The 56,681-nt window shown below is 67.3% G+C and carries 48 protein-coding genes, 1 tRNA gene, 1 other RNA gene and 1 pseudogene (2 of these 51 running past the window's edge); 34 read left to right on the top strand and 17 right to left on the bottom strand.

The features are described from left to right. Both H7A85_RS07040 and H7A85_RS07045 read left to right on the top strand, forming a co-directional pair. Nucleotides 1-540 carry the 3' portion of a helix-turn-helix transcriptional regulator gene (locus H7A85_RS07040; RefSeq protein ID WP_182085217.1) on the top strand. The gene continues 180 nt to the left of window position 1, outside the view, so 540 of the gene's 720 nt are visible here — the last part of the coding sequence; the start codon falls outside the window, past its left edge; its stop codon occupies nt 538-540. Nucleotides 541-542: 2 nt separating this feature from the next. Next, nucleotides 543-809 (top strand): hypothetical protein, encoded by a 267-nt coding sequence (locus H7A85_RS07045; RefSeq protein ID WP_182085218.1) that lies wholly within the window; start codon nt 543-545, stop codon nt 807-809. A 109-nt stretch (nt 810-918) separates the two neighbouring features. Here H7A85_RS07045 and H7A85_RS07050 read toward each other — a convergent pair whose 3' ends face one another. Further along, on the bottom strand, nt 919-2,301 hold the full coding sequence (locus H7A85_RS07050; protein ID WP_182085219.1) for a glycosyltransferase: 1,383 nt from the start codon (nt 2,299-2,301) through the stop codon (nt 919-921). A 71-nt stretch (nt 2,302-2,372) separates the two neighbouring features. On the opposite strand from H7A85_RS07050, the gene H7A85_RS07055 reads away from it, so the two are divergent. Both H7A85_RS07055 and H7A85_RS07060 read left to right on the top strand, forming a co-directional pair. Further along, complete coding sequence (locus tag H7A85_RS07055) at nt 2,373-3,227, top strand: transporter substrate-binding domain-containing protein (protein ID WP_182085220.1); 855 nt, start codon at nt 2,373-2,375, stop codon at nt 3,225-3,227. A 109-nt stretch (nt 3,228-3,336) separates the two neighbouring features. Further along, on the top strand, nt 3,337-5,001 hold the full coding sequence (locus tag H7A85_RS07060; RefSeq protein WP_182085221.1) for a lysine--tRNA ligase: 1,665 nt from the start codon (nt 3,337-3,339) through the stop codon (nt 4,999-5,001). Here the strand turns inward: H7A85_RS07060 and H7A85_RS07065 are convergent. Together H7A85_RS07065 and H7A85_RS07070 are read right to left on the bottom strand one after the other, a co-directional pair. Then, nucleotides 4,990-5,772 carry a hypothetical protein gene (locus H7A85_RS07065; protein WP_182085222.1) on the bottom strand — a complete coding sequence of 261 codons (783 nt, stop codon included), beginning with the start codon at nt 5,770-5,772 and terminating at the stop codon, nt 4,990-4,992. The two genes, H7A85_RS07060 and H7A85_RS07065, sit on opposite strands and share 12 nt — an antisense overlap. 98 nt (nt 5,773-5,870) lie before the next feature. Next, nucleotides 5,871-6,515 (bottom strand): helix-turn-helix transcriptional regulator, encoded by a 645-nt coding sequence (locus H7A85_RS07070; protein ID WP_182085223.1) that lies wholly within the window; start codon nt 6,513-6,515, stop codon nt 5,871-5,873. Nucleotides 6,516-6,830: 315 nt separating this feature from the next. On the opposite strand from H7A85_RS07070, the gene H7A85_RS07075 reads away from it, so the two are divergent. Continuing rightward, nucleotides 6,831-7,859 (top strand): YihY/virulence factor BrkB family protein, encoded by a 1,029-nt coding sequence (locus tag H7A85_RS07075; protein WP_182085224.1) that lies wholly within the window; start codon nt 6,831-6,833, stop codon nt 7,857-7,859. Between the two features lie 28 nt (nt 7,860-7,887). Here the strand turns inward: H7A85_RS07075 and H7A85_RS07080 are convergent, their stop codons facing one another. Continuing rightward, a complete protein-coding gene (locus H7A85_RS07080; protein ID WP_182085225.1) occupies nt 7,888-10,086 on the bottom strand; it encodes an FAD-dependent oxidoreductase in 2,199 nt (732 codons plus the stop codon). Nucleotides 10,087-10,231: 145 nt separating this feature from the next. Here H7A85_RS07080 and H7A85_RS07085 point away from each other — a divergent pair, with 145 nt between their 5' ends. Beyond that, on the top strand, nt 10,232-11,017 hold the full coding sequence (locus H7A85_RS07085) for an EAL domain-containing protein (RefSeq protein ID WP_182085226.1): 786 nt from the start codon (nt 10,232-10,234) through the stop codon (nt 11,015-11,017). Nucleotides 11,018-11,025: 8 nt separating this feature from the next. Here H7A85_RS07085 and H7A85_RS07090 read toward each other — a convergent pair whose 3' ends face one another. Beyond that, nucleotides 11,026-12,234: an acetyl-CoA C-acetyltransferase gene (locus tag H7A85_RS07090; protein WP_182085227.1), complete on the bottom strand. Its 1,209-nt coding sequence runs from the start codon at nt 12,232-12,234 to the stop codon at nt 11,026-11,028. A gap of 20 nt (nt 12,235-12,254) precedes the next feature. Then, entirely contained in the window at nt 12,255-14,051 is a 1,797-nt protein-coding gene (locus H7A85_RS07095) for an acyl-CoA dehydrogenase C-terminal domain-containing protein (protein WP_182085228.1), read from the bottom strand. Between the two features lie 197 nt (nt 14,052-14,248). On the opposite strand from H7A85_RS07095, the gene H7A85_RS07100 reads away from it, so the two are divergent. Next, the gene (locus tag H7A85_RS07100; protein WP_182085229.1) at nt 14,249-16,075 is read left to right on the top strand and encodes an aminopeptidase P family protein; all 1,827 of its coding nucleotides are present in this window, start codon (nt 14,249-14,251) and stop codon (nt 16,073-16,075) included. Here the strand turns inward: H7A85_RS07100 and H7A85_RS07105 are convergent. Together H7A85_RS07105 and H7A85_RS07110 are read right to left on the bottom strand one after the other, a co-directional pair. After that, the gene (locus tag H7A85_RS07105) at nt 16,072-16,554 is read right to left on the bottom strand and encodes a BA14K family protein (protein ID WP_182085230.1); all 483 of its coding nucleotides are present in this window, start codon (nt 16,552-16,554) and stop codon (nt 16,072-16,074) included. The genes H7A85_RS07100 and H7A85_RS07105 overlap by 4 nt on opposite strands. Before the next feature lie 87 nt (nt 16,555-16,641). Then, a complete protein-coding gene (locus tag H7A85_RS07110; RefSeq protein ID WP_244631022.1) occupies nt 16,642-17,121 on the bottom strand; it encodes a BA14K family protein in 480 nt (159 codons plus the stop codon). 241 nt (nt 17,122-17,362) lie between these two features. On the opposite strand from H7A85_RS07110, the gene H7A85_RS07115 reads away from it, so the two are divergent. The 4 genes from H7A85_RS07115 (at nt 17,363) to H7A85_RS07130 (ending at nt 20,505) form a co-directional block, all read left to right on the top strand. Further along, nucleotides 17,363-18,865, top strand: coding sequence for a chromosome partitioning protein ParA (locus H7A85_RS07115; protein WP_182085231.1), 1,503 nt, complete (start codon nt 17,363-17,365; stop codon nt 18,863-18,865). A 169-nt stretch (nt 18,866-19,034) separates the two neighbouring features. Continuing rightward, a complete protein-coding gene (locus H7A85_RS07120; RefSeq protein ID WP_182085232.1) occupies nt 19,035-19,502 on the top strand; it encodes a hypothetical protein in 468 nt (155 codons plus the stop codon). After that, nucleotides 19,502-20,005: a hypothetical protein gene (locus H7A85_RS07125; RefSeq protein WP_182085233.1), complete on the top strand. Its 504-nt coding sequence runs from the start codon at nt 19,502-19,504 to the stop codon at nt 20,003-20,005. Before H7A85_RS07120 ends, H7A85_RS07125 begins: the two co-directional genes overlap by 1 nt. Nucleotides 20,006-20,361: 356 nt before the next feature. After that, entirely contained in the window at nt 20,362-20,505 is a 144-nt protein-coding gene (locus H7A85_RS07130) for a hypothetical protein (protein ID WP_182085234.1), read from the top strand. A 924-nt stretch (nt 20,506-21,429) separates the two neighbouring features. Here H7A85_RS07130 and H7A85_RS07135 read toward each other — a convergent pair. Next, nucleotides 21,430-24,042, bottom strand: a pseudogene (locus H7A85_RS07135) (UvrD-helicase domain-containing protein); the annotation flags it as partial. A gap of 240 nt (nt 24,043-24,282) precedes the next feature. On the opposite strand from H7A85_RS07135, the gene H7A85_RS07140 reads away from it, so the two are divergent. Then, complete coding sequence (locus H7A85_RS07140; protein WP_182085236.1) at nt 24,283-28,035, top strand: AsmA-like C-terminal region-containing protein; 3,753 nt, start codon at nt 24,283-24,285, stop codon at nt 28,033-28,035. A gap of 535 nt (nt 28,036-28,570) precedes the next feature. On the opposite strand, the gene H7A85_RS07145 is transcribed toward H7A85_RS07140, so the two are convergent. The 4 genes from H7A85_RS07145 to ssrA form a co-directional block, all read right to left on the bottom strand. Then, nucleotides 28,571-28,795, bottom strand: coding sequence for a ribbon-helix-helix domain-containing protein (locus H7A85_RS07145; protein ID WP_182085237.1), 225 nt, complete (start codon nt 28,793-28,795; stop codon nt 28,571-28,573). A 120-nt stretch (nt 28,796-28,915) separates the two neighbouring features. Next, a complete protein-coding gene (locus H7A85_RS07150) occupies nt 28,916-29,122 on the bottom strand; it encodes a DUF4169 family protein (RefSeq protein ID WP_182085238.1) in 207 nt (68 codons plus the stop codon). Between the two features lie 3 nt (nt 29,123-29,125). Further along, nucleotides 29,126-29,719: an SspB family protein gene (locus tag H7A85_RS07155; RefSeq protein ID WP_182085239.1), complete on the bottom strand. Its 594-nt coding sequence runs from the start codon at nt 29,717-29,719 to the stop codon at nt 29,126-29,128. A 58-nt stretch (nt 29,720-29,777) separates the two neighbouring features. Beyond that, nucleotides 29,778-30,137, bottom strand: a transfer-messenger RNA (tmRNA) gene (gene ssrA, locus H7A85_RS07160). A gap of 109 nt (nt 30,138-30,246) precedes the next feature. Here ssrA and H7A85_RS07165 point away from each other — a divergent pair. The 5 genes from H7A85_RS07165 to H7A85_RS07185 all read left to right on the top strand — a co-directional run bounded on the left by H7A85_RS07165 (nt 30,247) and on the right by H7A85_RS07185 (nt 35,728). After that, nucleotides 30,247-31,041: a thymidylate synthase gene (locus tag H7A85_RS07165; RefSeq protein WP_182085240.1), complete on the top strand. Its 795-nt coding sequence runs from the start codon at nt 30,247-30,249 to the stop codon at nt 31,039-31,041. A gap of 4 nt (nt 31,042-31,045) precedes the next feature. Further along, complete coding sequence (locus H7A85_RS07170) at nt 31,046-31,576, top strand: dihydrofolate reductase (protein WP_182085241.1); 531 nt, start codon at nt 31,046-31,048, stop codon at nt 31,574-31,576. Nucleotides 31,577-31,773: 197 nt separating this feature from the next. Beyond that, nucleotides 31,774-32,991: an FtsH protease activity modulator HflK gene (hflK, locus tag H7A85_RS07175; RefSeq protein WP_182085242.1), complete on the top strand. Its 1,218-nt coding sequence runs from the start codon at nt 31,774-31,776 to the stop codon at nt 32,989-32,991. Then, nucleotides 32,988-33,980: a protease modulator HflC gene (locus tag H7A85_RS07180; RefSeq protein WP_182085243.1), complete on the top strand. Its 993-nt coding sequence runs from the start codon at nt 32,988-32,990 to the stop codon at nt 33,978-33,980. Before hflK ends, H7A85_RS07180 begins: the two co-directional genes overlap by 4 nt. A 128-nt stretch (nt 33,981-34,108) precedes the next feature. Then, a complete protein-coding gene (locus H7A85_RS07185) occupies nt 34,109-35,728 on the top strand; it encodes a Do family serine endopeptidase (RefSeq protein WP_244631024.1) in 1,620 nt (539 codons plus the stop codon). On the opposite strand, the gene H7A85_RS07190 is transcribed toward H7A85_RS07185, so the two are convergent. Beyond that, nucleotides 35,725-36,279 carry a GNAT family N-acetyltransferase gene (locus H7A85_RS07190; protein WP_182085244.1) on the bottom strand — a complete coding sequence of 185 codons (555 nt, stop codon included), beginning with the start codon at nt 36,277-36,279 and terminating at the stop codon, nt 35,725-35,727. The genes H7A85_RS07185 and H7A85_RS07190 overlap by 4 nt on opposite strands. Then, the gene (gene serB / locus H7A85_RS07195; protein WP_182085245.1) at nt 36,279-37,160 is read right to left on the bottom strand and encodes a phosphoserine phosphatase SerB; all 882 of its coding nucleotides are present in this window, start codon (nt 37,158-37,160) and stop codon (nt 36,279-36,281) included. The genes H7A85_RS07190 and serB overlap by 1 nt, the downstream gene beginning before the upstream one ends. Nucleotides 37,161-37,177: 17 nt before the next feature. On the opposite strand from serB, the gene miaA reads away from it, so the two are divergent. From miaA to H7A85_RS07235, 8 genes are all read left to right on the top strand, one after another. Beyond that, nucleotides 37,178-38,107 (top strand): tRNA (adenosine(37)-N6)-dimethylallyltransferase MiaA, encoded by a 930-nt coding sequence (miaA, locus tag H7A85_RS07200; RefSeq protein WP_182085246.1) that lies wholly within the window; start codon nt 37,178-37,180, stop codon nt 38,105-38,107. A 48-nt stretch (nt 38,108-38,155) separates the two neighbouring features. Beyond that, entirely contained in the window at nt 38,156-38,998 is an 843-nt protein-coding gene (locus H7A85_RS07205) for a DUF1206 domain-containing protein (RefSeq protein WP_182085247.1), read from the top strand. A 77-nt stretch (nt 38,999-39,075) separates the two neighbouring features. Further along, nucleotides 39,076-39,852 (top strand): transporter substrate-binding domain-containing protein, encoded by a 777-nt coding sequence (locus H7A85_RS07210; protein WP_182085536.1) that lies wholly within the window; start codon nt 39,076-39,078, stop codon nt 39,850-39,852. Between the two features lie 244 nt (nt 39,853-40,096). Beyond that, a complete protein-coding gene (locus H7A85_RS07215; protein ID WP_280514909.1) occupies nt 40,097-41,890 on the top strand; it encodes an acetolactate synthase 3 large subunit in 1,794 nt (597 codons plus the stop codon). Between the two features lie 65 nt (nt 41,891-41,955). Then, nucleotides 41,956-42,537 carry an acetolactate synthase small subunit gene (gene ilvN / locus H7A85_RS07220; RefSeq protein ID WP_182085248.1) on the top strand — a complete coding sequence of 194 codons (582 nt, stop codon included), beginning with the start codon at nt 41,956-41,958 and terminating at the stop codon, nt 42,535-42,537. Nucleotides 42,538-42,569: 32 nt separating this feature from the next. Next, nucleotides 42,570-43,163, top strand: a complete 594-nt coding sequence (locus H7A85_RS07225; RefSeq protein ID WP_182085249.1) for a LysE family translocator — start codon at nt 42,570-42,572, stop codon at nt 43,161-43,163. A gap of 41 nt (nt 43,164-43,204) precedes the next feature. Next, on the top strand, nt 43,205-44,332 hold the full coding sequence (locus tag H7A85_RS07230) for an ATP-dependent RecD-like DNA helicase (protein WP_182085250.1): 1,128 nt from the start codon (nt 43,205-43,207) through the stop codon (nt 44,330-44,332). 48 nt (nt 44,333-44,380) lie between these two features. Then, nucleotides 44,381-45,121 carry a pyridoxine 5'-phosphate synthase gene (locus tag H7A85_RS07235; RefSeq protein WP_182085251.1) on the top strand — a complete coding sequence of 247 codons (741 nt, stop codon included), beginning with the start codon at nt 44,381-44,383 and terminating at the stop codon, nt 45,119-45,121. A gap of 366 nt (nt 45,122-45,487) precedes the next feature. Here H7A85_RS07235 and H7A85_RS07240 read toward each other — a convergent pair whose 3' ends face one another. After that, nucleotides 45,488-47,428, bottom strand: a complete 1,941-nt coding sequence (locus H7A85_RS07240) for a methyl-accepting chemotaxis protein (RefSeq protein ID WP_182085252.1) — start codon at nt 47,426-47,428, stop codon at nt 45,488-45,490. 336 nt (nt 47,429-47,764) lie between these two features. Between H7A85_RS07240 and H7A85_RS07245 the strand changes: the two genes are divergently transcribed. The 4 genes from H7A85_RS07245 to H7A85_RS07260 all read left to right on the top strand — a co-directional run bounded on the left by H7A85_RS07245 (nt 47,765) and on the right by H7A85_RS07260 (nt 50,220). Then, a complete protein-coding gene (locus H7A85_RS07245) occupies nt 47,765-48,430 on the top strand; it encodes a TetR/AcrR family transcriptional regulator C-terminal domain-containing protein (RefSeq protein ID WP_182085538.1) in 666 nt (221 codons plus the stop codon). A gap of 4 nt (nt 48,431-48,434) precedes the next feature. Further along, nucleotides 48,435-49,454, top strand: coding sequence for a ketol-acid reductoisomerase (gene ilvC, locus H7A85_RS07250; RefSeq protein WP_182085253.1), 1,020 nt, complete (start codon nt 48,435-48,437; stop codon nt 49,452-49,454). A 175-nt stretch (nt 49,455-49,629) separates the two neighbouring features. Beyond that, complete coding sequence (locus H7A85_RS07255) at nt 49,630-50,040, top strand: PilZ domain-containing protein (RefSeq protein WP_182085254.1); 411 nt, start codon at nt 49,630-49,632, stop codon at nt 50,038-50,040. 104 nt (nt 50,041-50,144) lie between these two features. After that, nucleotides 50,145-50,220: transfer RNA gene (locus tag H7A85_RS07260), tRNA-Lys, on the top strand. Nucleotides 50,221-50,762: 542 nt separating this feature from the next. Here H7A85_RS07260 and H7A85_RS07265 read toward each other — a convergent pair. Next, the gene (locus tag H7A85_RS07265) at nt 50,763-51,833 is read right to left on the bottom strand and encodes a D-TA family PLP-dependent enzyme (RefSeq protein WP_182085255.1); all 1,071 of its coding nucleotides are present in this window, start codon (nt 51,831-51,833) and stop codon (nt 50,763-50,765) included. Nucleotides 51,834-51,948: 115 nt separating this feature from the next. Here H7A85_RS07265 and H7A85_RS07270 point away from each other — a divergent pair, with 115 nt between their 5' ends. From H7A85_RS07270 to H7A85_RS07290, 5 genes are all read left to right on the top strand, one after another. Continuing rightward, a complete protein-coding gene (locus tag H7A85_RS07270; RefSeq protein ID WP_182085256.1) occupies nt 51,949-52,329 on the top strand; it encodes a RidA family protein in 381 nt (126 codons plus the stop codon). A gap of 11 nt (nt 52,330-52,340) precedes the next feature. Beyond that, the gene (locus H7A85_RS07275; protein ID WP_244631025.1) at nt 52,341-53,141 is read left to right on the top strand and encodes an IclR family transcriptional regulator; all 801 of its coding nucleotides are present in this window, start codon (nt 52,341-52,343) and stop codon (nt 53,139-53,141) included. A gap of 6 nt (nt 53,142-53,147) precedes the next feature. Beyond that, nucleotides 53,148-54,629: a M81 family metallopeptidase gene (locus tag H7A85_RS07280; protein ID WP_182085257.1), complete on the top strand. Its 1,482-nt coding sequence runs from the start codon at nt 53,148-53,150 to the stop codon at nt 54,627-54,629. A gap of 36 nt (nt 54,630-54,665) precedes the next feature. Beyond that, nucleotides 54,666-56,192 (top strand): ABC transporter substrate-binding protein, encoded by a 1,527-nt coding sequence (locus H7A85_RS07285; RefSeq protein WP_182085258.1) that lies wholly within the window; start codon nt 54,666-54,668, stop codon nt 56,190-56,192. Between the two features lie 128 nt (nt 56,193-56,320). Beyond that, on the top strand, nt 56,321-56,681 hold the start of the coding sequence (locus H7A85_RS07290; protein ID WP_182085259.1) for an ABC transporter permease. 590 nt of this gene lie beyond the right edge of the window; 361 of the gene's 951 nt are visible here — the first part of the coding sequence; its start codon is at nt 56,321-56,323; the stop codon falls past the right edge of the window.

The raw sequence follows: 56,681 nt of genomic DNA on the forward strand, positions 1-56,681 counted from the left end.
GCAACCGGGCAGGGTCCCCGTGACTCTTTCTCCCCGGTGCGCCAGTTAGGTGTAGGAACACAACCAGAACAGACCGGAGGACTTGCCGTGATCCACACCGACCCGTCCGACCTCGCCGACGACGCTATGGTGTTGCTCCCGCTCCTGGATGTGCAGCCTTCTGCCGGTTCCGGCACCATCGTCGAGGCCGAGCCCGTGATCGGCCGAGTCGCCTTTGATGCCGCTTGGTTGCGGGCGCGCAGCATTACGCCTCACGCGGCGAAGGTGCTGACCGCGCGAGGTGACTCGATGGAGCCGACGATCCGGAGCGGCGACACGCTGATCGTCGACACGGCCATCGACCAAGCCGTCGATAACGGGATCTACGTTCTCGTCTATGGCGACGCCCTGCTGGTGAAGCGCCTGCGCATCAAGCTCGACAGCTCCGTCGTCATCACCAGCGACAACCAGTCGGCCGGTTTCGACGAAACGGTGACGCCCGATCAGATCGAGCTGCTGCGCATCGCCGGCCGCGTCATGTGGTACGGCCGGATGATCTGACGATGCCTCTTGATGGCGGAGTGCTTCTGTCCGAGCGGGAAAGCCCGAAGCTGCGGCTGTTCTGCCGCAAGTGCGGGCTCCGCCGGCAATACGACAACGAGGCTTTGATCGCACGCTTCGGCGACGCCCAGGTCCCAAGGCTGATTTCGGAGCTTGCGCGCCTGAACGGCTGCCAGCGAGCCCATAAGGGAGACATCAACGACTTCTGCGGCCTCCGGGGCCGAACGACCGACGATCCCGAATGGATCGCTTCACGCCCCGCGCCGTAATCGAGGCCATCCGTTCTTGCGCGCGCTTCTCTCAATCGCGCCGTTTTTGCCATCCGTTCTTGCGCGGCGCTTTTCGCTGGAATGGCCCTCAATGGCTCTTCAAAACCCGCTAGATCAGGGCTTCCACCACCATTTCCCGGTCAATCCCGCCTAATCCCGCTCCGTGCCACCCGTTCTTGCGCGTTACAGGAAGCGAACGTTTCGCCAGCCAGGGCAGGACCGCCCGGAACAGAACGGCGTATTCCAGCGCAAAAAGGGTCTCCAGCCAGCCGTTCCCGGCGTTGCGGATGACGAGCGGCGCCTGGACGCAGGCGAGCTCCGGCGGATGGGTGCGAAACGCCTCGTGCGCGGCGCGCAACTGCTGGGGATGAGGGCGATCCTCCGCGTCGAACAGAACGAGATATTCGCCGCGCGCGAGCGGCAGGGCGAAGTTGAGGGCCTTCGGCTTGGTGGTCGGATAGGTCCGGGGCGTCGCGATCACGGAGAAGTTCGGCTGGTGTTCGATGGCCCGCTCCACGGCGGCGATGGTGGCGGGGTCGTTCGCTTCGCAGACGAAGAACACTTCCAGGCGTGATCGCGGCCAGTCGAGTTCGGCCATCGCCTTGGCCAGCGGCGCGGCCATGTCCGCCTCCCGGTGCAGGGCTACGAGGACGGAATAAAGCGGGGCCGCCGTGTCGGGTGCGGCGGGGGGCGGGGGACGCGAGGGCGCGCGGGAGCGCTCTCGAACCGTCCCGACGAGGACGCGCAGCCGAAACAGCGTGAGACCGAGGGCGGCCGAACTTGCCGTCGCATGGAGCGCGAACCAGAACCACTGCGGGGATGCGTACCAGCCATGGGCCAGGAGCATCAGGAGAACCACCAGAAGCGCGGCCTGGAGCGGGGTCAGGACATCGCGCGCCGACCATCGGTTGTGATCGGCCGCAAGGCTGAGACGCGCGCGGTTGGAGCGTTCGGTCTTGTCTGCTGCCTCGCGAAGCGCGGCGATGTCGGCCAGCGTGGTGATGCGCAGGCTGCGGGCCAGTCCGGGTGTTCGCCGAAGGCCGGCGATCAGGGTGTCCAGCCGTTCCAGCTTGGGGGCAAGGTAGAGCCGGGCCCTCAGGGCGCCGTCACAGGTCTTGGCGTGTCGCTCGCTGGCTGCCAGCGCGCCGCGCCCGTCGCGCAGGAGCGTTGCGTTTGGATCGATGTCTTCTTGGACGAGACCGAGCGCTTCGGCCGTGGCGCTTGCAAGCTCGCGGGCGCTCACGACAGTCCCCGCCATCAGTTCCTCGTCCACGCTCGACCCATGCAGGCGGGCTGCCAGTAGGGCGTTCTGGAACTCGGTCTGCGTAATCCCGCAGGTTTCCAGAATGCGATGGAGGACCTCGACGGCCGACGCCGCGCAACCCAGCGCATCCCGTTGCGCGCCCGCTATTTCGGCTGCAACCTGTGCGGCACCAAGAAGCGTTCCTCTGGCCTCCACGTCGGTATGGGAATATTCCGTCAGACGCAGCAACGAGCTTGAACCCTTCTCGGTGGGATCGAGTGCACATCCTGCGATGGTGGGCCTGGGAGAAGAAGAAACCTATGCGTGTTTTTGCTGCGATCTTGACACGATGTCTGCTTCTACAGGTTGTGATTTCTACGCTTTCAGGTGGTGCGCTGGCGCAAGGGGTGCCGACCCCGAACTTCTGGGATCAGGGGCAGCGAATCGCCGAACCCGATCTGTCCGATCGAACGCGCATCCGGTTTCTCACCTCCGTGGACTTCGCCCCGTTCAACTTCCTGGACCAGCGCGGGCGCCTCGCCGGGCTGCATGTCGATCTGGCGCGCGCCATCTGCGAGGAACTCGACGCGGTCTCGCGTTGCCAGATCGAGGCGCGTCCCTTCGCCGAACTGGGGTCCGCTTTGGCGGGCGGCGACGGCGAGGCGGTGATCGCGGGGCTGGCGATCGACGCCGACAACCGGTCGCGCTTCGCTTTCAGCCAAGCCTTCTTCCGCTATCCCGCGCGTTTCGTGACGCTGCGTGACGCGCCGCTCGACAAGGACCTCGAGATTGGCCTTCAGGGAACGCGCATCGGCACGGTGGCGGGGAGCGCGCACGAAGCAATGCTCCGCGCGTTCTTTCCGCGCGCGGAGGTGGCGACCTTCCCCAATCGCGAGGAAGCCCTGAACGCCCTACGTGCCGAGCGGGTTCGCGCCGTGTTCGGGGACGGGGTCGGCCTGTCCTTCTGGCTGTCCAGCGAGGACGCCAAGGATTGCTGCGCCTTCGGCGGCGGGCCCTACCTGTCCGACCACTTCATGGGAGAAGGTCTCGCCATCGCGGTGAAGCCGGAGGACGAGGATCTGGCCGCCGCCTTCGATTACGCGATCGGCCGCATCGTGGCGAGCGGGCGCATGTCGGAGCTTCTCCTGCGCTATTTTCCCGTCAGCGCCTTTTGACGGCACCGCCCGTTGACGGGCCGCATGCGGAGAATCCATAGACCGAGGCTCCAACGCGCGGAGCCGTCTCGGCGGCGATGCCGGGACGCTGAGGAAAGACGAAGATCCCATGGCCGAAAACAGCGACGCGGCTTCGAACGCGCCTTCCAGCAGCCTTCGGGACGAAGCCATGGCGTCGGCCGCCTGGCCCTTCGAGGAAGCGCGCAAGATCGTCCAGCGCTTGGAGCGCACGGGCAAGCGCGAAGCCCTGTTCGAGACCGGCTACGGCCCGTCCGGCCTGCCCCATATCGGCACGTTCGGCGAGGTGGCGCGCACCACGATGGTTCGCAACGCCTTCCGCATCCTGACGAACGACGAGATCCCGACGCGGCTGATCTGCTTTTCCGACGACATGGACGGGATGCGCAAGATCCCCGACAACGTACCCGACCGGGCGGCGCTGGAGCCCTATCTCCAGAAGCCGCTGACGGACGTGCCGAACCCGTTCGGCGGCGAGTACGAGAGCTTTGCGGCCCACAACAACGCCATGCTGTGCCGGTTTCTCGACACGTTCGGCTTCGAATACGAGTTCGCGAGCGCGACCGAGTATTACCGGGCCGGCCGCTTCGACGAGGTGCTGCTGCGCGCCGCCGAGCGATACGACGACATCATGGCCGTGATGCTGCCGACGCTCGGGCCCGAGCGGCAGGCGACCTACAGCCCGTTCCTGCCGATCTCGCCGAAGTCGGGCCGTGTCCTCTACGTGCCCATGAAGCATGTGGACGCCAAGGCCGGCACCGTGACCTTCCTCGACGAGGACGGGACGGAAACGACGCTTCCCGTCACCGGCGGGGCAGTGAAGCTCCAGTGGAAGCCGGATTTCGGCATGCGCTGGGCCGCGCTCGGCGTCGACTTCGAGATGTTCGGCAAGGATCACCAGACCAACGCCGCGGTCTACGACCGGATCTGCGAAATCCTCGGCGGCGAAGCGCCCGAGCACTTCGTCTACGAACTCTTCCTCGACGCGGAAGGCGCCAAGATCTCGAAGTCCAAAGGCAACGGCCTGTCGATCGAGGAGTGGCTGACCTACGCCTCGCCCGAAAGCCTCGGCCTTTACATGTTCAACAAGCCGAGGGCGGCCAAGCGCCTGCATTTCGACGTGATCCCGAAGGCGGTGGAGGACTACTACGCCTTCGCCTCCGCCTTCGATCGGCAGGACGCGAAGTCGCGCCTCCAGAATCCGGTGTTCCACATCCACAACGGCGAGCCGCCGGTGAAGGGCATCGCGGTTCCCTTCGCGCTGCTCCTCAACCTCGTGTCCGCATCCAACGCGTCGGACGCCCGGACGCTCTGGGGCTTCATCTCGCGCTACGCGCCGGGCGTGACGGCGGAAACCGATCCCGAGCTCGATCGGCTCGTCGCCTACGCGCTGCGCTATTTCGAGGACTTCGTGCGCCCGACCAAGCGGTTCCGCGCGCCCGACGAAATCGAGCGCGGCGCCTTGGAGGCGCTGGAGGCGAAGCTCGGCTCGCTTCCGCCGGGGGTGGATGCCGGCGCCATCCAAGATGCGGTTCTCGACGTCGCGCGGCCCCTGCCGCGCTATCAGGACGCCAAGAAGAAGGGACCGGACGGCGGCCCCGGCGTGTCGGTCGAATGGTTCTCCGCGCTATACCAGGTGCTGATCGGGCAGGAGCGGGGCCCGCGCTTCGGCTCCTTCGTGGCGCTCTACGGCGTGGACGAGACGCGCCGCTTGATCCGCGAAGCGCTGGACGGAAAGCTCGGCTCAGCCGCCTGAGCGAGTAGCCTCGTTCGATATGTCGTAGGCCCAGATACCACGCCGCGCCTCGCGCGCGGCGCGCTCGGCATCCTCGTAGGCACTGCCGGGCTCGGCATGCGCCCAGCCGTTCGTGACCAGCCACCTGGCCACGTCCTCTTGCCCCAAGCGGCAGGGCACGGTGATGTCGCGCGCTTCCTCCTCGCCGGAGGGTACGCGGCACTCGACCGAGCGCCCGCGCAGCCAGCCTCGCAGCGCGGTTCTCGCGCGCGTCGCGCAGGGCCAGGCCTGCGCCCCGTCGACGCAGCGCACGTCCGGCGCGATGGGCTCGACACCCGCCACGCGCAGCGTCATGTCGCCGGCCTTCAAGGTGCGCGCGTCCACCGCGATCGGCCGGGAGAAGAGGCGCAAGGCCGGATCGGCGGGTTCCGGCGGCGTGGCCGTCGCGCTGACGATGGGAAGCTCGGGCGGCGGGGGAGCGGCCTCGGCCGTGTCGCCCGTCCCGTCCGGCTCGACCGCGACGGGCGGCGTTGCCGCGCCGCTGGAAACGGGAGGCAGGCGGGTGAGCCGCGTCGGCCCGCCGGGCGCGGGAATGATGGTGCGCACGGGAGCAGACGGCGCCTCCTCCGACATATCGGGGGAGAAGGGCACGTCCTCGATCCCGATTGCCGCCACGCTCGTTTCGTTAGGCTGCGATCCGGAACCCGCCAAGAGCGTCGGCTCGGCGGGAAGAACGAGAAAGAACACGGCGACGAGGCCGAGAAGACCGAGGGCGATCCGCAGCGCTTGCAAGAGAACGATCCCCTTCTTCGATCCCGAACCGGGGCGCATTCCCGGCGGGTGTCGCATGGACTCTAGCGCGCGAGACCCGATTCGGAAGTCTTGGCGTTCTACTGGCTCGCCCAGAGAATGCGCGCGATCCATTCGATGTCGCCGGGCGCGAACTGCCGATCGGGGAAGTCCGGGTTGACGGAGGCGAGTTCCACCGTGCGCGCCGTCTGGCGCTGCAGGATCTTGACCATCACCTCGCCACCTTTGGTGCGCACCACCACCCGGTCGCCCCGTCGCACGGGCGCGCCGGGCTTCACGACCACGATGTCGCCGTCGCGATAGAGCGGCATCATCGACTGGCCCGAAACCTCCAGCGCATAGAGCGAATCGTCGGCACCCGGCAGGTCGATCTCGTCCCAGCCCTGACCAACGGGAAAGCCGGCATCGTCGAAGAAGCCTCCGCCGCCCGCTTCCGCGCAGCCGAGCAGCGGCACCCCCTGGCGGGGCGAAGGCAGCGGACGCAGCGACAGGACGCCCGTTTCGGGCCGCGCGAAGAAGCTTTCCGACGTCGTTCCCGTCGCCTCCAGGACCTTGGCGATCGACTCGGTGGACGGCCAGCGCGGGCGCCCGTCGACGGCCATGCGCTTGGACTTGTTGAAGGTCGTCGGATCGAGCCCGGCCTTGCGCGCCAATCCGGACGGCGACATCTTCAGCCGCTCGGCCAGATCGTCGATCGCGTTCCAGATGTGGTCGTGGGACAGCATGAAACAAACCTTCGCAGCAGACCGCGAGTCGCGCCCGTGGCGAAAGATCGCGATGCCCGAGGAATATAGTCCTTGGACGTTCCATGTCTAAGTCGTGGCCGCGCGACTGTCGATAAGTTCGCCCACCGAGCGGAGTGTTGTTCGAACCAAGCGCCCGGTTTTCCAGACGTTTGTCGGGGCGAGGCCAGGGGAGGCGCCTCGATCTTTCCCGCGGGTTGGAGGGAACCCTCGGGCGGAATGTGGCATTTCTGGGAAAGTTTATGAATTCGCCCGCAGTGCGTTCGATTCGTCCCGAGTGTTTGGGAAAGGGCATCCATGAGTTCGGCCGGCTTCCGCTTCGCGCCCAATACCACCGAGGAAACGCGCCGCCGCGCCAGCGAGCCCGGGCGCGGGCGCGACGCGTCCGGGCCCTTCGACATCCCCTGGCGCGGCTGGAAGGACATTGCCTGGCGCCTGTACTATTCGTTCTTCGAAGACCGGGTGATGCTGATCGCGGCGGGCGCGACGTTCTACCTGCTTCTGGCGCTGTTTCCGGCCTTCGCCGTCTTCGTGTCCTTCTACGGCATCGTCGCAGATCCGAATACGATCGCCGACCACATCGCCTTCATCGGCCAGTTCCTGCCGCAGGCGGGAACCGACATTCTGACCTCGCAGCTCGAACAGCTCGTGTCGCGCGATCCGGCCTCGCTTTCCCTGAGCTTCGTCACCGGCCTTCTGTTCTCGCTCTGGAGTGCCAACAACGGCATCAAGACGCTGTTCGAGGCGATGAACGTCGCCTATGGCGAGCAGGAGCAGCGCTCCTTCCTGAAGCTCAACGCCGTCGCCTTCTGCTTCACCATCGGCGCCTTCTTCATCGCCACGATCCTGTTCGTGTCGGTCGGCGTCGTGCCGGTGGTGATGAGCGTCGTGGGGGCGCAGAGCTACACGGACGAGCTGATCGCGGCGGCGCGCTGGCCGGTCGTCTTCGTCGTCATCATCTGCGCGATCAGCATGGTCTACCGCTACGGCCCGAGCCGCAACCGGGCGCGTTGGTCCTGGGTGTTCTTCGGCGCCGTTCTGACCGCCGCGATCTGGCTGGCCGCCTCGATCGGCTTTTCCTGGTATCTCCGGTCCTTCGCCAACTACAGCGTGACCTACGGCTCGCTCGGCGCGGTGATCGGCTTCATGATGTGGGTCTGGATCTCGTCCATCATCTTCATCATCGGCGCCGAGGTGAATGCCGAGATGGAACACCAGACCGCGATGGACACGACCGACGTGCCGGACAAGCCGCTCGGCGAGCGCGGAGCGCGCGTCGCCGACACGATCGGGCGCAGCCTGTCGAAGGAAAAGCAGGCGCGGTGAGGGCTCCGGGGAGCCCTCACCGGATTCTTCAGGCAGCCGCAGCCGGCGCGAAACGCCCGTAGAAGCTTTCGCCCCGCTCGGCCATCTCGCGCAGGAGCGGCGTCGGCGCGAAGCGTTCGCCGTGCTTTTCGGCCAAGCGTTCGCATAGGGCGACGAAGGCCTTCACGCCCATCCCGTCGATATAGCTGATCGTTCCGCCGGTGTAGGGCGCGTAGCCGAAGCCGAGGATCGAGCCGACATCGGCCTCGCGCGGGTCCGTGACGACGCCTTCTTCGACCGTGCGCGCCGCCTCCAGCGCCATGGTCACCAGGAAACGCTGCTTCAGTTCAGTGAAATCGACGTCCTCCGCCTTCTGCTGCGGGAAACGCTCCTTGAGGCCCGGCCAGAGATGCTTCTTCGCAGGCTTGGCGGGATAGTCGTAGAAGCCCTTGCCGGCCTTGCGGCCGAGCCGGCCTTCGCCGTCCACCATGTCGTTGACGAGCGCGAGATGGCGCGGGTCGATCGCCCCTTCGCCGACGTCGCGGATCGTCGCGCGCATGATCCGCTGGCTGAGATCGACCGCCGTCTCGTCGTTGAGCGCGAGCGGCCCGACCGGCATGCCGGCGAACTTCGCCGCGTTCTCGATCATCACTGGGGGCACGCCCTCGACCAGCATGTCGTAGGCTTCCGTCATGTAGCGAAGCACGCAGCGGTTGGCGAAGAAGCCACGCGTGTCGTTGACGACGATGGGCGTCTTCTTGATGGCGCGCACGAAGTCCAATGCCACGGCGAGCGCCCGGTCGCCCGTCCGCTGGCCGAGGATCACCTCGGTCAGCATCATCCGGTCCACCGGCGAGAAGAAGTGGATGCCGATGAAACGCGCCGGATCGGGGAAGGCCTCCGCCAGACCCGTGATCGGCAGGGTCGAGGTGTTGGACGCGTAGATCGCCTCCGGCTTCAGGACTTCCGCGACGCGCCGCGTCACCTCCGCCTTCACCTCGCGGTCCTCGAATACCGCCTCGATCACGAGGTCGGCGTCGGCGAGCGCCGCGTAGTCCGGTGTCGCGTGGATCAGGGCGAGCGTGGCCTCGCCCTCATCGGCCTTGGCGCGGCCTTTCTTGACGAGGGCTTCCAGAAGGCCAGCGGAATGGGCCTTGCCCTTGTCGGCGGCGGCCTGATCCCGGTCCACTAGCGCGACGGAGATGCCGGCGCGCGCGGCGACGAAGGCGATGCCGGCGCCCATGAAGCCGGCGCCGACGACGCCGATCTTGGCGATCCGCGTTTCGGGCACGCCCGCCGGTCGCCGGGCGCCCTTGTTGAGCGCCTGCATGGAGACGAACAGCGAGCGGATCATCATCGCCGCTTCCGTGGTCTGCAGAACCTCCGTGAAATAGCGCTGCTCGACACGGAGCGCCGCGTCGATCGGCAGGAGCAGGCCCTCGTAGACGCATTTCACGATGGCGCGCGCGCCGGGATAGTTGTCGGCCGTTTCCTTGCGGTAGAGCGAGGCGACGGCGGGCCAGACCTGGGCGCCGGCCGGCGAATAGACCGGGCCGGACGGGAGCTTGAAGCCCTTCTCGTCCCAGGCCTTCACCGGCTTCAGGCCGGCGCGCAGCATGTCCTTGGCGCGCGCGACGAGTTCCTCGTCCGGCACCACCTCGTCGATCAGCTTCATGCCCTTGGCCTTGGCGGCCGACAGCGTCTCGCCCTTCAACAGCATCTGGAGCGCGCTTTGCGTGTCCGCGAGGCGCGGCACGCGCTGCGTGCCGCCGGCGCCGGGAAAGATGCCGACCTTGACCTCCGGCAGGCCCATCTTGGCGCTCTGAGCCGCGATCCGCCCGTGGCAAGCCAGCGCCAGCTCGAAGCCGCCGCCCATGCAGGTGCCGTTGATCGCCGCGACATAGGGCTTGCCGGAGGTTTCCAGCTTGCGCCAGATCCGGCCCATCTCGCCGCAGCGGGCGAAAAGCTCGGCCACCGCGCCCTCGCGATCCGTCGCCTTTCTCGCCTGGAAAGCCTCGAACATGGCGCTCAGCATCTTCAGATCGGCGCCGCCGGTGAACGAGCCCGCCTTGCCGGACGTGATGACGACGCCCTTCACCGCCTCGTCGCTTGCGAAAGCATCGACGAAGCGTTCGATCTCGCCGAGAACTTCCTCGGTGAAGACGTTCATCGAGCGATCGGGCATGTCCCAGGTCACGAGTGCCAGACCATCCGCGTCGATATCGATGGTGAAATTGCGAAGATCCATGCGGTTCTCTCCCGAAAGATGGGCCGTCATTTGATGAAGGCGGATGTTTGCTTGGCTAAGGAAGTGCTGGCGAAGTCACCTTCAGGATTTCCCAAGATCTGAAGGCTATTGTCGATTCGAAAATCGGAAGGGCGGAGCGCCGGGAATGACCATGGATTGCGAAGGATGCCGATCGGGCGAGAAGCTCGACTTCGACTTCTCCATGGCGTTCCAGCCGATCTTCGACCTTCGCCAAAGCCGCGTCTGGGGCTACGAGGCGCTGATCCGGGGCCTGAACGGCGAAGGGGCCTACAGCATCTTGTCGCGCGTCTCGCCCGAGCAGAAGTACCGGTTCGATCAGGCCTGCCGCGTCAAGGCGATCGAGCTCGCCGCCCGCCTGTTTCCGCGCGGGGAAGGCCTGCGCCTGTCGATCAACTTCCTGCCGAACGCCGTCTACGAGCCGGCCGCCTGCCTGCGCGCGACGCTTGCTGCCGCGCGCCGCCACGACTTTCCGCTCGAAGCGATGATGTTCGAGTTCACGGAGAACGAGGAGATCGTCGACACCGGCCATCTCCACAACATCCTCGCCGAATACCGCCGGCAGGGCTTCATCACCGCGCTTGACGACTTCGGTGCCGGCTATGCCGGGCTGACGCTGCTCGCCGACTTCCAGCCCGACCTCATCAAGCTCGATATGAAGCTCATCCGCGGCATCGAGACGAGCCGCCCGCGGCAGGTGATCGTCGCCTCCATCGCGGCGGCCGCGCGCGCGCTCGACATCGAGGTGCTGGCGGAAGGTATCGAGACCGAGGACGAGTTCACCGTCCTGAAAGCGGCCGGCATCGCGCTTTTCCAAGGATACTGGTTCGCCCGGCCCGCCTTCGAAGCCCTGCCGACGATCGGCAGCCAAGTTCGCGCCACGCACCGTTTCGACCAAGCCCTGATCGCCTGAGGCGGGCATCACACCCGCTCGATGATCGTCGCCGTGCCCATGCCGGCGCCAATGCAGAGCGTGACGAGGGCGCGCTCCTTGTCCTGGCGCTCCAACTCGTCGAGCACGGTGCCGAGAATCATCGCCCCCGTCGCGCCGAGCGGATGGCCCATGGCGATGGCGCCGCCGTTGACGTTCATGACGCCGGGGTCGATGTCGAAGGCCTGGAGGTAGCGCAGCACGACGGCGGCGAAGGCCTCGTTGAGTTCGAAGAGGTCGATGTCGGACAGCTGGAGCCCGGAGCGGTCGAGGAGCTTTTTCGTCACATCCACCGGCCCCGTCAGCATCAGCGCCGGATCGGAGCCGATGGACGCGAAGGCGCGGATGCGCGCGCGGGGCTTCAACCCCAGCGCCTCGCCGCCCCGGCGAGAGCCGATGAGGACGGCCGCCGCCCCATCCACGATGCCCGACGAGTTGCCGGCATGGTGGACATGGGTGACCGCCTCGATCTCAGGATGGGCCTGGCTCGCCACCGCGTCGTAGCCGCCCATCTCGCCCATCATCGCGAAGGAGGCATTGAGCGAGCCGAGCGACTGCATGTCGGTTCCCGGTCGCATGTGCTCGTCGCGGTCGAGGATCACGAGGCCGTTCTGATCGCGCACCGGAACGACGGAGCGCGAGAAGCGACCTTCCTCCCAGGACCGGGCGGCACGCTTCTGGGATTCCACCGCGTAGGCATCGACGTCGTCGCGCGAAAAGCCGTATTTCGTGGCGATCAGGTCGGCCGACACGCCCTGGGGCATGAAGAAAGCGGGAATGCCGACGGACGGGTCCATGATCCAGGCGCCGCCCGACATGCCCATGCCGACGCGCGACATGGATTCGACGCCCCCCGCGATCACGAGATCGTCCGACCCCGCCGCGACCTTAGCCGCCCCGAGGTTCACCGCATCGAGGCCCGAGGCGCAGAAGCGCGAGATCTGCATGCCGGGCGCGGCGAAGTCGTAACCCGCCTCGAAGGCGGAGGCCTTCGGGATCACCGAGCCGGCCTCGCCGACGGGGTCGACGCAGCCGAAGATGATGTCGTCGACCTCGGACGTCTCGATCCCGTTGCGATCGCGCAGGGCTTCCAGAACCTTGGCGCCGAGCCGCACGGCCGGCACCTCGTGCAGCGATCCGTCCTTCTTGCCCCGGCCGCGCGGGGTGCGGACGTGGTCGTAGATGAAGGCTTCCGTCATCGGTCGAAACTCCCGGGATCTTAGAAGGCGTCGGCGTCGAGCGCCATCATCGTGTCGGCGCCCGTCGAAATGCGGGCGAGGTGGGCTGATGTTTCCGGCATCAGCCGCTCCATGAAGAAGCGCGCGGTGACGAGCTTGTTCTCAAGGAACGATGTATCGCCGTTCGCGCCCGCCGCCAGCTTCGCTTGCGCGATCTTCGCCATGCGACCCCACATGTAGCCGAGCGCGACGAGGCCGAAGAGATGCATGTAGTCGTTGGAGGCGGCGCCCGCGTTGTCGGGCTTGCCCATCGCGTTGCCCATCAGCCAGAGCGTTGCGGCCTGAAGATCGTTCAGCCCCTTCTTCAGCGTCTTGGTGAAGGGCGCCATGGCTTCGTCGGCGCGGTGCTCCTCGCAGAAGGCGCCCACCTCCTTGAAGAAGGCCTGGATCGCGCGGCCGTTGTTGAGCGCCAGCTTGCGGCCGACGAGATCCAGCGCCTGGATGCCGTTGGCGCCCTCGTAGATCTGCGCGATGCGCGCATCGCGAACGAACTGCTCCATGCCCCATTCGGCGACATAGCCGTGGCCGCCATAGACCTGCTGGGCGAGGACCGCGTTCTCGAAACCCTTGTCGGTGAGGACGCCCTTGATGACGGGGGTGAGGAGACCCATCCAGTCGTCGCCGCCCTCGCGCGCCTTGTCGTCGGGCGAGCGGTGGGACAGATCGCCCTGGAGCGCAGTCCAAAGGATCAGGGCGCGGCCCGCCTCGTTGATCGCGCGGATCGTCATCAGCATGCGGCGCACGTCCGGGTGGACGATGATCGGGTCGGCGGCCTTGGTGCCGTGCTTGGTGCCCGAGAGCGCCCGGCCCTGCAACCGGTCGCGCGCATAGGCGACGGCGTTCTGATAGGCGATCTCGGAGATCGCCAGCCCCTGGACGCCGACGCCGAGCCGCGCCTCGTTCATCATCGTGAACATGGCGCGAAGACCCTTGTCGGCCTCGCCGATCAGCCAGCCGGTCGCCCCGTCGTAGTTCATCACGCAAGTTGCGTTGCCGTGGATGCCCATCTTTTCTTCGAGCGAGCCGCAGGACACGGCGTTGCGCGCGCCTGCGTTCCCCGCCGCATCAGGCACGAACTTCGGCACGATGAAGAGCGAGATGCCCTTCACGCCCTCCGGCGCGCCCTCAATGCGGGCGAGCACGAGGTGGACGATGTTCTCCGACAGGTCGTGCTCGCCGGCCGAGATGAAGATCTTCTGGCCGGTGATGGCATAGGTGCCGTCGCCTTGCGGCACGGCCTTGGTGCGTAGGAGGCCGAGGTCGGTGCCGGCGTGGGGCTCGGTGAGGTTCATCGTGCCGGTCCAGACGCCGTCCACCATCTTGGGCAGATAGAGCGCCTTCTGCTCGGGCGAGCCGTGGCTTTCGATCGCTGCGATCGCGCCGCGCGTCAGGCCGGGATACATGGCGAAGGCCATGTTGGCTGAGGACAGGAACTCGTTCACCGCCGCCGCCAGCGTGTGCGGCAGGCCCTGGCCGCCATAGGCGGAGTCGGCCGACAGCGAGCCCCAGCCGGCCTCGCGGAACCGCCCGTAGGCCTCCCGAAAGCCGGTGGGCGTCGCGACCGACCCATCCTCGGCACGTCGGCAGCCTTCGCGGTCGCCGACCTGGTTGAGCGGCAGGAAGACGTCCGAGGCGAAACGACCGGCCTCGTTGAGGATCGCCTCCACCACATCGGGTGCGGCGTCGGAAAAGCCGGAAAGGTTGTCGTGCCGCTGCCACCCGAGAACGTCGTTGAGGACGAAGAGCGTGTCTTGAACGGGGGCTTGGTAGACCGGCATGGAACCCTCCCGGGACGATCCAAAATTTTGACGTTTGCGTAAACGTCACTTGTTGGAGATATACGCCTGGATCGTGACCGGATCAAGAAGGAGCGCGGGCCAGGGACGAGAAGTTCCGCGTCATCCAATTCCGCCCTTGAGATCGCCGTTGGAGCCTGAAACAGAGGATGGAACATTCAAGCGAAGGGTTCCCTCCCATGTTCCAGAGCTTCGACGAAACCTCCGAATCCGGCGAAAGCGCCTCGCGCGTCGAGCGGCTCCGGGCGAGCCTGGCGGAGGTCGGGGTCGACGGGTTCCTGATCCCGCGCGCCGACGAGCACCAGGGCGAGTATATCGCGCCTTCGGCCGCGCGCCTTGCCTGGGCGACGGGCTTCACCGGGTCGGCGGGGATGGCCTTGGTGCTGCCGACGAGCGCCGCGATCTTCGTGGACGGGCGCTACACCGTGCAGGTGCGAGCGCAGGTCGACGGCGGCGTCTTCTCCTATGAGAGTTCGGTGGATACCCCGATCGGCACCTATCTGCGCGAGCATGCGAAGGGCCTTCGGATCGGCATCGACCCCTGGCTTCACACGCTCGCCGAGGTGGCATCGCTGCGCGAGGCGATGCGCGACGCCGGGGGCGAACTGGTATCCTTGAAGGCCAATCCGCTCGATCGCGTCTGGCAGGACAGGCCCCTGCCGCCCAAGGGCGCGGTGTCGGCACACCCGTTGGAATATGTCGGCCGCTCGGGCGCCGAGAAGCTCGCCGACATCCGGGCCGCCTTGACGAAGGCGAAGGCGGACGCCGTGGTTCTCACCGATCCGTCCTCGATCGCCTGGGTCTTCAACATCCGCGGGTCGGACGTGCCGCACACGCCCTTGCCGCTCTCCTTCGCGCTGATCCCGGCGGAGGGGCGCGCAAGCCTCTTCATCGACGCCGAGAAGCTAGGAGAGGATGCACGGGGCGCCTTGCGCGAACTCGCCGACATCGCGCCGCCGGACGCGCTGGAAGGCGCGCTCGCCAAGCTTTCGGACGGTGCCCGCATCATGCTCGATCCTGCGCTCGCCGCCGAGCGGCTGCACGAGGTCGTGGACGGGGCGGGCGGCACGGTCGTCGAGAAGCCCGATCCCGCCCGCCTGCCGCGCGCCCGCAAGAACGCGGTGGAGATCGAAGGCTCGCGGCGCGCGCACATCCGCGACGGCGCCGCCGTCACGGCCTTCCTCGCCTGGCTCGACGCGCAGGCACCCGGCACGGTGGACGAGATCGGCGCGGCCGAGGCTCTGGAAGGTTTCCGTATCCGCTTCGGCGAGGCGGACGGGATGCCGGTGCGCGACCTTTCCTTCGATTCCATCTCCGCCGCCGGCCCGCACGCGGCGCTGCCGCACTACCGCGTCAATCGGCAGTCGAACCGGGTGCTCGGAGAGGGCGAGGTGTACCTCATCGATTCCGGCGCCCAGTTCTCCGACGGCACCACCGACATCACCCGCACGGTGGCGATCGGCGACGTGCCGGATGAGGTGAAGCACAAGTTCACGCTGGTGCTGAAGGGAATGATCGCGATCACCCTTGCCCGCTTCCCCGTCGGAACGAGAGGCGTCGATCTCGACCCCCTCGCGCGCGGCGCGCTTTGGCAGGCGGGCTGCGACTACGCGCACGGTACGGGCCACGGGATCGGCTCCTATCTTGCCGTCCACGAGGGGCCGCAGTCGATCTCCAAGCGCGGCATGGCCGTTCTGGAGGAGGGGATGATCGTGTCCGACGAGCCCGGCTACTACCGGGAAGGCGCCTTCGGCATCCGCATCGAGAACCTGATCCTGGTGCGTCCCGCCGAGCCGATCCCGGGCGGCGATCTGCCCATGCACGGGTTTGAAACGCTGACCTTCGCACCGATCGACCGGCGACTGATCCTAGCCGATCTCATGAGCCCCGAGGAGCGTCGGTGGCTCGACGCCTATCATGCCGAGGTGCGCGAGAAGATCGGGCCGCGTTTGTCCGCCGAGGACCGGTCCTGGCTGGAAGCCGCGACCCGGCCGCTCGGCGCCTAGCGGCAGAGCCGGCGGGGGCCGCCGGCGGGCTGGAACGTGCCGGTGTCGCGATCGAAGGAGCGATAGCGCTCCTCGCAGTAGCGGTACCATTCGCCGGTGAAGGGCGCCGGGCGCCCATCATGCCGGTAGGAAGGCGAGGGGGCCTCGGCGCTAGCGAGCGCGGCGTCGAGATCGTAGGCGAGGATCGCGCCGGCGGTCAGCGCCGGGTCGTCCCGGTAGAAGCCGGGGGCGGGCGGCGCCGGTTCGGCGTAGTAGAGGGGGCCGGCGACCTGCGGGCCGCCGAACGTGCCGGGATTGCGCTTGTAGACCGGAGGCGCCACCGCGAGCGGCACGGTCGGGATCGGGCCGGCGGGCGCGTAGACCGGGCGATTGTAGGGGTCGAGGCCGACGAATTCGCCCGCGCCGGCCGGTATCGAAGACCCGATCGCGATGGCGACCCCCGCCGCGCAAAGGATCCAAGCTCGGTTCACAAGACGCATGGGGACCTCGCTTCTCCAGCCGTTCGTCGGATCATGGCGAGAAAGTGGCCGAGGGCGGGATCGGTTCCCGCCCTCGTCGATCATAGGTCAGCGGCAGAACTGCCGGGGGCCGTTATAGGGCTGGAACGTGCCCGAGCCGGGATCGAACGACCGGTAGCGGGCCGCGCAGTAGCGGTACCACTCGCGGCTCCACGGTTCGGCCCGATAGGCCGGCGCGGCATAGCGGCGAACCGGACGCTCGACGTATCGCGGCTGCGCCGCGCTGGCGATCGCCGCGCCGACGCCGAGGCCCACGATCGCGCCCGCGACGGCGGCGCCTCCGCTGTGGCCGCGATGGCGATAATAGCCGCGGTTGCCGTAGTAGCCGCGACCGCCATAGTAGCCTCGGTTGCCATAGTATCGCGGGCCGCCCCAACCGGGACCGCCGCGATGATGGCGATAGAACGGGTCGGCCTTGGCCGCTGTCACGCCGACGAGGGGCGTTGCCGACGGCAGGGCCGCCGGCACCATGGTGAAGGCGAGAACCGCCGCCAGAACGCGGCCTCCCCAGAGTTTCGAGATGCGCATCGGATGACCTCCGCTGAAACAAGTCTGTCTTACGATCTCAACAATCCTTCGCCTGAACGGTTCCTGAACGGGCACGGGCCTTGCATCCCATGCACGAAGACGTGCGCGATGCGAAGCGGCTGTGGCGAAGCGGTGTCGCCGGGGAAAAATTGATTAATATTTCGTAAACCGTGTTGCGTCAGGTGGAGAACGCCTGCAAGACCTAGTGCTTAGAGGCGCGCCCCGACCGGAGTCGACGAGGATGAGTTCACCGCTGTCGTTCTTCTTCCGCCGGGACGGCCAGCGACCGGAGGAGCCGCGCTCCGAGCGCCTGGACTTTTCGGGAACCCTGATCGAGCCTGCGCCTCCCCGCGCACCCAATCCGCCGCCAGCATCTCAGCCCTCCACCTTCGTGCCGCCGCTCGACAATATCGGCCAGCGCAACGAGATCCTGAAGGTGCGCATCGGCGAGATGGCCGAGCGCCTCGGCGATCTGCGCACTCTGACGGACGATTTCTCGCAGCTGATCCACCCGATCGAGGCGATCGCCGAGGAACTGCCGAAATCCAAGGGGCGGGTTCTGGAACTCGAGGCGCTTCTCGCCCAGGAGATGGAAAGCGGGCAGGCGCTGCGCCGCGAGGTCGATCAGCTTCTGGGCCGCTATTCTACCGCCTCCAGCGACCTGTCCAGCGCGGTGGCGCGTGCCAGCCGGCTGGAGAACGCTCTGCGTGACCAGGAAACCGCCTTCGACGAGCAGCGCCTGACGCTGCGCGAGAAAACGACGCACGCCAACGCCTTGGAGCGCCAGCTCCTCGCCGAGGTCGAGCAGAACCAGTCGCTGCTCCTCGAAGTGAAGACGCTGCGGGCCGAATCGCAGAACGCCGACCAGTCGCTCGGCGACGCCGAGCGTATGCTGTCGGAGGTGAGCGAGCGGCGCCATATCCTGGAGCAGGAGAACCGGCGCCTCCAGAGCCTCGCCGAGGAGCAGGCCGTGGAACTCGTCAATGCCGGCGAGCGGGGCGACGAGCTGGAAGCGCAGGTCGAGGCCCATCTCCAGACCATCGCGCTTCAGGAAACGCAGATCGCCTCCGAACAGGCGACCCGGCAAAAGGCCATCGGCCAGCTCGAGGCGGAACTGTCCGCCATCAAGACCGAGCGTTCGAGCTCCAACATGAAGATCGAGGCCCTGTCGGCAAGGCTGATGGCGACCGACCAGATCCTCGCCCAGGTGCGCGGCCAGCTGCGCGAGCGCGAGGAAGCCATGCGCGCGGCCGAGCGGGCCAACAAGGAAGCCGTCGCCGAGCGTTCGACCTTCGACCGGCGCCTGGAAGGGGCGAAGGGCGAGGCCGGCCGGCTTCTGGCGCAGCTCCAGGAGGCGCAGAAGGGCCGCGCCGACCTCGAAGCGCGCTGCGACATGCTGGTCAAGGCGCTGGCCGCCAAGGACGCCTCGCTGGAAGGCGCCACGACGCGCGCCGGCAACCTGTCGGACCGCGTGGAGGCGCTGACGCTTCGTTTCGAGCAGGACCGGCAGACGCTGGAAGCGGCCAACCGCCGCCTGATCGAGGAGCTGCAGAACGAGAAGGCCGAGCGCACGCTCGCGCAAGGCGCGCTCGACATCGCGCGCGAGAACCGCTCGGCGCTGCAGCGCCAGAACGAAAGCCTCAAGCGCGCCACGCGCTCGCGCCACGCGGACGCCGGCGACGAGGCGGGGGGCGAGCCGGCATCCAACGTGCGGCCCTTCACGATCCCCGAAAAGGGAGACTGAAACGGGCGCCGCGCTTCAAGCGTTGCCCGAAGCGGTGGGGTGGGAGCGCGGCCGATGGCCGGCCATGCGAAAAGCGCTCCAACCTATTGAATCGACGCATCGAAACATCGGAAGATCGGGTTCGGCTGATGAGCCGAAACGGGAATAGCGGCGGCGAAGGATCGGCAAGATGGCGAATGGTGCGAGCGAGGACATCGGTTTGAGCCTGCGGCAGAGCGTGGCGGACCACACGGGTGCGCCGGTGCGCGGCGAGGCTGGCTTCGTCCTGGTGTCCAACAACGAGAAGCCGGCGCGCGACTGGTCGGCGGCGCTCGATCTCGTGCGCGAGGCGAGCGAGGCCATTCGGATCCGCGACGAGCGCGCGACCGAGATGGAGATCGAGCATCGCCTGGATGCCGAGCGCGCGAGCGACGAGATCCGCACGCTTCAGGAGCAACTCGACGAAACCGAGCTCAAGCTCGCCGAGACGGAAGCGCGTGCGCGTCTGGCCGAGGCGCGGGCCGGCGAGGCCGAAGCCTGGCTCGCCAAGATGCACGACGCGATCGTCGGCAGCTTCGGGCGGGTGCTGGCGGGCGAGGACGCGGCCGAGGCCGAGCTTCGCGCGGCGCTGGCGAGCGGCCGCTTCGGAGAGGAATGATGAGCGCGGTGAGGGAGGCCGTGATCTTCGAGGACGGCGAGGCGGTCGGACCGGGGAGCGACAAGTCCGTCTCGTCCCGGACGGGAGAGGCCGTCCCCGCCCAACTGGCGATCGCGCTCGCCGTCGGGCAGTTGACGATCGATGCGGGCCCCGCGGACTGGACCAAAACACTGACCCTCGTCGAGCGCGCGGCCGCCACGATCCGCGCCTACGAGAAGCGCTTTCTCCAGCTGGAAAAGCAGTCCAAGGCGCTGGCCGACCGGGCGGCTGAGGACCAGCACCGCCTTCATAACCACATTCAGGCGATGGAAGAGCGTCTCAAGCAGACGGAAGAGCGGGTGATCGCGGCCGAAGCGGCCACGCGCGACGCTGAATACCACGAGTGGGAAGCGGACATGCGCGTCAAGCGCGCCGAGCAGCGCGCCGTCGAGGCGGAAGCCAAGGCGCAGCAGACGGAAGCCTATCTGCGCCGCGTCCACGAGCTTCTGTCCGGCGTTTCCTGAGGCGGGTCGAGGACGGACCCTCGCGTTCGCGATGCCGCGTTGTCGGATGGTCCGGCGACGGGATCGACGTTTCCGGTTCGCGGTGTCGCCAGAAGCGCGATCTCCTCTTGGTGAGGGATGGATCGCCGATCTTGGGCGTTCGCCTCGCCGTTGCAAACCGTTTTTCCGCACGGACCGGATCGGGGGAAGACACAAAGCGCCCGTAGACCGGGCAGCCCCTGCAATCGTCCTCGACATACGCTGGCGGATCGCGGGAGTTGCCAACGCCGCGTTGTCAGAAGATGGTCGGCGGGATGGCCGCAGATCCGCCAACGCTCTCGCATCGAACTCCGACGTATCATGGACGAGACTGAGCCATGAGCCCCTTGCCTTCGTTCAAGACCCATCCCGATCCTATCTCGACCGAGATGATCGTGGCATCGCAGATCGAGCGCCTATGCTGCCGCGAAGGGCGTGGGTTCATCTATGTCGGACCGGCCTCCGCCGTTGAGGCGTATTAGGACCAATTCTGCCCCTGATGCATCGCCGATGGATCGGCGAAGTCGGACGTTCGATGCCGCGTTCACCGACGAGATCGGCATTGGCGCTGCCGGCTCGGGGAAGAGCGTGCCGGTTTCTCCGGCTGGCAGCCGGAGCAGTGGTGGAGCCATCGCGGCAATGCCGCCGCCATTGCCGGGTTGTTAGGTCACTGCGAACCGGTGGCCGTAGGGATGAAGCAGTCGAGGCGATCCCGGCTGATTGCGGGTTCGGTAGGGCGAGGTGGGCCCGATTCCTAGACGCTCTCGACAATGACGGCTCTTCGACCGCTTAGAGACTGTTTCGAAAGTCCCCAAGGGCGAATCGACGAGGAATTTTTGTCGTCTCGCCGGACGTCGAGCCCCGTTGATGCCAGTGGCATCGGCGAGCATCGACCGCGAAGCGAACGGCGAAACAAACCGGCGAGCCGACCCGGCGGACTTTCGAAACAGCCTCTTACCGCTTCCAATGCCGACACTGCGGGCGAATGGGGAAATATCAGGACGCCGACTGAGCCCCTTCGGTCTCGAAACTTGTCCGTCTTCCGTAGCTGTCAGTTTCTCGAAGAGGCAGTGGCTGACCCGCTTTGCGACCGCGTTGAACGGTCGTCATCGTCCTGCGGACCCCCGGCTCTCGCGGCACGACGCCTTCGCTCCGCGACCGCGTTGCTCGTCTGTCGCGATACGCGCGGCATCGCCCTCTCTTCGCGCCTTGTCGCGAACCAAAATCATTTGCCTACCGCGACCATCCAACCCGGTCGGGATACGCTCTAGCGCCGATCCTCTTGCGCCCTGGCTCGAATAGGCGGGGATCTCGCTCTGTCCTTGGAATCCGCGTGCCGAACATCGCAGCGAGGCTTGAAACCGCGAACCTGACTTTGCGACCTGTTCCCGCGCTGGGAACCTTCGTCACCGCGCTTCTACGAACCCGTCCAGGACCCGCTTCTGCCCGGCGCGGTCGAAATCCACCGTGAGCTTGTTGCCCTCCACCAGCGCGATGGTGCCGTTGCCGAACTTCTGGTGGAACACGCGGTCGCCGGCCGAGAAGCGCGAGGGCTCGTCGGCGACGGATTTGGCCACCAGCGTGCCCTCGATCTCGCGCGGGCCGCCCGCCCGGGCCGACGAGTAGAGCCCGCCGCCCTTGCGGGGCGGCTGGTTGGCGCCGCGCGAGCGTGCGGCCGAAAGGGGATCGGTGAGGCGGCCGGCAAAACCGGCTCGCTCGGGGCTCGCTTGCGAAGGCTCGGCAAAGCCGCCGCCGCCCGCACGGCCGCCGTCGCGGGCGATGTACTTGTCGGCCTTGGCGGCGGCGCGCGAGCCGGCATCGCTTCCCGTCACCCCGCCCTCGCCGTATTCGATCGCCCGGCCGCGGCCGCCGGCATAGCCGCCGGCCGAGCCTGCGGCCTGCGCGCGGCGCCAGCCGGGCGTCCCGTAGGACGAGGCGGAAAAGGCGTTGGCGTCCCAGCGCGAGGCGCCGTAGCCGCCCATGCCGCCCGCCCCGTAGCCACCATAGGAGGTGGAGGGTTCCAGAACGTCGACATGGTCCTCGGGCAGTTCGTCCAGGAAGCGCGAGGGAATGGTGGACTGCCACATGCCGTGGATGCGCCGGTTCGACACGAACCAGATTTTCACCCGCCGCTTTCCGCGCGTGATGCCGACATAGGCAAGGCGGCGCTCTTCCTCGAGCCCTGAACGCCCGCCCTCGTCGAGCGAGCGCTGGTGGGGAAAGAGGCCCTCTTCCCAGCCGGGCAGGAACACGGTCTCGAACTCGAGGCCCTTGGCCGAATGCAGCGTCATGATCGACACGGCGTCGGTTTCGGCGTTCTGCTCGGCATCCATGACGAGGGCGATGTGCTCCAGAAAGCCCGGCAGGCTTTCGTAGTCGTCCATGGAGCGGATCAGCTCCTTGAGGTTTTCCAGCCGTCCCGGCGCCTCGGCTGAGCGGTCGGCCTGCCACATCTCGGTATAGCCGGACTCGTCCAACACCATCTCGCCGAGATCGGTATGGCGCATGGTGGACAGGAGGCTCGACCAGCGCTCGAAGTTGCGCACGACCTCGGCGAGCGCAGCGCGCGGGCGCGGTTTCAGCTCGTCGCCCTGCACGAGATCGGCCGCCGCCGCCAGGAGCGGCAGGCCCTTGGCACGGGCGTATTCGTGCAGGAGCTTGATCGCGGCGTCGCCCAGACCGCGCTTCGGCGTATTGACGATGCGCTCGAAGGCGAGGTCGTCCGCCGGCTGGCAGACGCAGCGGAAATAGGCGAGCGCGTCGCGGATCTCGGCCCGCTCGTAGAAGCGCGGGCCGCCGATGACGCGGTAGTTCAGCCCCAGCGTGACGAAACGATCCTCGAACTCGCGCATCTGGAACGAGGCGCGCACCAGGATCGCCATGTCGTTGAGCTTGTGGCTCTTTCGCTGGAGCTGCTCGATCTCCTCGCCGATGGCGCGCGCTTCCTCCTCCGAGTCCCAGCCGGCCGATACCGTGACCTTCTCGTGCTCGGGGTCGTGGAGGTCGGTGAACAGGGTCTTGCCGAGCCGGTCCTCGTTGACCGCAATCAACCCGGCAGCGGCGCCCAGGATGTGGGCGGTCGAGCGATAGTTGCGCTCCAGCCGGATCACGGTGGCGCCGGGGAAATCGCGCTCGAAGCGCAGGATGTTGTCGACCTCCGCCCCGCGCCAGCCGTAGATCGACTGGTCGTCGTCGCCGACGCAACACACGTTCACCGCCGTTTGACCGCTCTCGACCCGCACGGCCGAATGCTGGGCGAGAAGGCGCAGCCAGAGATACTGCGCGACATTGGTATCTTGGTACTCGTCCACCAAGATGTAGCGGAAGCGACGGTGGTAGTCGGCCAGGACGTCCGGGTGGTCACGGAAGATCGCGATCGGATGGAGCAGGAGGTCGCCGAAATCGGCGGCGTTGAGGCTGGTGAGGCGGGCCTGATAGGCGCGGTAGAGTTCGCGGCCCCGGCCGTTGGCGAACGCGCGCGCGTCGCCCTCGGGGATCGTGTCCGGCGTCAGGCCCTTGTTCTTCCAGCCGTCCATCATGTTGGCGAAGGTGCGGGCCGGCCAGCGCTTGTCGTCAAGGTTCTCGGCCTGGATCAGCTGCTTGATCAGGCGGATCTGGTCGTCCGTGTCGAGAATGGTGAAGTTCGATTTGAGGCCCACGAGCTCGGCGTGGCGGCGCAGGATCTTGACGCCGATCGAGTGGAACGTGCCGAGCCAGGGCATGCCCTCGACCTCGCCGCCGACGAGATGCCCGATGCGCGTCTTCATCTCGCGCGCCGCCTTGTTGGTGAAGGTAACGGCGAGGATCTGGGAGGGAAAGGCACGGCGCGTCGCCAGGATATGGGCGATGCGGGTGGTGAGAACGCGCGTCTTGCCGGTGCCGGCGCCCGCCAAAACCAGAACCGGTCCTTCGGTGGTTTCCACCGCTGCGCGCTGCTCGGGATTGAGGCCGGCGAGATAGTCCGCGGCGGGGGCCGCGACCGGGCCGCCGCGCGCGGCGAGCGCGCGCGCCGCAATGCCGCCTTGAGACCGGGCAGGAGAGGCGGCGCTGGGATCTCGGGGTTCTCTCATGGAAGCCTACTTAATCGATTCCGCTGGGAACACTAGGGGAACATTCCAAAGCGCCCGTCCCTCGCTCGCGTGTTCACTTTCGTGCCGCGTGTGGCGTAACGTCCCTTGCTCCCGTCGCGGCGTGTGCCACAAGAACGGGATCGAAATCGGGCGAAGCGCAACGCGGAACGGGGAGGCCAGGCGGATCGCATGAAACTCTTCATCGCGCTGGGCAGCCTTCTGATCCTGGCGCTCGTCGCGCTCCTGATCGGTCCTCGCTTCGTGGACTGGACGAGCTACCGTTCGAGCTTCGAGCGGGAAGCCTCGCGCATTCTCGGCCAAAGGGTGGAGGTGCGGGGCCAAGCCTCGGCGCGGCTCCTGCCGTTTCCCTCGCTGAGCTTCACCGACGTCGTGGTGGGCGACGATCCGGCCGATCCGGTTTTGCAGATCGGCGGCTTCCGCATGGACGCGGAACTCGCGCCCTATCTTTCGGGCGAGATCCGCATCTTCCACATGCGGCTCGACGGGCCGGCTTTGAGCGTTCCGGTCGGAGCGGACGGGTCGATCCGCTGGCCGATCGGCGCCGGCAGCGCGCCGCCGAGCGAGACGGTGGTTCTGGAGCGGATCGAGATCGCCGGCGGCTCGGCTCTGTTTCTGGATCGCCGGTCGGGGCGTAGCCTCGCGCTGTCGCGCATCGACGGCAATCTGTCCGCGCAGTCCCTTCGCGGGCCTTTCAACGGCACGGCGACGCTTGAGGCCAACGGCGAGCCGCTCGCCGCCTCGCTCACCACGGGAACGGGGGCGGGCGAGGGCAAGCTCGCCTTTCGTCTGACGCTGGATTCGCAGCGTATTGACGCGCGCGCTTCGCTGGACGCCATCGCCTCCAGCCTGCCGGGCGAGCCCTTGGTGGAGGGCGCGTTGTCGGTTCTCAGCCCGATCGACCCCGCCGCAAAGCCCGATCAGGCACGTACTTCCATTCTGCCCCCCTTGCGCCTTGCCACCAAGCTCACGGTGACGCCGAGTTCCGTTGCCGCGGCCGATCTTCGCGCCGAGGTCGGGGGGCGCGACACGCCCTATGTCGCCACCGGCTCGGCGCTGATCGACGTCGGCTCGATCCCGCGCTTCGATCTGGCCCTGGAGGGCCAAGCGATCGACGTCGACGAGGTGGCACCGCCCCAGCCGACCGAGGCGTCAGGGCCGAGCCTTGCCGATCGCATCGAGGCGGTGCGCCTCGCCCTGGAGCGGCTTCCCTCGCCCCGCATGCCGGGGCGGGTCCGCCTCGCGCTGCCGCTCGTCACCTTCGGCGACACGCCGGTGCGCAACGTGTCGCTCGCCGGCTCGCCCGCCGGCGACGGCTGGTCGCTTCAGTCCCTGTCGGCGGAACTGCCAGGGCGCACCCTGGTGGAAGCGTCGGGCGTCGTGCGCACGGACGAGGCGCCCGGTTTTCGAGGCTCGCTTCTCGTCGCCGTGCGCCAGCCCGCCGCGTTTCTCGGCTGGGCGGGCGGGGCGGCGGACCCGGCGCTCGCCGCGCTCCCGCGCGCCGGGTTCTCGGCCAAGGTCGCCTTGAGCGCGAGCGACCAGAGCTTCGAGGATCTGGAAGTGGATCTCGGCGGACAGACGCTCGCCGGCTCGATCCGCCGCACGGTGCGGCCCGAGGGGCGCGCCAGCGCGGTGGATCTTCGCGGCGATGCGGTCGATCTCGGCCCGGTCATGGCGCTGGCGCGCATGGTAGCCGCGCGCGGGGCGCAGGCCGAGGCGAACGAGCGGTTCGACGTGCAGTTCTCGACCGGCCCCGCGCGCTTCGGCGACTTTTCCGCCGACGGCATCGACATGGACTTCTCGCTGGATCGCAACCTCGTCGATCTCGCCGGCTTCGACGCGCGAAACTTCGCCGGTGCCGACATCCATGCGGAAGGAACGCTGGCCGACCCCTTCGGCTTTCCCCGGCCCGATCTCAGCCTCGAAGTCTCGGCCGAGGCGCCCGAGCAACTGGCGAGCTTCCTTCGGCGTCGCCTGCCGCAAAGCCCGCTCGCCGAAGCGCTGGAAGCCCGCGCAAGGGCGATGGGTCCCTTGTCGCTGAGCGGAACGGCCGTCTCCACGGGAGCCAACCGCGCCGACCTGACGCTCGACCTGACGGGGCAGGCGGCCGGAACCGATCTGGCGCTGCGCCTCGCGCTCCAGAACGGGCTGGAGGCCGCCACCGCCAACGGGCGCTTCGGCCTCGATCTGACGCTGGCGCAGAACGACGCCACCGTGCTTCTCGAGCAGTTCGGGCTTTCGACCTTGCCCGTCGGCGAGGAGGAGCCGTTGAGCGCGGTTCTTTCCGCTTCGGGCGTGCCGAACGAGCCGATCGCGGTTTCCGCCAAGCTGAGATCCACGGATGCCGAACTTTCCGCAGAGGGCACGGCGACGCTCGGTGGGCAGGGGGTAGAGAGCGCGGACCTCGATCTCGCGCTTCGCGGCGGCGATCTTTCCCCCTGGCTGACGCGGCTTGCCGTGGCGGCCGGACAGCCGGCCGACGGGCTGCCCGCCGAATTGTCGGGACGCCTGTCCTGGCGCGGGGCGAGTTGGTCGCTCGGGGGTGTCACCGGCCTCGTGGCGGGAAGCCGCCTCGGCGCCGATCTCCACGCCGAAGCCGGCGCCCCGGTGTCCGGGACGCTGGATCTCGCCGACCTGTCGCTGGACTGGCTGGCGACGGTGGTGACGGGAACGGATGCGTCCGGTGCGATTGATGCGGCCGCCGCGCCGTTTGCGGCAACGCTTCTGCCTTCTCGCGCCTACCGCGTTTCGCTGGCGGCCGAGCGGGCGACGGGGCTCGGCCTCACCCTGTCCAACCTTCGCGCGGCGGTGGACGGGGAGGGCCCACGCCTGTCCGCTTCCTCGCTCTCGGCCACTCTGCCCGACGGGGCGAGCCTTGGGGCATCGGGCGAGTTGCGCAACGTTTCAGGCTTCTTGTCGACCGAGCTCGATCTCGCCCTGCGCGAGCAGCCCATTCCCGCCGGCAACGGCGTTCTGCAGGGGCAGCTTAGCGCGACGGCGAACCTGCGCGGCGGGGGCCAGAGCTTCGACGCGCTTCTGGGCTCGCTCGACGGGACGGGGCGCGTGACGCTGGCGAACGGGGCGCTCGAAGGGTTGCGCGCCGATCTTCTACCCCCCGTTCTCGAGACTGCTGCTCAGGAAGGCTTCGAGCCGACGCCGGAGGCGGTTCTCGGTCTCGTGCGCGAACTGTCCGCCGGCGCCCGGCTTCCGCTGGAAACCACGAGCGCGGATGTGTCGATCGGCGCCGGAACGCTGCGCCTTGCACCCGTCGCGGTGTCCCTGCCCGGGGCGGAGTTGCGGGCGGCGGCAGCCTTCGACCTTCGCCGAGGCGATGTCGCATCCGAACTGACCCTGGCACTCACCCCGCCGGCGGACGAGGCGATCGCCGACCAGGTGCCGGCCATCGGCGAGCGGATCGCGGGGCCCTGGCGGGCGCCCGAGCGCGTGGCCTCAGTGGAAGCGCTGACGGGCTATCTCTCGGCGCTCGCCTATCGGCGCGAACAGGAGCGCATCGAGGCGCTCCAGGACGACTTACGCGAAACCGTGCGGCTGCGCCGGGAAGCGCGGGTGTATCGCGAGCGCGAGCGGGTGCGCGCGGCCCTGCGCGACGACCGGCTGGCCCGCGAGGCGGAAACCAGGGCCGAGGCCGAACGGGCCGAGCGGCAGCGCCTGGAGGAGGAGGAAGCCCGTCGCCGGCAGGCGGCCGAGGCCGAGCGCGCGGCGCGAGCCGCCGAGCAAGCGCGCGAACGCGACGAAGCGGCACGCCGCGCGGCAGCACAGGCGGCTGCGTCGGCCCCCGCCACTCCGCCGCCCACACCGCGCAGCGATCCCACGCCCTCGTTCGAAATTGGGCCGATCGCACCCGAGCGTCCGGCGAGCGGGTTCGGCGGCTTGCCGGGCGTCGGCGACCCCAACCGTTTTTGAGCGATCGTCTCGGCGACGTGGCGCGCCGAATGCGGTCGATCGGTCCCGTCGTGTCCGATGCGCGATCGCGCGGTGGTCTATAACGTTTTTCGACCGGGTCGAGCGCTCATCATCGTGCGGACGCGCGCCTGCGCGGCGGGGTGCTTTCGCTTTGCGGCAGCGTTGCTCGTCCGTCACCATACGGAGGCATCGCTCCCTCCTCGGGTCTTGCCGCGAGGCGAAACCACCGGCCTGCCGACCATTCAACCCGGTCGGAAAACGCTCTAAGAGGAAGCCGCGGGCTCTTCGACGCCGCCAAGGCGGGGCGGGGAAGGCACTTGGGAGGGCGCCGAGGTCGCTTGCGGATGGAGCCAGCGAGGACCAGTTCGGTCTCGTCGCGGACAGATCCCAAACTTCGTCTGCCCCTCCAAGTCGGGCGAGAGAACGCAGGCCCGAAGGAGGATCGCGCAGTGACGACATCACCGCTCTCCGGAAGGTTCGGGCCGGGCGAGGCGCTTGGCCAGCCCCAAGCGTGGCTGATGCGCGGTTTCTTCGCTCAGTCGTGGGTCGGCAGGCGCGCCATGACGCTGGCCAGGACATGCAGCCGGATGGCGGAGGACAGATTGGTCTCGGGCGCGCGGGCGCCGTCGATTTCGGCGATCAGGGCGGCGAGGCTGGTGTGGCGCCGCGCGGCGATCGCCTTCAGTTCCAGCCAGAAGGCGTCCTCCAGGCTGATGGAGGTTCGGTGTCCTCGGATCGACAGGGAGCGCTTTTCGATCATCGCAAATGGGCTCCAGCAGGGCTCCCAAAGGACTCGGACCGGATCTCGCGGGCGTGAGACGCAAGGCAGGAGAGCGGCGAAACAGACACCCGTCCTGTCATCGCCGTACGCGCCATCTCTCTACTCGTCGTTGGAATAGCTGCCCCGATCGGAACGATCCCGACGCGCGTCGTCGAGTTGCCGCTCGGCACGCTCGGTTTCGACGCGCAGTTTCGCCTTCTCGCCCTTCGTGCGCCCGTGCTTGGCACGATTTTCGGCCGCTTGCGACTGCGCGGCCTGTCGGTCGGCGCGCTTTCGCGCCTGACGCAGATTGACGACCTCGCCCAAGGGTCAGGTCTTCTTGCGGAACGCGTCCAAGGAGACGACGTCGGCCGAGCCCTTTTCGGATGCCGCCTTATCGTCGGCTTCCGGCTTGGGCGCCGCCTCCTTCGAGGCGGACTTCGAAGCCGCGGCCTTTGCGGCGGGGGCTTTGGCCGGGGCGGGCTTCACCGCGACCGGGGCGGTGGCGACCGGCGCCAGCGCGGTCGGGGCGGGGGTGTCCTCGTCCTGCGAGTTCGCGGCGTCCATGTCGCGCACGTCGAATTCGAGCTCGAAGTTGACGGCCGGGTCGTAGAAGCCGCGAATGGCGCTGAACGGAATCAGGAGGCGCTCGGGGATATCGGAAAAGGACAGGCCGACCTCGAAGGCCGTGTCGTTGACCGACAGGTCCCAGTACTGGTGCTGAATGACGATCGTCATCAGTTCGGGATACTTTTCCCGCAGGCGCGAGGAGATGCGCACGCCGGGCGCCGAGGTCAGGAAGGTGATGAAGAAGTGATGCTCGCCGGGCAGACCGGTCTTCACGACCTCGCTCAGCACCTTGCGGATCACCCCGCGCAGGGCATCCTGCGCCAGAACATCGTATCGGATAAGGTCCTGGCCCATCGGTGGTCCTGAATTCGCAAACGCTCGGCTTCGAGCCCCGACCGGGCCCTTCGAAAGAAGTGGAGGCTTCTGTTGCCAGGTGCCTCCGGACCCCGCCTATGAGTGCGAACCCACAGGGCTTGATTCGAAGCTATCGCACCGCGTTACGCGGCGAGACGGGCTTCCGCATAGTTGTCGTTGGCAACTATTTTTACAGCCCGATGACGGTGGTACCATGCCGAGCGAAAGAACGATCTTTACACCCTCGTCGATCCTATTTCGCCCCCGCCTCAACCCACGCGTCGCGGGTGGGCTCAGGTGGAGGCGCCGGGTACCGCCCCCGGGTCCGAAAGGTTTATTTCATCGGCCGTTTATCGCCATAGCCGGAACAAGTCCGGCACGGAGGAATATAGGGTTTCCCGGGCGCCGTGAAAAGACGGGAAATCGCGGGCGGGGCGGAGGAATCGGTTGAAAGGCGCTTCGGGCGTATCGACTCCGGCGGCCGAAATGGGGAATCCATCGCACTCGGCCCGCGCTTGGGAGGCATCATGCAGCAATATCTCGATCTCCTGGCCCGCGCGCTCGACCACGGTACGGATCGCGGCGACCGGACGGGAACGGGAACGCGCGGCGTCTTCGGCCATCAGATGCGCTTTGATCTGGCCGAGGGCTTTCCCCTCGTCACCACCAAGAAGCTTCACCTGCGCTCCATCATCCACGAGCTTCTCTGGTTCCTAAGAGGCGAAACCAACATCGCCTATCTCAAGGCCAACGGCGTGCGCATCTGGGACGAATGGGCCGACGAGAACGGCGATCTCGGACCGGTCTATGGCTCGCAGTGGCGCTCCTGGCCGGACGGGCGGGGCGGTCATATCGACCAGATCGCGAACGTCGTCGAGGAGATTCGCCGCAACCCGAACTCGCGCCGCCTGATCGTCTCGGCCTGGAACCCGGCGCTGGTGGACGAGATGGCGCTGCCGCCCTGCCACTGCCTGTTCCAGTTCTATGTCGCCGACGGCCGGCTGTCCTGCCAGCTCTACCAGCGCTCGGGCGATATCTTCCTCGGCGTGCCCTTCAACATGGCCTCCTACGCGCTCCTGACCCAGATGGTCGCGCAGGTGACCGGCCTCCAGCCCGGCGACTTCGTCCACACGCTGGGCGACGCGCATCTCTACCACAACCATCTCGAACAGGCCCGCCTGCAGCTGACGCGCGAGCCGCTCGCGCTGCCGCGTCTCGTCCTGAACCCGGACGTGCGCGACCTCTTCGCCTTCCGCTTCGAGGACATCGCGATCGAGGGCTACGAGGCGCACGGGCACATCGCTGCGCCGGTGGCGGTCTAAGGGGATGACGAACGGGCTTCCTCTCGTCGCCGTCGTGGCCACTGCCCGCAACGGGGTGATCGGCCTTCGCGGCGCGATGCCCTGGTCGATCCCCTCCGATCTCAAGCGCTACCGCGCGCTCACCATGGGCAAGCCGATGATCATGGGCCGGCGCACGCTGGAATCCATCGGCCGCGTGCTCGACGGGCGCGACACGATCGTATTGACCCATGCGGGGAGCCTGCCCTTCGAGGGGGCGATTCTGGCGTCTTCGGTGGAAGATGCGTTGGCCAAGGCGCACGATGCGGCGGATCGGCGCAGCGCGAACGAAATCGTGATCGCGGGGGGAGGCGAGATCTACCGCGCCTTCATGCCGCTGACCGCGCGCATCGCGCGAACCGTGATCGACGCGGCGCCGGACGGCGACGCGTTCTTTCCCGATCCGGGAGGGCAAGGCTTCGAGCTGACCGCCTCCGAGCCGGGCTCTCAAGGCCCGCGCGACAGCGCCTCCACGCGTTTCGAGCTCTGGGAGCGGGCGCGGCAAGCGGCGGCCTGAGCGCGCCGGGCGAGCCTCGATCGCGATGCCCGCACCGCCCTGCCGGATGAGGCAGGCGCTAACCATGGCGCGGGGCGGTCGATCATTCGCGGGAAGCGCGCGTTGAAACGCGATTTTGCGGTTCCTATAAGGAGTTGACGACGCGCATCCGGGCATCCGGCCCGAATGCGTTCTCGAGGTTTATCGGAAGGACATCCATGCCCTGGAGCAATCAGACGGGGAACGGCGGCTGGAAAGGCGGCGGCGGCGGCGGACCCTGGGGGCAGGGACCGCAGGGTCCGCGCCCCGGCGGCAACAACAACTCGCCTGATCTCGAGGACATCCTGCGTCGCGGCCAGGATCGGCTTCGCCGCGCCATGCCGGGAGGCGGCGGCGGACGTGGCGCGGGTTCGGGCGGCGGCGCCGCGCTCGCGGGCCTTGCCGTCATCGGCCTCGGCGTCGTCTGGCTGATGAACGCGGTCTACACCGTCCAGCCGGACGAGCGGGGCGTCGAACTCCTGTTCGGCAAGCCCAACGAGCAGCTTTCCGAGCCGGGGCTCCATTTCGTGATGTGGCCGTTCGAGACGGTGGAGACCGTTTCCACCTCCGAAAGCCAGGTGACGATCGGGGGAACGCAGGGCGGCGAAACGTCGGGCCTGATGCTGTCGGGCGATCAGAACATCGTCGATGTCCAGTTCACCGTGAACTACCGGGTCGAGAAGCCGGTGGACTATCTCTTCAAGGTCCAGGACCCGCCGTCCCTTCTACGTCAGGTTGCGGAAAGCGCCATGCGCGAGGTCGTCGGCCGGCGTCCCGTCGAGGACGTGTTCCGCGACGACCGTGCCGGCATCGCCGAGCAGGTGCGCGCCATCACCCAGGACACGCTCAACAATTACGGGTCGGGCCTCGTGGTCAATCAGATCACGATCCAAGAAGCCGCACCCCCCTCCGACGTGGCGGACGCCTTCGAAGAGGTCCAGCGCGCCGAGCAGAACGAGGCGCAGTTCATCGACGAGGCGCGCCGCTATCAGAACGAACAGCTCGGTCGCGCGCGAGGCGAGGCGGTGCAGATCCGCGAGGACGCGGCGGCCTACAAGAACCGCGTGGTTCAGGAGGCGCAGGGCGAATCGCAGCGCTTCAGCGCGATTCTCCAGGAATACGAGCAGGCGCCCGAGATCACGCGCCAGCGCCTGTATTTCGAAACGATGGAGGGCGTGCTCGGAAATTCCGCCAAGGTCATCATGGACCCCAGCGCGAATGGACAGGGTGTCGTGCCCTACCTGCCGTTGAACGAGCTTCAGCGCCCGAGCGCGTCGGCACCCAACGCGGTCGGCGGGACGCGCACCATCCAGCCCAGCGGCACGACCGCCGCGCCGACACCGCCCGCGCCGACCCAGGGCGTCAACCTTTCCAGCGTCCAGGGGGCGACCCGATGAGCAACCGCGTCTATGGCGTTCTCGCGGTCGTTCTGGTCGGCCTCTTCGTTCTCTACAATTCCGTCTTCATCGTCCGCGAGGGCAATCAGGCGGTGGTGACCCGCTTCGGCCAGATCCAGAGGGTGGTCACCGACCCCGGCCTTTACTTCAAGCTGCCGGCCAACTTCGCGGGCGCTGACAATATCCAGATCCTGCCGAACCGTCTGCTGCGGCTCGATCTCGACAACATCCGGGTCCAGGTATCGGGCGGTGCCTTCTACATCGTCGACGCGTTCCTTGTGTACAGCATCGACGATGCCGCCAGATTCCGGCAGGCGGCTTCGGGTTCGGTGGAACAGGGCGAGCAGCGCCTGCGCAATCGGTTCGATTCGGCCGTGCGCAGCGTCTACGGTCGCCGAAACTTCGAGTCCGCCCTTTCGGATGAGCGCGCGCAGATGATGGTCGAGGTCCGCGATCTCATCAGACCTGAGGCGGCCTCGCTCGGCGTCAATCTGCAGGACGTGCGCATCCGCCGCACCGACCTGACCAACGACGTGTCGCAGCAGACCTATGCCCGCATGCGGGCCGAGCGTCTGGCCGAGGCCGAGCGGGTGCGCGCGCGCGGCCGCGTTTCGGCCCGTGAGATCCGCGCCGCGGCCGATCGCAACCTGTCGGAAACGGTGGCCGACGCGCGTCGCGACTCCGAGATCCTTCAGGGCGAGGGCGAGGCGGAGCGGTCTTCCATCTTCGCCTCCGCCTATCAGCGCGACCCGGAGTTCTTCCAGTTCTACCGCGCGATGCAGGCCTATCGCACCGCGTTGGAAAATGGGGGGACGACCATGCTGCTGCGCCCCGATTCGGAGTTCTTCCGCTACTTCGAGCGCCCCGGCGGCCCCGCGGCCGGGAGCGCCTCGGCGTCCTCCGCAACGCCGCCCGCTGCCGCGGCGGCTGCACCGCCGGCGCCGCCTGCGGCAGCGTCGCCTCCCCCGGCGCCCGCACCGGCCAACTGATCCAACACGCGATCCCATACGAAGCCCGCTGCCGGAAAGGCGGCGGGCTTCTTGATTCCAACGCTTTTATCGGCTTGCCTTTCCCCCACGGCTCGCCCATGCCCCTCCCGTTCGGCCGAGGATTCTTCATGATCGCTTCCCACTCCCGCATGGCCAGCGTTTCGCGCCTCGCCCTTCTGACCCTGGGGCTGGCGCTCGGCGGGCAGGGGGCTTCGGCTCAAGGGGTGATCGCTCCGCCGTCCGAGGGGCAGCCGATCGCGCCGCAGCCGCCGCGCAGCGAAACCGTCAACCCCTCGGCACCCGGCGTTCCCCCGTCGCCCGCGCCAGGGTCCGCGCAGCCGCGCATGCAGGGACCGGCTTCCGTCGCCGATCTCGCGGACCGGCTGCTCGGGGCCGTGGTCAATATTTCCACCTCGCAGAAGGTCGAGGGCGGGCAGGCGCAGCCGACACCCCCCTTGAGCGCGCCGGAAGGCTCTCCGCTTCAGGAGTTCTTCGACGATCTCCTGAAGGGGGGCGAGGGCGACGGCTCCAACCGCGTCCAGTCGCTGGGCTCGGGTTTCGTGATCGATCCCGCCGGCATCGTCATCACCAATAACCACGTGATTGCGGACGCCGACGAGATCACCGTCAACTTCGCCGACGGGAGCCAGCTCGACGCGACCGTGGTCGGCATCGACCCGAAGACCGATATCGCGGTCCTGAAGGTCGAGCCGGAAGCGCCGCTGGCCGCCGTCGAGTTCGGCGACAGCGAACATGTGCGCATCGGCGACTGGGTGATGGCGATCGGCAACCCGTTCGGCCTCGGCGGGTCGGTCACGGTCGGCATCGTTTCGGCGCGCGGGCGCAACATCAACGCCGGGCCCTACGACAACTTCATCCAGACCGATGCCGCGATCAACCGGGGCAATTCCGGCGGTCCGCTGTTCGACATGTACGGCCGGGTCATCGGCATCAACACGGCGATCATCTCGCCCACCGGCGGCTCGATCGGCATCGGTTTCGCCATTCCCTCGCTTCTGGCCGAAAGCGTCGTCGGGCAGCTGCGCGAATTCGGCGAAACGCGGCGCGGCTGGCTCGGCATCCGCCTTCAGGAGGTGACCGACGAGATCGCCGACGGCTTGGGCCTGCCGAACGCCAAGGGCGCGCTGGTCATGGGGGTCGTGCCGGACGGTCCGTCCGATACGGGGCAGATCGAGATCGGCGACGTGATCACCCGCTTCGACGGGCGCGAGATCGCGACCTCGCGCGATCTGCCGCGCATCGTCGCCGAAACGGAAGTCGGCAAGCGCGTGGTGCTCGATATCCTGCGCAAGGAGAACCTGGACACCCCGGCACGCCCCGTGAAGGTCGAGATCACGCTCGGCCGGCTGGAGGACAGCGAGGAAGCGGAACCCGACGAGGACGATACGCCGGAGCAAGGCGAAGCGAACGCACCGGCGGAAACCGCGCCCGCGCCGCTTCTCGGGCTTCAGCTATCGGATATCAGCGACGAATCGCGCAAGCGCTTCGACCTCGCCGACGGGCTGACCGGCGTCGTCGTCACCGAGGTGGCGCCGAGCTCGGCCGCCGGCGACAAGGGCATCGAAGCGGGCACGGTGATCAAGGAAATCGGACAGGAAGCGGTGAAGGACGCTGCCGACGCGCGCGAAAAGCTCGCTAAGCTGAAGGCCGACGGCCGGCGCAACGCGCTCCTGCTGCTCGCCGACCGCGCCGGCGACCTGCGCTTCGTGGTGGTGCCGATCGACTAGGCGCCGCGCCACGCCTCGGCCGTGATGGCGTAGAGGCTGTGGCGGCGAAGCTCGGGATGCGTCTCGGCCGACACCTTCGGATGGTCGAACGTATCGCGAAGACGCATGCCGAGGCGCAGCATCACGGCTTCCGACGCGCGATTTTCGACGACGCACTGGGCGACGATCTCTGCCAGGTCCAATCGTTCGAACCCATAGGCAAGACACGCCCGAGCGCCCTCCGTCGCATAGCCGAAGCCCTCCGCTTCCGGCACGAGGCGCCAGCCGATCTGAACCGCCGGCGCGAAGGGATAGGCGTCCTCGACGATCGGCGACAGGCCAATCGTTCCGATCACCGCGCCGTCCGTGCGCCGTTCGGCGGCCAGAAAGCTCATGCGGTTTTCGTCGAGACCAGCGTTCCAGCGATCCATCGCAGCATCGGCTTCCGCGCGCGGCAGACGCTTGTCGAAGAAGCGCATGATGGTGGGATCGGCGTTGAGGCGATGGAAGATGGGCTGATCCGCCTCGCGCCAGCGACGAAGGATCAGGCGTTCCGTCGCCAGACCATCCATCAGCCGACGAATTCGCCGGCCCGATAGCCCTGAATGAAGAGGAGAGCGGTGAGGTCGCCGTGGTCGATCCGGTGCGGCGCCTTGGCGGCCACCGCGGGCTTGGCATGAATCGCGACGCCGGTGCCCGCCGCCAGGATCATCGGCAGGTCGTTGGCGCCGTCGCCGACCGCGATCGCTTGATCCGGCGTGACGCCGAGGCGGCCTGCGATCTCGCGCAGGGCGGCGAGCTTGGCCTCGGCTCCGAGGATCGGCTCCGCCACCGTGCCGCTCAAGCGGTCGCCCGATACGTTCAGGACATTGGCGCGGTTTTCGGCAAAGCCGAGTTTCTCCGCGATCACCGTGGTGAAGGCGGTGAAGCCGCCGGACACGAGCGCCGTATGGGCGCCGTTCGCGTTCATCGTGCGCACCAGCGTGGAGCCGCCGTCGGCGAGCGTGATGTGATGGGCGATCACATCCGCGATCGTGGAAACGGGCAGATCCCTCAGAAGGGCGACGCGCTCGCGCAGCGCCGGCTCGAAGGCGATCTCGCCGTTCATCGCGCGCGCGGTGATCGCCGCCACCTGATCCTTGATGCCGATCGCGGCGGCCAGTTCGTCGATGCACTCCTCGTCGATCATGGTGGAATCCATGTCGGCCAGGAGAATCCGCTTGCGACGCCCCTCCGCCTCCTGCACCACGCAATCGACGCTCTCGTCGAGGGCGAGGCGGCGCAGGCGCTCCATCGTGGCGGCGGACGGCTTCTCGCGGGTGACGAGATCGCAGGCGACGTCATGCTCCAGCCAGACGGTCTCGGCCTCGCCGATCTCGTCTGCGGTGGCTTCCGCCAAGGTGCGGGAAACGCGAGGGTCCTGACGCGCCGACAGAAGGGTGACCACGAACATGGAAGAGCCGACCTGACATGGAGAAACCGACGGCGATCCTGATAGCCGGGCCGACCGCGAGCGGCAAGTCGGCGCTGGCCGTACGCTTGGCGGCGCAGGTCGGCGGGGTCGTGGTCAACGCCGATTCCATGCAGGTTTTCGACGGCCTGCGCATCCTGAGCGCTAGACCGACCAAAGCGGAGATGGGCGGTGTGGAGCATCGTCTCTATGGCCATGTGGATCCGGCCGCATCCTATTCCGCCGGTGCCTGGGCGCGGGAGGTGGAGCCGCTTCTGCGCGAGCTTTTCGATCGCGGCAAGGTGGCGGTCTTTTGCGGCGGCACGGGGCTCTACTTCAAGGCGCTGCTCGGCGGCCTTGACGACCTGCCGGAGATCCCCGATGCGATCCGCCGTCGCTGGCGCGGGCGCGGCGCGACCGAGCCGCCGGAGGTGCTGCATGCGGAACTCGCGCGGCGCGACCCGGCCGCTGGCGCTACGATCCGCCCGAGCGACCCGTTGCGCATTGTGCGCGCGCTGGAACTTGTGGAGACGACGGGGCGGCCGTTGGGCGAGCTGCGCGGCGGCAAGGGGCGGGCATTGATCGATCCGGCGGGCGCCTGCAAGCTCGTGCTGACGCCCGATCGCGCCGTTTTGCGCGAGCGCATCTCCCGCCGCTTCGACATGATGCTGGCGGATGGAGCCCTGGCGGAGGCCAGAGCCTTCGCGGCGCGCGGCGAGATAGCGCTCGAAGGGCTCGCCGGTCAGGCGATCGGCCTTCGCGAGCTTCTGGCGCACGGTGAAGGGAAGCTGACGCTGAACGAGGCGCGCGACCTCGCCGTGACGCGCAGCCGGCAATATGCCAAGCGCCAGGAAACCTGGTTCCGCAACCAGTTCGGTGACGACTGGCTGCGCGTGGAGAATGCCGAGGCGGTGGACCTCGATCGGCTAGCCGGGGAACCGCGTCGCTGATCGACCCGTTCCCCGGCGGCAAGATCCAAACCCGCTGCCGGAGAGCCCATGTCCTCGACGCCGATCCCCGTTCGCGACCATCGCGACGCCATCGAGAAAGGCGCCCGGCTCGGCTATCTCGCGCGGGCGGCCGTGTTCATCGTCATCGGCTATTTCGCCTTCCGCACCGCCTTTGCCGGCGGTGGAACCTTGAGCGAGGAGGAGGCGATCTCGCGCATCGTCGGCTCGCCCTTCGGTAGCGTGATGCTCGTGCTTCTGGTGATCGCTCTGCCCTTGTTCTCGTTCTGGCGCTTCCTCCAGGCGATCCTGGATGCCGATGGTTACGGTTCGGACGCCAAGGGACTGGCGGTGCGGGCCGGGCGGTTGGCCTCGGGCTTCGCCTATCTCGGTCTGGCGCTCTATGCCGGCTCGCTCCTGTTCGGCGTATCCACCGGTGGAGGGGAAGGCGGCTCCAGTATTCTCGATCGCTGGGCGCCGCTGTTTGGGCCCTGGTTCACCATCCCCGCCGGCCTCGTGATGCTGGGCGTCGCCGCCTCGCAGGCCAAGAAGGCCTGGAGCGGCGACTTCCTGCGTTTCCTGTCGCTGCCGGCCCGGCACGAGCGGTGGATGACGGCGGTGTGCCGCTTCGGCCTGGTGGCGCGGGGCCTCGTGTTTCTGGCGCTCGCGTTTCTCCTGTTCACCGGCGCATCGCGCTGGTCGGCTGACCATATGCCGGGGCTAGAGGATGCGCTGACGGCGATCGGCTCCTGGCCCTACGGCTGGCTGCTCCTGTCCGCGACGGGGCTCGGCCTCGTCGCCTTCGGCGTCTACGCGCTGATCCTGTCACGCTACGGGCATATTCGCTCGCCCGATCTCGACCCGTCCGCAGCGCTGGCGCGGATGAAGGGGTGATGCGCGCCGGTTGACGCGCCTTGCGCGTGGAGGATACCCGTCGAACCATCGTTCCAAACGCAAGGTGGTTACCCGTGATGGTTGTTCTGCGCACCCTCCTCGTATCGGCGCTCCTGACGGCGAGCTCGCTCGCGCAGGCTGCGGACCCGCAAAGCCGCCTCGACGACGTTGTCGCGCGCAAGGTTTTGAACGTCTGCGCCACCGGCGACTACCGCCCCTTCTCCTATCGCGAGGGTGACAGCGGCGAGTTTTCAGGCATCGACATCGATCTCGCGCGCTCGCTGGCGAAATCGCTGGATGCCGAGCCTGTCTTCGTCGCGACGAAATGGTCGGACCTCCTCGCCGATTTCAAAACGAAATGCGACGTCGCCCTGTCCGGCATCTCGGTGACGCTCGCGCGCCAGCGCGAGGTCGGCTTCAGCCAGCCCTATCTCGTCAACGGCAAGGCGCCGATCGCGCGCTGCGAGGATGAGGGCAAGTACGACAGCGTCGCCAAGATCAACCAGCCCGGCACCCGCGTCGTCGTGAACCCCGGCGGCACCAACGAGAAGTTTGCCCGCGCCAGTTTCGACAAGGCCGAGATTTCACTGTTTCCCGACAACCGCACGATCTTTCGCGAGATCCTGGAGGGCCGGGCCGACGTGATGGTGGCCGAATCGGTGGAGGTGAAGCTTCAGGAAAAGCTGCATCCGGGCCTGTGCGCGATCAACCCGGACGAACCCCTACAATACGGCGAGATGGGCATCATGCTGCCGCGCGGCGACGAGGCGTTCAAGGCCTATGTCGACCAATGGTTGCACCTGGCCAAGGCCACCGGCGAGTTCGCCGGCATTGTCGACGCCAACATGAAATGAGGCATTGGGCGAATTGAGCGGTTGACGGGGTGGGGGGACGCGACTAGTCTCCCGCCCCATGACGAAGAACACGCTCCTTATCGTACGAATGCGCACACGCGAGGCGGTCTGACGACCGTCCGGCTCCAGCCACGTGTGCGCAAACCAAGGCCCCTCGAAGGGCCTTTTTTATTGCCCGAATTTCCCTGGAAACGAAGCCCCGAGCGAACCGCTCCAAAGCATCAAGAACCGAGCAGGCGACCCCATGACCGCAACGACGATCGATAGCTCCATCCGCCAGATGACCGGCGCCCAGATGGTGGTTCAGGCGATGAAGGACCATGGCGTCGAGCATCTCTTCGGCTATCCCGGCGGCGCGGTTCTTCCGATCTACGATGCCCTGTTCCAGCAGGACGCGGTCCAGCACATCCTGGTGCGCCACGAGCAGGGCGCCGGCCACGCGGCGGAGGGCTATGCCCGCTCCACCGGCAAGCCCGGCGTGATGCTGGTGACGTCCGGCCCCGGCGCCACCAACGCGGTGACCCCGTTGCAGGACGCGTTGATGGACTCGATCCCGCTCGTCTGCATCAGCGGGCAGGTGCCGACCACCCTGATCGGCTCGGACGCCTTCCAGGAATGCGACACGGTCGGCATCACGCGCCCCTGCACCAAGCACAATTGGCTGGTCAAAAGCGTTGAGGATCTCGCCGAGATCCTCCATGAGGCGTTCCATGTGGCGACCTCGGGGCGTCCCGGTCCCGTCGTCGTCGATATCCCGAAGGACGTCCAGTTCGCTACGGGCACCTATACGCCCCCGTCCCAGTCGCGCGCCAAGCAGCGCTATGCGCCCAAGCTCGACGCCGATCCCGGCCGCATCCGCGCGGCGGTGGAACTGATCGCCTCGGCCAAGCGCCCGGTGCTCTATACCGGCGGCGGCGTGATCAATTCCGGGCCGGAAGCCTCGCGCCTCCTGCGCGAGTTCGTCGAGATGACCGGCTTTCCGATCACCTCGACCTTGATGGGCCTCGGCGCATATCCCGCGAGCGGCGAGAACTGGCTCGGCATGCTCGGCATGCACGGCACCTACGAAGCCAACCTCGCGATGCACGGCTGTGACGTGATGGTGTGCATCGGCGCGCGCTTCGATGACCGGATCACCGGGCGCCTCGACGCGTTCTCGCCGAACTCCAAGAAGATCCACATCGACATCGACCCGTCCTCGATCAACAAGAACGTGCGCGTCGATCTGCCGATCATCGGCGACGTGGCGCATGTGCTGGAGGCGATGATCGGCGTCTGGCGCGAAACGAGCGCGAAGGTGGACGCCGAGGCGCTCAGCCTCTGGAAGGACCAGATCGCCGGCTGGAAGGCGAGGAACTGCCTCGCCTATCGCCAGGAGGGCGACGTCATCCTGCCCCAGCATGCGGTGAAGCGCCTCTATGAGCTGACCAGAGACCGCAAGACCTTCATCACCACGGAGGTCGGCCAGCACCAGATGTGGGCGGCGCAGTTCTACGGCTTCGAGGAGCCGAACCGCTGGATGACCTCTGGCGGGCTCGGCACGATGGGCTACGGCCTGCCGGCGGCGGTCGGCGTCCAGATCGCGCATCCGGACGCACTCGTCATCGACATCGCGGGCGACGCCTCGATCCAGATGATGACGCAGGAGCTCTCCACCGCCGTCCAGCACGGTGCCCCGGTCAAGGTGTTCATCCTGAACAACCAGTACATGGGCATGGTGCGCCAGTGGCAGCAGCTTCTCCACGGCAACCGCCTGTCGCACTCCTATTCGGAGGCCATGCCGGACTTCGTGAAGCTCGCCGAGGCCTATGGCGGCGTCGGTCTGCGCGTCGAGAAGGCGGGGGATCTCGACGCCGGTATCCGCGAGATGATCGCGGTGGACCGCCCGGTGATCTTCGATTGCTGCGTCGCCAACCTGACGAACTGCTTCCCGATGATCCCCTCCGGCAAGGCGCACAACGAGATCCTGCTGCCCGACGAGGCGAGCGACGAGGCGGTCGCCAATGCCATCGACGCCAAGGGCAAGGCGCTGGTCTAAGCGCTTACGGCGGGGCATAAGCTCCGCCGGCCCATTCCCCCTCCGATCCGCATCCGAGACCCGTCATGAACCTACCCGTCCAGCCGCCCGCGTCCGCCTACTTCATTTCCGACGAGAAGCCGCCGATCGAGGCGCGCACCTTGTCGATCGTGGTGGACAACGAGCCGGGCGTCCTGGCGCGCGTCATCGGCCTGTTCTCGGGGCGGGGCTACAACATCGAGAGCCTCACGGTTTCCGAGACCGACCACACCAAGCACCTGTCGCGCATCACCGTGGTGACGCGCGGCGCGCCGGGCGTGATCGCGCAGGTGAAGAGCCAGCTCGACCGGATCGTGCCGGTGCACCGGGTGGTGGACCTGACCAAGGCGGCGACGGGCCAGGGCGAGGACGGGCCGATCGAGCGCGAGCTGGCGCTCGTGAAGGTCGCAGGGAGCGGCGACGACCGCGTCGAGGCGCTTCGGCTCGCCGACGTGTTTCGGGCCAAGGTGGTGGATTCCACCACCGATCACTTCGTGTTCGAGATCACCGGCAAGACGTCGAAGATCGAGAAGTTCATCCAGATCATGGCCCCTCTCGGCCTCGTCGAGGTGTGCCGCACGGGCGTCGCCGCCATGAGCCGCGGCAAGGACCCGATCCACGAGCTCTAGGGGCTCGAACATCTTCCGCGAGGAGTCGACCCATGCCGCTGGACGCCTTTCTCGGGCTCCTCGTCTACGCCTTCGTGACCTCGATCACGCCGGGGCCCAACAACATGATGCTGATGGCGTCCGGCGTGAACTTCGGGTTCCGGCGCACGATCCCGCACATGCTGGGGATCGGGATCGGCTTCTTCGTGCTCCTGATCGCGGTCGGCTTCGGCCTCGGCGCGGTGATCCACGCCTATCCGCCGATCCAGACGGCGATGAAGGTCGCGAGCGTCGCCTACATGCTTTGGCTCGCCTGGAAGATCGCCTTTTCCCGCTCCATTGGCGAGGCGAAGGACGCCAGCCGGCCGCTGACCTTCCTGCAGGCGGCCGGGTTCCAGTGGGTGAACCCGAAGGCTTGGGCCATGGCGCTGGTCGCGATGGGCGCCTACACCAATGCCGAACGGCCGGTCCTGTCGGTGCTGCTTGTGGGAAGCGCGTTCGCGCTCGTCAACTTTCCCAGCGTGTCCAGCTGGGCGGGGTTCGGCGTCGCCCTTCGCAGCTTCCTGTCGGATCCGAAGCGCCTGCGGATCTTCAATATCGCCATGGGGCTGGCGCTCCTGGCGACGCTCTGGCCGATGCTGCGCTGAAAGGCTTGCCGCGCCGGCCGATTTCTGCGACGCGAAAGCCCATGAAGTTCTCTCCCCAGCAGGACGAGGCGCTGGTGCGGGTGGCCGAATGGCTCCAGCGCGGCGACCAGCCGATCTTCCGCCTCTTCGGCTATGCCGGAACGGGCAAGACGACGCTTGCGCGCCACTTCGCCGAAGGGGTGGAAGGGGGCGTCCAGTTCGCCGCCTTCACCGGCAAGGCGGCGCAGGTCCTGCGCTCCAAGGGCGCCAAATCCGCCAAGACCATCCACTCCCTGATCTACCGCCCGCGCGGCAAGGAGGCGGCGGAGGACGAGACGACTGGGACTGGCCGCGTGTCGCCGACCTTTTCGCTCAACCGCCAGAGCCCGGTCGCCAAGGCCAAGCTCGTCGTGGTGGACGAATGCTCGATGGTGGACGAGGCGCTGGGACGCGATCTCCTGAGTTTCGGCACGCCGATCCTGGTGCTCGGCGATCCCGGCCAGCTTCCTCCCGTGTCGGGCGGCGGCTTCTTCACGGAGGCCGAGCCGGACTTTCTTCTCACCGAGATCCACCGGCAGGCGCGCGACAACCCGATCCTTTCGCTCGCGCTGGACGCGCGCGAAGGGCGGCCGATCGCGCTCGGAGACCATGGCGCCGCCAAGGTCATCTCCAAGCGCGAGGTGGACCGCGACGAGGTGCTGGCGGCCGATCAGGTGCTGGTCGGCACCAACCGGACGCGCCGCCTCTACAACAACCGCCTGCGCGAGCTGAAGGGCTTCACCGGCGCGCTGCCGCAGTCGGGCGACAAGCTCGTGTGCCTGCGCAACGACCCCGCCAAGGGCCTCCTCAACGGCTCGCTCTGGCAGGTGATGACCGCTTCGCCCGAAACGGTGAAGCCGGGGACCAGCCTTCTCGTCAAACCCGAGGACGACGAGATCGACAAGGGCATGGCGAAGATCAAGCTTCTGAAGGAAGCCTTCGAGAACCCGTCGGCGGAAATCGCCTGGGCGACCAAGAAGCGCTACGACGATTTCGACTACGGCTACGCGCTGACCGTCCATAAGGCGCAAGGCTCGCAGTGGGACGACGTCATGCTGTTCGACGAAAGCTGGGCCTTCAAGGATTCGCGCGAGCGCTGGCTCTATACCGCCATCACGCGCGCGGCCGAGCGGCTGACCATCGTCAAGTAATCAGCGCAAGGCGCCCGCACGCGACAACCGGAGGAGACGTTTCACCCCATGCCCTGCGAGCTTTCGGTCAACCTCAACGCCGTCGCCATGCTGCGCAACCGGCGCGACCTGCCCTGGCCGAGCGTCGAGAATCTGGGGCGTGTCGCCCTTCAGTCCGGCGCCCATGGGCTGACGGTGCATCCGCGTCCCGACCAGCGCCATATCCGTTTTCCCGACCTGCCCGTCCTGCGCCGCCTGATCGACGAGGAGTTTCCGGGCGCGGAGTTCAACGTCGAGGGTTATCCCAGCGAGGACTTCCTCCAGCTGGTTCGGGACAGCCGGCCGGAGCAGGTGACGCTGGTGCCGGACGATCCGTCCCAGCCGACATCCGACCACGGATGGGACTTCCGCGCCCATCGAGCTCTTCTGAAAGGCGTGGTGGAACGCCTGAAAGGGGAGGGGATGCGCGTCTCGCTCTTTGCAGACGCCGATCCCGACATCATGGGGGCGGCGGCGGCAACGGGGTGCGATCGCGTCGAGCTTTATACCGGCCCCTATGGCGGCACGCATTCCGACCCGGTGGCGGCGCAAGGCTGGCTCGGCACCCTGGGCGCGGCGGGCGATGCCGCATCGGCGCTCGGGCTCGGGCTGAATGCCGGGCACGACCTGACGGTGGCGAACCTTCCGCCGCTGGTCCGCCGCCTGCCGCAGCTCGCCGAAGTCTCGATCGGGCATGGGCTGACAGCGGACGCGCTCGAATACGGAATGGCCGAAACCGTGCGCCGCTTCATCAAGGCCTGCGCCGGCTGACGCCGGCCTGAAACGCGTTTGAACTGGATAAGGACTTGGCCTCTCGGCGCGCGCATGGCGTCGCTGCATGGCGAGATATCGAGCCTCGGTCGGAACGTCTTCGCGCTTTTGCGCTGGTTCGGTGGGCCGGCGGTGGCAGCGTGTCCTACTCCAAGTCAGGCGCGGAGCGCGGGGCCTGTGAACGGCCGACCCGGAGATTGGCTGGTTTTCCGTGCCTCATGCTTCAGCGCCGATCTCGTCGAGTGGAGAGAACTGCCGCTTCGGAAAGCCACGATGGTTCGTGGCCTTGGAAATCGACGTGGCGCAACGGGCTATCCTGCTGTTCCAGCATGCCGATCCGGCGCAGCGGCAGCCCCTCGCGCGCTCCTAGAACTCCTCCCAGCTGTCGCGCTCAGTGGCCGGGCGGGAAGCGGGCTTGGCGCCCTGCATCACCCGCAACTGCGGAACGGCACGCTGCGAGGCCGGCGGGGAGGGGGCATGGTTTCGGGGCGCTGCGACGCTTCTCGTGCGACCGGGCTGCGTCGTTCCGCTGGCATGGCTCGTGGCGAAGCGAGCGACGATTTCGGCGAGTTGCTCGGTCTCGCCGGTGAGGTTTTGCGCGGCGGCCGTGGTTTCCTCCACCATCGCCGCGTTCTGCTGGGTGACCTTGTCCATCTGATCGGCGGCCGTGGAGACTTCCTTCAACGACGCCGCCTGTTCGCGCGCGCCTCGCGCCATCTTGTCGATGGCGTCCGCGACGCCCGCCACCTGAGACACGATCTCGCGCAGCCGCTCGCCTGACGTCGACACGAGGCTCACACCCTGACCCACCTGCGCCGTGGAGGTCGAGATGAGATCCTTGATCTCCTTGGCGGCTTCCGCCGAGCGCTGGGCAAGCCCGCGCACCTCTTGCGCGACGACGGCAAAGCCGCGTCCCGCCTCGCCGGCGCGCGCCGCCTCGACGCCCGCGTTGAGCGCCAGGAGGTTGGTCTGGAAGGCGATCTCGTCGATCACCCCGATGATGCGGCTGATCTTGGCCGAGGACTGCTCGATCTCGCCCATGGCGCGCACGGCATCGGCCATCACGTCGCCGCCCCGTTCCGCTTCCTGCCGGGCCTGTCCTGCCGCCGCATGGGCCCGGGCGGCGCTTTGAGCGGTCGCATCGACGCCGCGCGTCACGTCGGCGAGGGCCGCCACGGTCTGCTCGAGGCTCGCCGCCTGCTGCTCGGTGCGTTGCGACAGGTCGCCGGCCGCCACTGCGATTTCCCCGAGGCCTACCCGCATCGTGCCGACCGCGCCCACGACCTGCCCGATCGTCGATTCCAACTGCTCGACCGAAGCGTTGAAGCGCTGGCGGATCGGTTCGAACTCGCCCGCCACCGGCCCCGGCATGCGCACCGTGAGGTCGCCGGCCGCCAGCCGCTCGAAGCTCGCCTCCACCTCGTTGACGAAGACGCGCAGGTCCTCCGACTTGGCATCGTCGATCGCGGCGCGGCGGGCCCGCTCCGTTTCGCCGGCCGAGCGTGAGGCTGACGCTTCCACCTCGAGACGGTGGCGCTCGATCACCGAATGGCGCAGCGCCTCGACGGAACGAGCGATCATCCCGATCTCGTCGCCACGATCCGTGCTTCCCACGGGATGGTCCGTGCGCCCGGCCGCCACGTCGCCGATGGCGTCCGTCAGCGTCCGCAACGGAGCCAGCATGCGACGCGTCGCCCAGAAGAACACGAGACCCACGAAGAGCGCGGCACCGGCGCAGATCGCGATCAGCTTGATCTGCACGTCGTGGACGGTTGCCAGGAATTCGGACTGCGGCAGGCCGACATACAGGATGCCGATCACCTCTCCCGCCGCGTTGCGGATCGGATCGTAGGCGGTGAAGAAGGGGGTGCCGAGAATGTCCGCTTCGCCCCGATAGCTCTTGCCCTCTTTCAGGACCGTGTCGAAGACCGGGCCGGGAGAAAGGTTCGTCCCCACCGCCCGCGCGCCGTCCGGCTTCTTGACGTTGGTGGCGATCCGCTTGTCGGCCAGGAACACGGTGGCCGTGCCGCCGACGAGCGACTTGATCCGGTCCACCGGCTCGCTGAAATCGTTCAGCGCCTTCGTCCCGACATAAAGCGTGTCGCCGCGCCGCGAGAAACCTTCGCCGTAGTTGCCAAGGACATCCCAGGCCACGCGCATGTTGACCTCCTGCCGGTCCGTCGCGTCGGCGCGCGCGTCCTGGTTCAGGAGGAAATAGCCGCAGCCCGCAATCAGCGCGGTAATCGCCACGAGGCCAATGGCGATCGAGCACACGAGCTTGGTCGGAAGCATGAAGGTCTTGAGCATCGGCAACGTCCTGAACGAATTGGCCTATTCAAGACGAGATGCGTTTCGATCCTCCTAATCGCCGTTTGGACTGCCGATCACGCTTTGGTCAAAGCGCAACCCGGACGCGACATGTCCGCCGGGAGCGCCGTCCCCAGGGCATTCCGAGGTTTGGGCGGCGGAGGAGCGTCGAGCGTCCATCGGTTCCAGGATTTCGCGCAGGACCAGACTCCGGATCGAGGAACGCCCTTGCCAAGTGCGGAGCATCCTTCTAAACCCGCGTACCGTAACGTACGGTACGCATTAGTCAGGAGGAGCGACGCTTTGAGCGCGACGGTCGAGATCGACGGACGGCCGATGACGGAGCGCCAGCGTCAGGTTCTGGACGCCGCCCTGTCGCTTCTCGTCGCCGACGACGAGACGCTGACGATGACCGCCGTCGCGCGGCGCGCCAGCTGCTCCAAGGAAACGCTCTACAAGTGGTTCGGCGGGCGCGACGGCCTCCTGACGGCCACCGTGCAATGGCAGGCGAGCAAGGTGAGGGCGGTGCCGCTCGACCCCCATACGCTGGACCGGTCGAGGTTGGAGGCGAGCCTTCTCGGCTTTGCCACCGACTGGCTGACGGTTCTGTCGGGCGATACTTCGATCGCGCTCAACCGGCTGGCGGTCGGTCATGCCGGCACGGACCGTCGCGATCTCGGCGCCATCGTCCTGGAGAACGGCCCGTCGGCGATGCGCCGCCGCCTCGCTCCCATCCTGGAAAGCGGACGCAAGGCCGGGCTGCTCGCCTTTCCCGATGCCGACGAGGCCTTCTCCACCTTCTTCGGCCTCGTGGTGCGCGACACGCAGATCCGCCTGCTCCTGGGCGAGCGCGCCTCGCCCGCCGGGTCGGAGATCGGCCACGCGGCCGCTCGCGCCACCCGCCAGTTCTTCGCCCTTTACGGGCTCCCGCAACCGGGCGCCGCCGACGTGGCCGACCCGACCCCATCCGGCCAGAGAGCCGGGCAAACCGGAAGGAAATGAATCCATGCGCGTGTATTACGATCGCGATGCCGATCTGAACCTCGTCAAGTCCAAGAACGTCGCGATCGTCGGCTACGGCAGCCAGGGCCGTGCCCATGCGCTGAACCTCAAGGACTCGGGCGCCGCCAACGTCGCGATCGCGCTGAAGGCCGGCTCGCCGACGATCCAGAAGGCCGAGGCCGACGGCTTCAAGGTTCTGACGGTGGCCGAGGCCGCCAAGTGGGCCGACCTCCTGATGATGGCGACGCCGGACGAGCTCCAGGCCGACATCTACAAGGCCGATATCGAGGGCAACATCCGCGACGGCGCGGCGATCGCCTTCGCGCACGGCCTCAACGTCCATTTCGGGCTGATCGAGCCGAAGAAGTCGGTCGACGTCGTGATGATCGCGCCCAAGGGCCCGGGCCATACGGTGCGCGGCGAATACCAGAAGGGCGGCGGCGTGCCCTGCCTCGTGGCGGTCCATCAGGACGCCAGCGGCAACGCGCTGGAGCTGGCCCTGTCCTACGCCTGCGGCGTCGGCGGCGGGCGCTCCGGCATCATCGAGACCAACTTCAAGGAAGAGTGCGAGACCGATCTCTTCGGCGAGCAGGTCGTGCTCTGCGGCGGTCTGGTGGAACTCATCCGCGCCGGCTTCGAGACGCTGGTGGAAGGCGGCTACGCCCCCGAGATGGCCTACTTCGAATGCCTGCACGAGGTGAAGCTGATCGTCGACCTCATCTACGAGGGCGGCATCGCCAACATGAACTACTCGATCTCCAACACCGCCGAGTGGGGCGAATACGTCACGGGCCCGCGCATCATCACGGACGAGACCAAGGCCGAGATGAAGCGCGTCCTCAAGGACATCCAGACCGGCAAGTTCACCTCCGACTGGATGCAGGAATACCGCTCGGGCGCCGCGCGCTTCAAGGGCATCCGCCGCGTCAACGACAGCCACCAGATCGAAGAAGTGGGTGCCAAGCTGCGCGGCATGATGCCGTGGATCGCCAAGAACCAGCTGGTGGACAAGGCTCGCAACTAAGTCGTCGCGCGCGGGATGCCGGTCCGGCCTCCCGCGAGCCGATGACGCCAGGAACCTTCCATAGCAGCGATGGGCCGCACCCCGGCCCATCGCTTGGATGCGATGGATAAGATTCAAGCGGTGCTAACCTTTGGGCGCGTAAGTTCGCGTCAGGTTCATCGGCCAGGGGCTCGGCATGTCTGCCCTTCCACATCCTTCCATCGACGACAACGAGCGCCGGGTCGCGCCGCGCACGCGCACGCTGCGCAGTGCCAAGATCCTCTTCAACAACCGCTATTCGACCTTCGACTGCGTCCTGCGCAACATTTCCTCGACCGGCGCCCTGTTGACGATCGACCCGTCCGTGCCGCTTCCCAAGGTCTTCGAGATCCGCATCGGCGACGATCCGATCCGTCCCGCCAAACTCGTGTATCGACGCGAGGCCTTCGCCGGCATCCACTTCCTCGACGTCGCGGAAGAGGGGGAAGGCGAAATGGACTTTTCGGGGCACGAGCGCGAGGCGGCGTCGGCGGACGAGGGCCTGCGCATCCATCCACGCCCGCTGCCCCAGGCGCTTGTGCAGCGCCTACCCTGGTTTCACAGCTGAGGCCGAAGGCTCCGATATCGCATTGCGATATTAGGGCTGGACAAGCCTCCCAGCTTCCACTAGAAGCCCCTCAGACGCCGATCGCAACAGCGCTTCGTCGTTCCGGGTGATTAGCTCAGTTGGTAGAGCAGCTGACTCTTAATCAGCGGGTCGTAGGTTCGATCCCTACATCACCCACCATATGCTAACTGATATATGACAGTTCGCATCATTGTGTTCGATGCCCAGTTGCTTCAACTGAAGAGCGTCTGAAGAAACTAGATTTCCATTCTTCGCGCCATACGGTTTTTGCTCGATCCGTTTGTTTCGCTTGGTGATCAAGCTTTCGATGGCTGCGATTCTCGAATCGCGTTGCCGGGAACACGATGCTTGCGCGGAGCAGCAACAGGGTCGGATTCCAAGTCCGCAGGTCGAGATTTGAATAGGGTGAGGAAGCTATCACAACGAAGGTCGTTGTGCCGAAGTGTGGACCTCGACTGCTTCCCCGGACAGGCGCTGAGCGACCGCTTGAGGGGCTCGGTAGCGACCGCTCTTAGGGTTAGGCGGGGTGATGAGCCAATCGTCAGCCCCCACCGCGTTCGGACGACCGAAATCGACGCGACGGTTTGCCTTCCGTCGACGAATCGATCCCGGCATTCGTTCGGGCGGCAAGGCCAATACGCCTCGATGCGTCGGGTTTCCCGGCCCACGCGGAAGCTTTAAGGCCGCGTCGCCGCGAAGTGTCAGATGACCTTTCCGCGGGCGGCGACCGGCCAGCGTTCCACCTGTCCGCTTTCCAGGACGACATGCACCGCATCGACCATGTTGGTCACAACGCAAGCATGGTTCGGCACGATCCGGATGCGGTCGCCGACCTTCAATCCGATGTTCCCGCTTGACACGATCCGGCCGTGCTCCTCCGAGAGCTGATCGATCGTCAGATCCGGTCGGCCCAGAACCGCGCCGTGTCCCGTGAGACCCAGAAGATCCGAAGTCAGGACCTTGCTGCCCGCGTCGATGATGGCACGGTTTGCGGTCGGCACGGACACCACGGTCGCCAGGACCGTCAGGGCGCAATCGTCCAGGCCGGCCACGCCACGGGCGACCAGCGAGCGATCGTTGTAGACATAGGTGCCCGGGCGATATTCGGTGACGATCCCGTGCGTGGCCGCCGTCCAGATGTCGGGGGAGCCGCCGGACGTGACGCGCGGAACGGGGATGCCGGCCGCCTCGATCCGTGACTTGGCAGCGCGCAGGAAATCCGCCGCCCGTTCGGCTCCGCCGGCCGCCGGGTAGGTCATCAGTCCGTCGAATACGAGGGCGGGCGCGTTGCCGATGGCGATCGCCAAATCGCAGGCGGCTTCGGGCGAGGGGACGCCGCAGCGCTGTCCGCCGGTGTCGCATTCCACCAGGACCCGGAGAGGTTCGGGCGCCCCCGCGAAGCCCTCCGACAAGCCGGCCACCACCGTTTCGTTGTCGGCAACGACCGACAGGCGCACCCGTTGGGCCAGGGACGCCAGACGCGCGACCTTCGCCCTGCCGATGACGTTGTAGGTGATCATCACGTCGCCGACGGTCGGCAGACCATCCACCATCGCCTCCGCTTCGCTCACCTTCTGGCAGGTGATGCCGACGGCGCCCGCTTCGATCTGGAGGCGTGCGATCTGCGGCAGCTTGTGCGTCTTGATGTGGGGCCGCGCCGCAAGACCCGCGCCGTCTGCATGCATCTGGAAGCGTTCGATGTTGGCGCGAACCGTCGGCAAATCGACGACGACGGCTGGCGTTTCGAGGTCGTCGAGGGCTCGGACGGTCATGATGATCTCCTCGAATAAACCGTTTGACTTGTTTTGAGGCCTGCCCCTTTATACGTCAATCCGAAATTTCAGACTGATGTCCGCTATTGTGGACATTGATGGGGATGCAACCAATATGCTCAAGCGCTACGGAGCCGGCGAGACCGGTGCTGGCGGCAAGCCGCTGCCCTTCGCCCGTGCGGTGGAGGCCGACGGCTGGCTCTACGTGTCCGGTCAGGTGGCGATGGAGAACGGCGAAATCGTTCCGGGTGGCATCGTCCAGCAGACGAAGAAGACCATGGAGAACCTGATCGCGATCCTGACCGAGGCCGGCTACGGCCTCGAGGACGTCGTGCGCGTCGGCGTCTGGCTTGACGACCCCCGCGACTTCTGGAGCTTCAACGGCGTGTATGCCGAGTATTTCGGTGCAACTCCGCCGGCGCGTGCGTGCGTGCAGTCCTCCATGATGGTGGACTGCAAGGTCGAGATCGACTGCGTGGCCTTCAAGCGGAAGTAAGGAGCCGAGCGGTGGACGATCCGGTGCAGCAGGACGCCAAGGAGCCCAAGGCAAGCGCGACGTCGGCGCGCTCGCGCGGGCTCGACCGTGCCCTCGACATCCTGGACGCCCTCGCTACGGCGCGCCGGCCGCTGCGCGCGAACGAGATCGCCGTGATCCTGTCTGCTCCCCGCTCCTCCGTCTACGAACTGACCTCGCTCCTTCTCGGGCGGGGTTTCCTGGAGGACGTGGGTGATGGTCGCCTGTTCTTGGGCGAGAAGATCTATCTCCTCGGGTCCGCCTATTCCGCCGTATCCGGACGGCAGGTGGCGGTGACCGCGGCTCTCAAGCGGATCGTCGCCGAGACCGGGGAAACCTCGCAGTTCTGCAAGCTCGACGGCAACCGATACTATGTCGGTGCCCAGCAGGAGGGCTCCCGGCCGTTTCGTATCTCCACCGATATCGGCGAACGGGTGCCCCTGACCTGGACCGCCTCGGGACGTCTTCTCGTGGACCACCTGACGCGCGACGAAATCCGCGCCTTCCTAGGGGAGGGGGACTTCGAACTGCCCGGAGGCGTGCCGATCGAGGAGGAGCGCTTCCTCGGCGAGGTGGAGGGCGCGAGAGCCGCGGGCCATTTCACGTTCGACAGCGCACTCGACAGCTACACCCATTGTTTTGCCGTGCCGGTTCGCCGGCCGGATGGAAAGGCCGTCGCCACGCTCTGCATCGTCGCCCCGCGCGGCGACGCGAAGACGAACCACGCGGCCTACCTCGACAGCCTGAAAGGCGCAGCTGCCGCGCTCGAACCTCATTTCACGGATGCCCGGTAGGGTCCCATGCGCATCTTCACCGCTTCGCTCGCCACCGAAACCAATACCTTTTCCCCGGTCCCCACCGATCTCGCGTCCTTCAAGGCGGCCTTCTACGCAGGCCCCGGCGAGCATCCGGATACGCCGACCCTGTGTTCGTCGCCCGTTCCGATCCTGCGCCGGAGAGGGCTTGCCGAGGATTTCACGGTCATCGAGGGGACCTCCTGCTGGGCCGAGCCGGCGGGCCTCATTCAGCGCCAGACCTACGAGTCCTTGCGCGACACGATCCTCGGCGAGCTGGAAGCGGCCCTTCCTGTGAACGGTGTGGTGCTGGGTCTGCACGGGGCCATGGTGGCGCAGGGCTACGACGACCCGGAGGGCGACTTCCTTTCCCGTGTGCGGGCTCTGGTCGGGCCGGACGTGCTCGTCGCCGCCGAGTTCGATCCCCATTCGCATCTGACCGCCTTGCGCGTGTCCAAGCTCGATCTTCTGGCGGCCTTCCTCGAGTTTCCCCATACCGACTTCGAGGAACGGGGCGAGCATGTCGTGGATCTCGCCTTGCGGGCCCTACGAGGCGAGATCCGCCCGGTCGTCTCGACCTTCGACTGCCGGATGATCACGATCTATCCGACGAGCCGCGAGCCGATGCGCTCCTTCGTCGACCGCTTGAAGGCGATGGAGGGCCAAGACGGCATCCTGTCCATCTCGGTGATCCACGGGTTCATGGCCGGCGACGTGCCGGACATGGGCACGCGCATCGTGGTGGTGACGGACGATAAACGGGAAGCGGGCGACGCGCTGGCCGAGCGCCTGGGTCGCGAACTCTACGCCATGCGCCGCGATACGGCCATGCCGATGCTGGCGACCGAGCCGGGCCTCGACAGGGCTATCGCGCTTCGCGCGGCCGGCGCGACCAAGCCGGTGGTGATCGCCGACGTCTGGGACAATCCCGGTGGGGGCGTCGCCGGCGACGGCACCGCGATCCTGCGGCGGATGATCGAGCGCGGGATCGGAAAGGTGGCTGTCGCGACGATCTGGGATCCGGTCGCCGTATCCTTCTGCCATGCGGCAGGCGAGGGCGCCGAAATCCTGCTGCGCTTCGGCGGCAAGTCCTCTCATCACGGCGGCGAGCCGCTGGATGCGCGGGTGCGCGTTCTGCGCACCGAAGAAACGGGTTGGCAGACCTTCCGCAACAGCCGCGTCACGCTTGGGCGAACGGCGGTCGTGCGGCTTCTCGGCACGGAGATCGACGTTGTCCTGATCACCAGTCGGACGCAGACCTACGAGCCGACGATCTTCTCAAACCTCGGTGTCGACTTCGAAGCGAAGGACATCCTTCTCGTGAAGTCCACCAACCACTTCCATGCGGGCTTCGCGCCTGTCGCCGCCGAGATTCTCTACGTCGCGGCGCCGACGAGCTATCCGACCGATCCCGCGACCACTCCCTACGCCAAGGCCAGCCACGAGCTCTGGCCGCGCGTTCCCGATCCTCTCGGCCTCGACGGCTGAGGGCGACCCTTGCAACCCTTGAAGAGAGTGCCTGTCATGAAGAAAATGCTTCTGGCCGCCGGCCTCACAGCCCTGATGGCGGGAACGAGCACCGCCGCGATGGCGCAGGCAACCGGAAACGGTGTGCTGACGGTCGCCACGATCGGCGAGCCCCCGACCCTCGATCCGATGCAGACGCCGACCGACATCGTGCTGACCATCACCCAGCACATGTTCGAGACGCTCTACACCTACGACAAGGAGTGGCAGCCGAGCCCGCTCCTGGCGGCCGCCATGCCCGAGATTTCCGAGGACGGGCTGACTTATCGCATCCCGCTGCGCGAGGGCGTCACCTTCCACGACGGCTCGGCTTTCGACTCTGCCGATGTCGTCGCCTCGCTGAAGCGCTGGATGGAGATCAACTCCAAGGGCAAACAGGTCGCGGGTGTTGTCGACAGCGTCGAGGCCGACGGAGAGCATGCCGTCACCGTCAAGCTGAAGAGCCGCTACTCCCCGCTTCTTGCCACCCTCAGCCAAGGCTGGGCGCCGATCCTGCCGTCCGAGACGCTCGGTGGCGCCGAACTCACCCAGTTCGTCGGCACAGGCCCCTACAAACTGCAGGAGCGCCGCCCCGACCAGTACACCCAGTTCGTGCGCTTCGACGGGTACAAGTCCCCCGAGGGCGAGCCCGCCAACTATGCCGGCCGCCGCGAGGCGATCGCGGGCGAAGTGCGCTTCGTACCGGTGCCCGACGCCAACACCCGCGTCGAGGGTCTGCTTTCGGGCCAGTACGATTATGCCGACGCCCTTCCCGTCAGCGCCGTCGAGCGTGTCGAGGCATCGGGGGTCGCCAAGCCGGTCATCTTCGAGAACGCCGGCTGGACCTCGCTCAACATGAACATGGCGGAAGGCGCCTTGACCAACAAGGCGCTGCGCCAGGCGGTGCAGGTCGCGGTGAACCCGACCGACATGATGCTGGCGGCCTTTTCCGACGAGCGCTTCTTCTCGGTGGACGGCGCCTTCTATCCCGAAGGCTTCTTCTGGCACACGGAGGCCGGCGTCGAGCGTTACGGCGAGGGGGATCCGGAAGCGGCGGCCAAGCTGATGGAGGAGGGCGGCTACGACGGCAAGCCGATCCGCATCCTGACGAGCCGCCAGTACGAGTTCCACTACAAGACCGGCGAAGTCGCGAAAGCCTATCTCGAGGCTGCCGGCTTCAAGGTGGATCTACAGGTGGTCGACTGGGCGACGCTGACGACACGCCGCGCCGACAAGGGGCAGTGGGACATCTTCATCACCCATTCCAACTTCCCCGGCGATCCGTCCACGCTGAACACGATCACCGATACCTATCCCGGCTGGTACACCTCGCCTGCCAAGACCGAAGCGGTCGGCGCCTTCCTGAACGCGGTCGGCAACGACAACCGGCTGGCGGCCTGGGAGAAGATCCAGGCGGTGATCTACGACGACGCGCCGCTCGTGAAGGTCGGCAATTTCAATGCGCTCGGCGGCCTGGCGAACGGGGTCTCGGGCTATGAGGCGGCCTATTGGCCGCGCTTCTGGAACGTCACGCCGAAAGGCTGACGGCAAACGGCCCCGATATCCGGCGACCATCCGGTCGCCGGATGTGTCCCGCCTTTCCTCGCAGGACCGTGCTTGGCCCTCGGGAGGCTGCGGTTCGGCCCCGGGAGATCGATTTTGGAGGACTCGCAATGTCCAGGCTGATGTGGGCGTTCGCCAGCCGTGCCGGCGGTATGGCCGTCGTGCTCGCTCTCGTCGTCACCGTCGTGTTCGTGATCGTGCGCGTCACTCCCGGCGATCCCGCCGCGGTCATGCTCGGGTCCGACGCGACGCCGGCCGACATCGCCGCGCTTCGCGAACGGCTCGGCCTCGACGCGCCGATTCTCCAGCAATATGTCGGCTTCGTCGCCGATGTCCTGCGCGGCGACCTCGGCCAGTCGATCTTTCTCGGGCAGCCGGTAACGACGGCGCTCGCCGCACGCGCCGAACCCACCTTCTTCCTGACCCTGTTCTCCATCCTGATCGCGGTCGCCATTGCCCTGCCGGTCGGCA

The sequence above is a fragment of the Aureimonas sp. ME7 genome (genome assembly GCF_903970965.1).
In the GTDB taxonomy this organism is placed as follows: domain Bacteria; phylum Pseudomonadota; class Alphaproteobacteria; order Rhizobiales; family Rhizobiaceae; genus Aureimonas.

What these genes read in the sequence shown, in the direction of transcription:
- H7A85_RS07235 (WP_182085251.1), top strand. Translation starts at nt 44,381, where the DNA reads ATGCCCTGCGAGCTTTCGGTCAACCTCAACGCCGTCGCCATGCTGCGC.
- ilvC (WP_182085253.1), top strand. Translation starts at nt 48,435, where the DNA reads ATGCGCGTGTATTACGATCGCGATGCCGATCTGAACCTCGTCAAGTCC.
- H7A85_RS07185 (WP_244631024.1), top strand. Translation starts at nt 34,109, where the DNA reads ATGATCGCTTCCCACTCCCGCATGGCCAGCGTTTCGCGCCTCGCCCTT.
- H7A85_RS07245 (WP_182085538.1), top strand. Translation starts at nt 47,765, where the DNA reads ATGACGGAGCGCCAGCGTCAGGTTCTGGACGCCGCCCTGTCGCTTCTC.
- H7A85_RS07155 (WP_182085239.1), bottom strand. Translation starts at nt 29,719, where the DNA reads ATGGGCCAGGACCTTATCCGATACGATGTTCTGGCGCAGGATGCCCTG.
- H7A85_RS07280 (WP_182085257.1), top strand. Translation starts at nt 53,148, where the DNA reads ATGCGCATCTTCACCGCTTCGCTCGCCACCGAAACCAATACCTTTTCC.
- H7A85_RS07180 (WP_182085243.1), top strand. Translation starts at nt 32,988, where the DNA reads ATGAGCAACCGCGTCTATGGCGTTCTCGCGGTCGTTCTGGTCGGCCTC.
- hflK (WP_182085242.1), top strand. Translation starts at nt 31,774, where the DNA reads ATGCCCTGGAGCAATCAGACGGGGAACGGCGGCTGGAAAGGCGGCGGC.
- serB (WP_182085245.1), bottom strand. Translation starts at nt 37,160, where the DNA reads ATGTTCGTGGTCACCCTTCTGTCGGCGCGTCAGGACCCTCGCGTTTCC.
- H7A85_RS07170 (WP_182085241.1), top strand. Translation starts at nt 31,046, where the DNA reads ATGACGAACGGGCTTCCTCTCGTCGCCGTCGTGGCCACTGCCCGCAAC.
- H7A85_RS07145 (WP_182085237.1), bottom strand. Translation starts at nt 28,795, where the DNA reads ATGATCGAAAAGCGCTCCCTGTCGATCCGAGGACACCGAACCTCCATC.
- miaA (WP_182085246.1), top strand. Translation starts at nt 37,178, where the DNA reads ATGGAGAAACCGACGGCGATCCTGATAGCCGGGCCGACCGCGAGCGGC.
- H7A85_RS07285 (WP_182085258.1), top strand. Translation starts at nt 54,666, where the DNA reads ATGAAGAAAATGCTTCTGGCCGCCGGCCTCACAGCCCTGATGGCGGGA.
- H7A85_RS07110 (WP_244631022.1), bottom strand. Translation starts at nt 17,121, where the DNA reads ATGCGCATCTCGAAACTCTGGGGAGGCCGCGTTCTGGCGGCGGTTCTC.
- H7A85_RS07055 (WP_182085220.1), top strand. Translation starts at nt 2,373, where the DNA reads ATGCGTGTTTTTGCTGCGATCTTGACACGATGTCTGCTTCTACAGGTT.
- H7A85_RS07070 (WP_182085223.1), bottom strand. Translation starts at nt 6,515, where the DNA reads ATGCTGTCCCACGACCACATCTGGAACGCGATCGACGATCTGGCCGAG.
- H7A85_RS07105 (WP_182085230.1), bottom strand. Translation starts at nt 16,554, where the DNA reads ATGCGTCTTGTGAACCGAGCTTGGATCCTTTGCGCGGCGGGGGTCGCC.
- H7A85_RS07265 (WP_182085255.1), bottom strand. Translation starts at nt 51,833, where the DNA reads ATGACCGTCCGAGCCCTCGACGACCTCGAAACGCCAGCCGTCGTCGTC.
- H7A85_RS07125 (WP_182085233.1), top strand. Translation starts at nt 19,502, where the DNA reads ATGAGCGCGGTGAGGGAGGCCGTGATCTTCGAGGACGGCGAGGCGGTC.
- H7A85_RS07075 (WP_182085224.1), top strand. Translation starts at nt 6,831, where the DNA reads ATGAGTTCGGCCGGCTTCCGCTTCGCGCCCAATACCACCGAGGAAACG.
- H7A85_RS07230 (WP_182085250.1), top strand. Translation starts at nt 43,205, where the DNA reads ATGAAGTTCTCTCCCCAGCAGGACGAGGCGCTGGTGCGGGTGGCCGAA.
- H7A85_RS07255 (WP_182085254.1), top strand. Translation starts at nt 49,630, where the DNA reads ATGTCTGCCCTTCCACATCCTTCCATCGACGACAACGAGCGCCGGGTC.
- H7A85_RS07240 (WP_182085252.1), bottom strand. Translation starts at nt 47,428, where the DNA reads ATGCTCAAGACCTTCATGCTTCCGACCAAGCTCGTGTGCTCGATCGCC.
- H7A85_RS07205 (WP_182085247.1), top strand. Translation starts at nt 38,156, where the DNA reads ATGTCCTCGACGCCGATCCCCGTTCGCGACCATCGCGACGCCATCGAG.
- H7A85_RS07130 (WP_182085234.1), top strand. Translation starts at nt 20,362, where the DNA reads ATGAGCCCCTTGCCTTCGTTCAAGACCCATCCCGATCCTATCTCGACC.
- H7A85_RS07080 (WP_182085225.1), bottom strand. Translation starts at nt 10,086, where the DNA reads ATGGATCTTCGCAATTTCACCATCGATATCGACGCGGATGGTCTGGCA.
- H7A85_RS07165 (WP_182085240.1), top strand. Translation starts at nt 30,247, where the DNA reads ATGCAGCAATATCTCGATCTCCTGGCCCGCGCGCTCGACCACGGTACG.
- H7A85_RS07060 (WP_182085221.1), top strand. Translation starts at nt 3,337, where the DNA reads ATGGCCGAAAACAGCGACGCGGCTTCGAACGCGCCTTCCAGCAGCCTT.
- H7A85_RS07215 (WP_280514909.1), top strand. Translation starts at nt 40,097, where the DNA reads ATGACCGCAACGACGATCGATAGCTCCATCCGCCAGATGACCGGCGCC.
- H7A85_RS07115 (WP_182085231.1), top strand. Translation starts at nt 17,363, where the DNA reads ATGAGTTCACCGCTGTCGTTCTTCTTCCGCCGGGACGGCCAGCGACCG.
- H7A85_RS07270 (WP_182085256.1), top strand. Translation starts at nt 51,949, where the DNA reads ATGCTCAAGCGCTACGGAGCCGGCGAGACCGGTGCTGGCGGCAAGCCG.
- H7A85_RS07090 (WP_182085227.1), bottom strand. Translation starts at nt 12,234, where the DNA reads ATGACGGAAGCCTTCATCTACGACCACGTCCGCACCCCGCGCGGCCGG.
- H7A85_RS07225 (WP_182085249.1), top strand. Translation starts at nt 42,570, where the DNA reads ATGCCGCTGGACGCCTTTCTCGGGCTCCTCGTCTACGCCTTCGTGACC.
- H7A85_RS07120 (WP_182085232.1), top strand. Translation starts at nt 19,035, where the DNA reads ATGGCGAATGGTGCGAGCGAGGACATCGGTTTGAGCCTGCGGCAGAGC.
- H7A85_RS07100 (WP_182085229.1), top strand. Translation starts at nt 14,249, where the DNA reads ATGTTCCAGAGCTTCGACGAAACCTCCGAATCCGGCGAAAGCGCCTCG.
- ilvN (WP_182085248.1), top strand. Translation starts at nt 41,956, where the DNA reads ATGAACCTACCCGTCCAGCCGCCCGCGTCCGCCTACTTCATTTCCGAC.
- H7A85_RS07210 (WP_182085536.1), top strand. Translation starts at nt 39,076, where the DNA reads ATGGTTGTTCTGCGCACCCTCCTCGTATCGGCGCTCCTGACGGCGAGC.
- H7A85_RS07190 (WP_182085244.1), bottom strand. Translation starts at nt 36,279, where the DNA reads ATGGATGGTCTGGCGACGGAACGCCTGATCCTTCGTCGCTGGCGCGAG.
- H7A85_RS07045 (WP_182085218.1), top strand. Translation starts at nt 543, where the DNA reads ATGCCTCTTGATGGCGGAGTGCTTCTGTCCGAGCGGGAAAGCCCGAAG.
- H7A85_RS07085 (WP_182085226.1), top strand. Translation starts at nt 10,232, where the DNA reads ATGACCATGGATTGCGAAGGATGCCGATCGGGCGAGAAGCTCGACTTC.
- H7A85_RS07095 (WP_182085228.1), bottom strand. Translation starts at nt 14,051, where the DNA reads ATGCCGGTCTACCAAGCCCCCGTTCAAGACACGCTCTTCGTCCTCAAC.
- H7A85_RS07140 (WP_182085236.1), top strand. Translation starts at nt 24,283, where the DNA reads ATGAAACTCTTCATCGCGCTGGGCAGCCTTCTGATCCTGGCGCTCGTC.